We start from the raw sequence: 57,671 nt of genomic DNA, 5'->3' as shown, positions 1-57,671 counted from the left end.
GGCGGTCACCACACCGTTTTATCTTTAAATCTAACGGTTGATCAAATCGAAACATGGGCGAAATTAGTTGGTTTAGAATACGTAACAATTAAATAGCCACAAGAAAATAGTCATGCAAGAATCTGCGTGACTATTTTTTACGAGAAAGAAAAAAAGGAGAGAATCACATGTTAAAAAAAGAAACATTTGGCACGACACAAAAAGGCGAAACGATTACGTTATATACTTTTGAAAATCAACGAGGGATGAAAATGACCGTCAGTGATTTAGGGGCTGTTTTGACACACTTGTATGTACCAAATCACAAAGGGGAATTGGTTGACGTAGTCCTTGGCTTTGACCAAGTGCAACAATACGAAAAAAATGATAACGTCTATTTCGGCTCCACCATCGGACGCAGTGCCAATCGAATTGAAGGCGCGACATTCAAAATCGATGAAACAACTTATAAAATCGATCAAAACGAAGGTGAAAATAACTTACATGGTGGTTTTAACGGCTACCAACTTAGAAAATGGGACGTCAAAGCGATTGATGAAACCAAAAATCAAATCACTTTTGTTTTGACTAGTCCAGATTTAGACCAGGGCTTTCCTGGTGAACTACAGATGGAAGCCACTTATCAATTAAGTGAAGACAATTGCTTAAGTGTTACCTATCAAGGAAAAACCAATCAAAAGACCATTTTTAACCCAACCAATCATAGCTATTTTAATTTAAATGGTCATGACCAAGGGAAAGTTACGCGCCACGTATTGCAACTAAACGCAAGCCAGTACACACCAGTCAAAGATTCGAAATCCATTCCAACCGGTGAATTAGCAGCGGTAGCCAATACACCAATGGATTTCACCCAACCAAAAGAAATTGGCCAAGAAATTGAGGCTGATTTTGAACAATTGATTTACACAAAAGGCTATGATCACAATTACGTCATCGACCAAACCGATGCTCCACTTACACCATTTGCAACAGTGACCGGTAACCAAAGTGGCATTCAGATGACGGTAGCGACCAATTTGCCGGGTGTTCAATTTTATGCAGGGAACTTTATTGAACAAGAATTAGGTAAAAACAATGTTGTCTATACTCCAAGAAGCGGTTTTTGTTTAGAACCACAGTACTTTCCAAATGCAATCAATGAAGCCAATTTTGAACAACCACTACTCGATGTTGGCGAAGTTGGCGTCTGTGCGATACAGTATGGGTTTGGGTTGATGTAGAGAGAGAAGGGCATTCCCTTTAATTAAGAAAGAGAAAAAGCTCTGGTTTTCAATAAAAGAAAACCAGAGCTTTTTTATACAGGGAACGATTCACCATCGTTAAGCTAATTCTTTCCCATCACCGATACAACAAAAAACTAAAAACGAGCACAGCCACAATCGGTGCCAAATTTGAGGAAAGCAAACTTTTTTTAAAAGAAGTCGGTTCTTGTTTTTTCTTTTGGTAACAAATAAAAACAAGTCTCGGACAAAAATCTCTCGCCGGATTAAAAGAGGCACCCGTAATTGGTCCAATCAATGCGATTAAGCCGGCGATGCAAAGGCCAGTCGTGAGTAAAGCGAGTTGCTCGTTTTTTAAGAAAGCGTGAATAGTTTCAATTATGAATAATAAAGTGAAACTCCCAAGAAATTCTATCAAAAAATTGAATGTTCGGCGGTCGCTGGAAGCAATTGCTGCAAAGTGGTTAATATTCAAAGTATTTGTTCGCTTAAAAATGCTTAAAATGAGACTTGCCGCTAAAAGAGCGCCCAATACCTGTCCGGATAATTGGGCGAAAAACTGAGAAAAATCAATCTTTTCACCTAGTAATTGATAAAGAGAAAAAATAGGATTCATATTGGTTGTACCGAAAAAACCACCGATTAAAGAAGCAATAATAATTACACTTCCCCAAATTAATCCAACGGTGATGGAAGAAGTGGTTGGGAGTACAAAGCCGCTCCCAAGTCCAAGTGAAATTAACAAAAAAGTACTAATAAACTCTCCTAAATTAAGCATAAAGGTTCCTTCTATTAACTATAATACAGTTTTATTTTGATATCTTGATCATAGTTTCCAAAATGTTTACCAAAAATTGTACAACCACCAACGTTTTCTGCGTCTTCTTGGACTGCCACACGTAATTTCCATAAATCAGAATTTGTTTTCTTCAAGTCTTCGATGGTAAAGTCTGACATTGGTTCACCGTCCATATAGGTTCCGTGGGCCATAATGCGAATAGTTTTTAGTAAACCGTATTGATTTAAATTGTCAGGATACCAATCAGGCGTATATTTACCACGAATATCGGCGAAATCACCAGGGCTGGTCCAAGTGCCTAATTCATGTTCGTTAAGATAAAAGGTAATATCCGAGGGCCAATTATCATTAGAAAATGGAAATTCAGAAGAAAGCTCTAGAGAAATCTCCATCATTTCTAAATTCTCTTGTTCATTTAGCAGGTTAGGTGTTTGATATTCGACAAAGCCTTTTGTAAACCACAAAATTTGAGCGTCCATCCGATCGGCGTCCATGAAATATTTTGGTTCATCCACTTTTCCGATAAAATAATTCGCTGTTGCTAGCCCGCAAGTTGGCTCTACTAGATAATTAGTGTAATGACCTACTGGAATGGCGCTTTCTTTTGTATCAAAAGCATTAAATATTTTTTCTGGGAAATTGATTTCGATTTTATCTACTCTTAAGCTAGAGATTTTTTGTTGCCCGACGCGCTCGGTTTTAATAATATTTGCTTTTTCAAGTTTTGAAATGTGCATGGTTGTAATGGGACTGCTTAGATTTAATGCATGGGCTAATTCTTTGACATTCATTTTATTTTTTGACAATAAACGAATAATACTTAAGCGCACAGGACTAGCGAGTGCTTCGTAAACGGGTAGAGACTCATCGTTTATTTGTAGTTGCATGTAATCACCTTCTTATATAATTCTATCGACAAACATATATTAACATAATTGTTAATATATTTCCATATATTAGTTAATATAAAATATAATTAACATTTTAGTTAATTATAGATAAATATAAAAATAATAAATCGTATAAATATTATTGACAACGCTTTCTATAAAGTGTATTATTTGTTTGTAAGTTAAGTTGAGTTTTTAAAAATCTTTATTCTTTAATGTTTTTCTAATTTTGTTAGTATTAAAAAAAGTAAATCAAAGGGAGAGATTAGAATGAAATCAAAAGGAAAAATGATGGTGGCAACCTTACTGTTAAGTACAGTGATCTTAGCATCTTGTGGGAACGAAAAATCAGAAGGGGCTTCTAAGAAAGACGGCGACCAAATTACCTTTATGTTTAGAGGTGGCGAAGATGAGAAGAAAGCTTATAGTGCAGCGATTGCACAATTTGAAAAAGAAGAAGATGTAAAAGTAAAAATAATCTCTACAGATGCGGATCAATATGCAACAAAATTACAGGCAGCGATTTCTGGCGGCAATGTACCAGATGTATTTTATATTGAACAAAGTAATCTAATGCCTTACGTTGATAATGGTGTTCTTTTAGATATTACAGAGGAAATTGAAAAATCAGATTTTGATTTAAGCAATATTTGGGAGTATGGGGTGGACAGTTATCGTTACGATGGCGAGAAAGTTGGCTCAGGGGCTCTTTATGGGTTACCTAAAGATGTAGGGCCATTTGCACTTGGTTATAATAAAGACATGTTCAAAGATGCAGGCATTGATCTTCCAGATACGGATACTCCTTATACATGGGAAGAATTTGTAAAGGTTGCAAAAGAATTAACAAGAGATACTGATGGCGATGGCAAAGATGATCAATGGGCAACAGGTTTTAACGTGAACTGGAGCTTACAAGCTTTTGTTTGGAGCAACGGTGGTGATTGGATTAATAATGAAAAAACACAAGTAACCGTTGATACACCAGAGTTTTCAGAAGCATTACAATATTTTGCTGATTTACAAAACGTTCATCATGTGACGCCTTCGGTTTCAGATGCACAAACATTAGATACTTACCAAAGATGGATGAATGGCGAAATTGCCTTTTTCCCAGTTGGACCTTGGGATATGAGTACATATGCAGGCCTAGATTTTGAATATGATTTAATTCCTTGGCCAGCAGGAAAAACAGGTCAAACCGCTACATACGTTGGGTCTTTAGGAATTGGTGTTTCTAGTAAAACGAAATTACCAGATAAAGCAGTAAAATTAGTAGAATACTTAAGCGCTTCTAAAGAAGGACAACAACAATTAGTTGATGCACAAATTCAAATTCCTAACTTGATTGATATGGCGGAAGAGTGGGCGTCAAGTACTGATGAAGTACCAAATAATAAAAAAGAATTTTTAGACATTGTTGAAACTTATGGACGACCAATGCCAGCTGCCGCTACTTACAACGCAGAGTGGTATGACGAATTCTTTATTAATGTTCAACCAGTATTAGATGGTGATCAAACGGCTGCAGAATATGTAAAAGAAATTCAACCTCGAATGCAAGAAAAACTTGATAGCGCAAGACAACAACAAGAATCTAGCAAGTAAGACAATGAGCATTTCAACTAATTCTTGAGTTAGTTGAAATGCTTAATAAATTTAAGGAGGTTGTAAACGAATGATTTCGCAAAATAAATCTAGTAAATTATATAAAAGTGAACATAGAGTAGCCTTTTTGTTTATATTGCTTCCATTAATTGGCTTTATATTATTTTCTTTAATTCCTCTAATTTTTTCTATCTACGCTTCATTCACTGATTGGAATGGGCTAGGACAGATGAACTTTATTGGTATTGCAAACTATAAGAAAATGTTCAGAGACGACTACTTCTATAAAACGTTGTACAATACAGCTTATTTAATGTTAGGAATTCCGATTGGTTTGATGCTTTCATTTTTACTGGCATCTGCTTTAAGTAGAAAAATTAAAGGAACTACTATTTTTAGAACAATTTATTACATTCCTGTTATTTCATCTTTAGCAGCGATTTCGATTTTATGGCAATGGGCTTATAACGGTGACTTTGGTTTAGTCAACCAAGTGTTAGCTATTTTTGGAATTGACGGTCCAAACTGGTTGCAAAATGCGGCGACGGTGAAACCAGCCATTATCATTATGACTGTTTGGAAGGGGCTAGGTTATTCGATGTTATTGTATCTAGCAGCGATTCAAAGCGTCCCTAAAGATTATTATGAGGCAGCTGAGTTGGATGGGGCTTCTTCCATTCAAAAATTTAAAAATATTACTTGGCCAATGGTTCGTCCAATTACTTTTTTCTTAATTGTAACCAATATTATTGGCGGATCTCAAATCTTTACTGAAATTAATATTATGACGCCAAACGGTGGGCCAAAATATAGTTCAGCAACGGTTGTTTGGTATATTTGGCAAAAAGCCTTTAAGAATTGGCAAATGGGCTATGCGAGTAGTATGGCAGTTATTTTAGCCGTGATTGTTTTTGTCGTTACCGCGTTACAATTTTATATGGACAGACGTTCCAGTTATAAGATTGATTAAAAGGGAGGGGAAATAAATGAAGAAAAAAACAAGCATAACCAATATTTTAATTGTAATCATTCTTTCTCTAGGAGCCATTATAATGGTTGGCCCCCTTTTATGGATGGTATCAACGTCTTTCAAAGAAAAATCAGGTGTCTTTCAATTACCCCCACAATGGATTCCTTCACCAGTAACTTTTGAAGCGTATAAAAGATTATGGGAGTTAGATACTTTATTATCAGGGATTAAAAATACGATTATTGTTTCTCTAGTCGTAACGATTATAGGAACGATTACTTCTAGTATGGCAGCTTTTTCATTTGCAAAGCTAAGAATGCCATATAAAAATACGATTTTCTTACTCTTGTTAACGGCTTTGATGGTACCCTATCCTGCTGTTATGATTCCTCAATTTATGATGTTTTCTAAAATTGGGTGGGTAGATACTTTAAAACCGTTAATCGTGCCAGGGCTATTTGGAAATATTACAATGATCTTTTTCTTAAGACAATATTTATCAAATATTCCAGACTCAGTTGTTGAAGCAGCAAAAATTGATGGCGCTACTTATGTGCAAACCTTTTTCCAATTAATCTTCCCATTAATTCGTCCTGCTGTAGCTGCACAATTTATTTTGTGGTTCATGGGTGTGTGGAATGATTACTTAGCCCCATTACTATATTTAAACAGTCCTGAAAAGCAAACTTTGCAAGTCGTGATTGCAAACTTAAATGCGGCGTATGCCATTCAAACCGATTATCCTTTAATTATGGCGGCTTCTGTTATCTCATTGTTGCCAGTTTTAATTGTATTTATTATCTTCCAAAAACAAATTATAGAATCGGTCGCACTATCTGCAGTGAAAGGATAATTTTAAGATAAGGAGAAAAGAGCTAATGTTAGACAAAGTGATGAAAGGAATTCATGTTTTTGTAATCTTCTTCTTTTCGAGTATCTTATGGCTAATCGGTACACTATTAGGGTTTATTATTGTTGGATTTGTCCCAAGTACGAATGGCGTATTAATGATATTTGAACAAGAGAGTCTCTTTGAAGATTATTCTTATAAAAGTATTTTTAAGTCTTATCTTAAAGGAGTAAAACAAACCTTTACGCTGTATCGCTGGAAACTCTTGATTCCATCATTTGTCTTTTTAATCTTATCTATTGATTTTTTGATTATTCGGCAAAACAATTTAGCACAATCGCTTTTTCAGTGGCCACTTATTTTTCTAATGGCATATCTAGCTTTAGTCACGATTTCTTTTTTAGTTCAAGAAAAAATAACGGATTCAAAAGTTCAAAAGAATGTTAAATTAGCTTTGTTTGTCCCCTTAATTGCGCCAGCATCTTTTTTCATGAGCGTATTATTGTTCCTTAGCTTTTTTATTTTATCACTTAGATATAGCTTGTTTGCGATGATTGCAATTGGCGCGTTTTTCTATGTCGTTCGTCTCATTCTTTTGCGTTCATTTAAAAAGAAGGGATTGATAAAAAATTAAGAAAAATCTAGTTCTTTTAGGTAGTTTATTCATGCTTAGTTTGACCGTAAGCGCTTGTAAGGCAAAAGGCGTAGACAACGTCATTCAAGCACCTGAGTTTGAAAATGTCACAGTTCATGACCCATCAGTTATTTATACAGAAGATGAATATTATGTTTTTGGGTCACATTTACAAGCTGCAAAAAGTGAAAACTTGACGCAATGGCAACAAATTTCAAAAAGTGTTCCACTGAATACACTCTTTGAAGATGTGTATAAAGAATTTGCAGAAGAATTTGAGTACGCTAAGACAGATACTTTTTGGGCACCAGATGTTATCCAATTAAAAGATGGACGGTATTATCTTTATTATTGTTTATGTAAAGGCGATCAACCATTGTCGGTGTTAGGTGTGGCAGTCGCAGATAATATAGAAGGCCCTTATGAAAAAATTGAATCATTCCTATATTCAGGTACCTCTCCTCAATTTGGCGAGACTTATGATGCGACAAAAGACCCTAATGCGGTCGATCCTAATGTTTTTTTTGATAAAGAAGGCAAACTGTGGATGGTCTATGGCTCTTATTCTGGTGGCATCTTTATTTTAGAGATGGATGAAAATACAGGTTTACCTAAAGATCGGAATACTTATGGAAAAAAATTAACCGGTGGGAACCATAGCCGGATTGAAGCGCCTTATATTCTTTATAATGAAGAAACGGATTACTATTATTTATTCACTTCATTTGGCGGTCTAGATTCATTTGGCGGATACAACATGCGAGTCGCTCGCTCGAAGTCTCCAGATGGTCCGTATCTTGACATTCTTAATCAATCAATGGAAGAAGCGAAAGGAAAAGAAAAGAGCTTCTTTGATGATCTGAGTATTGAGGGTTTTGGAAATAAATTAATGGGGAATTTTACTTATGTCGAAGATGACGGGTTAACCAATGATGGTTATGTATCAGCAGGTCATAATTCCGTTTTGTTTGATGAAAAAACAAAGGATTATTATGTATTCTTTCATACTCGTTTCCCTAATGGTGGTGAGAACCATGAATTAAGAGTCCATAAACTTTATTTTACAACAGATGGTTGGCCAATCATGAGTCCGTTGCGTTATTCAGGAGAAGAAATTACGAAATTAAATAAGAATCAAATTGCAGGCAACTATAAGTGGATTTCGACAACAAAAGAAATTATCGATTGGATAGAAGAACCAATCATGGTGTCTTTAGAGAAAAAAGGGTCGATTACCGGAGTCGATAAAGGCAATTGGCATTTAGCAGAAAGTCCAGAAGAAGATTCCACGGTTGAAATCGATGGCGAACAATATCATGGTCAATTTTTATACACTTGGGATCAAACGCAAGAGACGGCCGTGATTAGTTTTACAGGTGTTTCCCAAAAAGGTATTCCTTTGTTTTTAATAGAGGATAAAAAATAACATTTTCTACTTTTAAATATTTCAAATTGAAATTTACAGGAGGGCGCTATGAAATCTAAATTAGTAGTTAGTCATATTAACAAAATATCAGAGGTGGACCCGAGACTTTATGGTTCTTTTATTGAACACATGGGAAGAGCGGTGTATGGCGGGATTTATCAACCCAATCATCCGACAGCAAATAAAGATGGTTTTAGAAAAGACGTCATTGAATTAGTCAAAGAGTTAAACATTCCTTTGGTTCGCTATCCAGGTGGCAACTTCTTATCCGGTTATAACTGGGAAGATGGGGTGGGTCCAGTTGAAGAGCGACCAAAGCGTTTAGATTTAGCTTGGAAAACGTTAGAAACGAATGAAGTTGGTCTACATGAATTTTACGAGTGGACCAAAGAAACGCAAACAGAAATTAATATGGCCGTTAACTTAGGAACCCGTGGGATTGATGCGGCTCGAAATTTAGTAGAGTATTGTAACTTTGAAGGCGGGACTTATTGGAGTGATTTACGTAAGAAAAACGGGCACGATGAACCATTTGGGATTAAAACGTGGTGTCTAGGAAATGAAATGGATGGCCCTTGGCAAATTGGCCATAAAACAGCCGACGAATATGGGCGGTTAGCTGAAGAAACAGCAAAAGCGATGAAACTAGTGGATGACTCAATTGAACTGGTTCTATGTGGCAGCTCTAACAGCCAGATGCCTACTTTTGGTGAGTGGGAATTAACGGTACTAGATCATGCCTATGAATACATCGATTACCTTTCTTTACATCAATATTATGGAAACCATAAGAACGACTTGCAACACTATTTAGCGCGCTCGCTTGATATGGATGAATTCATTCAAGGAGTCGTTGCGATTTGTGACGCCATTAAAGCTAAAAAACATAGTAAAAAAACGATTCACTTATCTTTTGATGAATGGAATATTTGGTATCACTCAAATGAACGAGATAAAGCAGTAAAACCTTGGCAAGTAGCGCCACCATTGTTAGAAGACGTTTATAACTTTGAAGATACTTTACTACTTGGTTGTTTATTAATTACCTTATTGAAACATGCTGACCGAGTAAAAATCGGCTGTCTAGCACAATTAGTGAACGTGATTGCCCCGATTATGACGAATGATGACGGCGGTGCTTGGCGTCAAACGATTTTTTATCCATTTGCACAAGTATCGAATTATGGTCGTGGACAAGTATTGCGTCCAATGATTGAATCCGATACATATGCAACAGAAGACTTTGCTGAAGTTCCTTATTTAGAAAGTATTGCGGTTGTTAATGAAGAAGCCAATGAATTAGTGATTTTTGCTGTAAACCGTAGTGAAGAAAAAATGGATTTCACGGCTGAATTAAACGGGTATCAAATAAAAGCGGTGAAAGAATTTACAGAATTAGCTGGATTTGATCTAAAAGCAGTGAACGAAGAAGGCAATGGAGCGATTAAACCGACCCCTTCAACGAACTATCAAATAAATGAAACACAATTAACAGCAGCATTTGCGCCATTATCATGGAATATGATTCGTTGTGAATTGTAAGAAAAAAAGGAGTAAAAATCATGAGTTATCAAAATCCAATTGTTATTGAAAGAGCCGATCCGTGGGTCTATAAACATACAGACGGTTATTATTATTTTACTGGATCGGTTCCAGGGTATCAAAGTATCGAGCTTCGTCGCTCAAAAACCATTGATGGTCTGAAAGAAGCAGAAGTTGTGACCGTGTGGCATGCACACGAAACCGGCTTAATGAGTGAACTGATTTGGGCGCCAGAAATTCATTTTATAAAAGGAAAATGGTACATCTACTTTGCCGCAAGTAACAATGCAGGCGAGCGCAATCAAAAGAATCATCATCGAATGTTTGTGATTGAAAACAGTAATGAAAACCCAATGAATGAAGATTGGGTTGAAAAAGGCCAAGTTGTGACGCAATTTGAAAGCTTTAGTATAGATGCAACTATTTTACAGCACAAAGAGGAACTTTATTATATTTGGGCACAACAAGACCCACGAATTCCAGGTAATTCGAATTTGTATATTTCTAAAATGGCCAATCCATGGACATTAACCGGAAAACAAACGATTTTAACCATTCCAGAATATGACTGGGAAAAAATTGGCTATTGGGTGAACGAAGGTCCGGCTGCCATTGTTCGAAATGGCAAAGTTTTTGTAACGTACTCAGGAAGTGCGACTGATGAAAACTATGCAATGGGCTTAATTTGGGCAGAAGAAGACGCGGATTTATTAGATGGTTTTTCTTGGCATAAATTAGCGCAACCAGTCTTTAAGAGTTCTGAAACAAACCAACAGTTTGGTCCAGGGCATAATTCATTTACGGTAAGTGAAGATGGGACAACAGACGTGCTTATTTATCATGCCCGTCCAGAAAAAAATGATATCGATAACCCATTAGATAATCCGAATCGCCACGCTCGCGCACAAACTTTTGAGTGGGATGAAGCAGGCTTCCCTGTTTTTGGGGAACCAGTCGCAGATTAAAACATGTCATTATAAAAAAGAAATGAGGCATATCGTGAAAATTACTGTTTTAAATCAGAAAAAAGGACCAAAGATTAGTAAACACATTTATGGCCATTTTGCCGAGCATTTAGGCCGTTGTATTTATGAAGGACTTTACGTAGGTGAAGATTCAACGATTCCCAACGTAAATGGGATGCGTAGCGATGTCGTCGCAGCTTTGAAAAACTTAGAAATTCCTGTCTTGCGTTGGCCAGGTGGCTGTTTTGCCGATGAATACCACTGGAAAGACGGGATTGGACCAAAAGAAACACGCAAGAAAATTGTCAATACGCACTGGGGTGGAGTCACGGAAAACAACCACTTTGGGACACACGAGTTTTTTGAATTAATTGAGCAACTCGGCTGTGAAGCTTATGTCAACGGAAACGTCGGCAGTGGCACAGTGCAAGAAATGCAAGAATGGGTAGAATACATGACCATGGGCGGAGAATCCCCGATGGCAGCGTTACGCAAAGAAAATGGTCGAGAAGAGCCATGGAAAGTTGAATTTTTCGGCGTCGGCAATGAATCTTGGGGTTGTGGTGGGAATATGCGCCCGGAATATTATGCCGATTTATATCGTCGTTACCAAACTTACGTCCGTCAATATGGCGAAGAGCCGATTTATAAAATTGCTTGTGGCCCGAACATTGATGACTATCGCTGGATGGAAGAATTAATGAGAATTGCTGGACCTTGGATGGATGGCATTAGTTTACACCACTATGCGTTAACGGGTGCTTGGGAAGACAAAGGACCAGCGTTGAACTTTAAGGAAGAACATTGGTGGAGTTTAATTGCAAGTGCGCAAAAAATGGACGAATTGATTACGAAACATTCAACAATTATGGATAAATACGATCCAGAAAAACGAGTAGGATTAATTGTCGATGAATGGGGTTCTTGGTTAGCGGTTGAACCAGGGACGAATCCAGGTTTCTTGTATCAACAAAATACGATTCGTGATGCGATGGTGGCTGCCGTTACCTTAAATATTTTCCATAAACATGCCGATCGTGTGAAAATGGCCAATATTGCACAAACCGTGAACGTGTTACAATCAATGATCTTAACTGAAGGTGAAAAAATGGTCAAAACACCAAGTTATTACGTTTTTGAATTATACAAAAATCACCAAGAAGGCGAATTAATTGAAACTTATGGTGACAAAAATGAAACAATTTCTTATACCGTATCTAAAAAAGGGAAAGAATTAACCATTTCCATTTGTAATTATTCTTTAACTGAAACAGAAGAACTAGCCTTCGTCTTTGATGGCGCACCACAAGTAAAAGAAGCACAGTATATTTATGGCGAGAAAATGGATGCACACAATGACTTTGATCAAGCAGAAGCAGTGACTTTATTACCATTTACAAATTATGCGTTAAAAGGGTCACAATTTGTTTTAACTGTACCGGCAATGTCAGTGACAACCATTACCTTGGAGGTCTAAAAATGAGTTGTAAAGGGTGCGAAATCAAAGAAGAAGCTGCGAATTTTGATGTCGAACAATTAATTGCCGAACAATTAAGCCTTGAAACGAACTTGGTTTCGGCAGCACTTTTAGCAAAAAGACTTCAAAAATGTGAAACTTGCCCCTTTAAATCCAACCACACTTGCACAAAGTGTGGTTGTTTTTATCAATTTCGGGCAAATTTAGCAGTGAAAAATTGTCCGATTGGGCAGTGGTGAAGGAAGAGGAGGCGTTTGAAATGGAAAACGGAAAAAAAGGAGTACATGATCCAACGATTATTCAAGTTGGTGATAAATATTATTTGTTTTCAACAGATACGACGCAACCAGCAACAAGTGGCGTCCCCATTCGTCAATCAGATAATCTTCTTGATTGGGAGTTTGTAGCGAGTGCTTTGCCAAATGTCCCAGTAGAAGCACAAAAATGGACAAACGCAAAAGGGTTATGGGCACCAGAAATTATCCAAGTCAATGACACTTATCGAATGTATTATTCTGCTTCAACATTTGGTAGTACCACCTCTATGATTGGCCTAGCAATAGCAGAAAATATTCTAGGTCCTTGGGAAGATGCCGGTGAAGTAGTTAAAACGAACTCTGAATTAGCAAATCACAATGCTATTGATGCCAATGTTTGTTATGATCGGCAAGGAAATCCTTGGATGGTGTATGGTTCTTTTTTTGGCGGAATCTATCTTACCCGCTTGAATCAAAGAACAGGTAAGTGTCTATTTAAAGGCGATTATGGCAAGCAATTGGCCATTCGCTCACAGGCAGTTGAAGGTGCGATTGAAGGGCCGTTTATTTACTATCATCCTGAAACAGATTATTTTTATTTATTTCTTTCTTTTGATTCTTTGAATGACACGTATAATATCCGTGTCGCTCGTTCAAAAGAAATTGACGGCTCTTATTTAGATATGAATGGCCAAAGTTTAACCGACTTAACGTTAGCACCTGATACGGTTGGGACCAAATTAGTTGGCAGTTACCAATGGGAAAATGAAGAACCCGTGTATGGTCCAGGGCATAATTCAATCTTTTTTGACCAAAAAACAAAACAATTATTTGTCGTGCACCATAAAAGAAGGAAACCTTTTACAGACGAATTTTCTTTACAAATCCGCCCTTTATTATGGGCAGAGGACGGTTGGCCAGTTGTTGGGGTAGAGGAATATGATGGTGAAATAACTATTTTAGCGTTATGCGACGAATTATTAGGAGATTGGGAATGGCTTGTTTTTCAAGACCACTCTGATTTGATTGTTTCTGAAAAGAAAAATTTTAAAGAACAGGTTGCGTTTGAGGCAGGTATCTTTTATCAAAATAAACAAAAGCAAATCTTTTTTACAGGACGAACACCTTCGAATCATCCTGTATTTGGTAGAAAAAAAGTAAATTGAAATAAAAGGAGCGCTTCTTTGTAAAAAGAAGCCGCTCTTTTTATTTCAAATATCTCTGTCGATACTCCCTAGGTGTCATTTTTTCAAATTTCATAAAGCTGCGATTGAAGCTGCGTGGTTGTTCAAAACCTGCTTCATAAGCGATTTCTAAAACCGAGAGACTGCTTGTTTCAAGCAGTCTCTTTGCGGTTTCAAGGCGTAGTTGGGCCAGATAATCGGGAAAGGGGATGCCAAGTTTTTTGGTGAAAATTTTAGAAATCGTATAAGGGCTACAATTTAAATCATTAGCAATTTGGGTTAACGTGATTTTTTCAAGATAGTGTTTTGATAAATAAACGACGACTTGTTGCGTTAAGGTAAAATCTAGTTGCTCTGGGCGTCTGATTAAAGAAAGTTGTGAAAGACAAAGGGCGAAAATCTGATACCATGTCGCACGAATGAGAAAGTCATCACGAAAATCGGGTTGTTTATTTGGTGCAAGTGCGTGTTCCAGTAGTTTTTTTAAAGTTGGGTCTGTGATGGCTAAGATTGGATTTTCAGGTAAATAATGGGTGAAAATCCAAGCAAAGTCATTAAATAATTGGTAATCAATAATCGAAATTTTGACTTCATTTCTTTGATTGCTATTATAGCCGTGAATGCAATGCGGAAAGACCATAGCGGCATGCCCGGCTTCAATTGTGTAGTCGCGTTGTTCAATTGTAATGATTAAACTTCCCGTTTGAACGTAAAGAATTTCGACTTCAGGGTGTAAATGAAGGGGGAATTGTAAATTATCCATAGTGAACACACGGTTTGTTTCTGTCTGTTTTTCGTAAAATGGAAGCATTTTATCTCCTTTTGTGGCCAATATTTGTCTATATTAAACGTTGCTTTTGTCACGAATTGTAAACGATAACATGCTAGAATGCAAACATAGAAAAACATAAAAATTTGGAGGGATATTATTGATGAAACAAGCAGCAATTATTGGTTTTGGCGGGATGGGAAAGTGGCACCAAGATGCAATTAGCCAACAAATAAAAGAATTGACCGTAACGGGTATTTTAGATGTACGCCCAGAAGCCAAAGCCGAAGCACGTGAAAAAAATTTACATGTTTATCAAGATTTAGAAGCGCTTTTAGCCGATCAAGCAATCGAAGTCGTGATTGTTGCCACGCCGAATGATTCTCATAAAGAATATATCATCAAAGCTTTATGTGCCGGCAAACACGTCGTTAGTGAAAAACCGGTTGTCTTAAAAAGTACGGATTTAACAGAAATTATCGCTGAAGCAAAAGAAGCGACGGGGCTGTTTACGATTCATCAAAACCGCCGATGGGATCATGATTTCCAAATCGTTAAAGAAGTATTGAACCAGTCCGATATTGGCAAACCTTACTTTATTGAAAGTCGTGTGAATGGTTCAAGTATTTTTTTACATGGTTGGCGTGATTATGAAATCAACGGTGGCGGGATGTTGTATGACTGGGGAGTGCATTTAATTGATCAAGCCCTACAATTGATTCCAGAAAAAGTCGTTTCTGTACATGCGCATTTATTTAATATTCATTCCAAAGAAGTCGATGACAATATCAAAGTTTCTTTAATGTTTGAAAACGAGGTCTCAGTGATTTTGGAAGTGGCGACCAATTGCTTCATTCCGGCTCCGCGTTGGCACGTTTCATGCAAAAACGGGACTTTTTGGATTGAAAATTGGGCTTGTGAAGGTAAAATTGTTCAATTAGCAGATAATCAAGCGATGAAATGGGAAAACGATATTGTCTATACCGCGGCTGGACCGACACGGACGATGGCCCCAAGACCAGATAGTACCGTCCAAGAAAAAGCTTTGCCAACGATTAAAGATGCGCGAGGCAATGAATATCATCGTTTTTCATCGGCCGATATTTTTTATCATAATCTACTAGAAGCAATTGAAGGCAAACAAGATTTATTGGTCAAAGCAGAAGAAGCGTTACGTGTGATTCAAATTATTGAACTAGCTTTTCAATCAGCAAAAGAACAACAAGGAATTGCGTGTGCGATTTAAGGAGGAAAAAATGAAAAAAGCATTGATTATCCAAGGTGGTTGGGACGGGCACGAACCACAATTAACGAGTAAACGTTTTGCTAAAATGTTAGAAGAAGAAGGGAATTGGGTCGTTTCTCTTCAAGATAATTTGACTTGCTTAGAAGATTTTGAAACATTAAAAACATACGATTTATTAGTTGCTTGCTGGACAATGGGGACTATTTCTTCGCAACAACAAGAAAATGTATCCAAAGCTGTCGGAGCTGGAATGGGTCTAGCCGGTTGTCATGGCGGAATGTGTGATGCATTCCGAGAGGATACGCAGTGGCAATTTATGACTGGTGGACAATGGGTTTCGCATCCTGGTGGAGATGGTGTTGAGTATATGGTCAATATCAATCACGGTTCTAGTCCGATCGTAGCGGGTTTAGAAGATTTCAAAGTTTGCAGTGAACATTATTATTTGCATGTTGATCCAGCCGTAGAAGTACTAGCAACGACGCGTTTCCCACATTCAGACGTTCCGTATTATCATATCTCCAACAAGGTTGTCGATATGCCAGTTGCCTGGACTAAGTTTTGGGGCAACGGCCGCGTCTTTTATCAATCGCTGGGGCATCATGACGAGGTGTTTGACCATAGCCCGAGTGCGCATCAATTGATGAAACAAGGCTTGCTATGGGCAGGTGAAAGTAAAGCCTATGCGACTGAAATGAAACTGACAACGGATCGTTTTGAAAATAACGCCAAAATGTATTGAGGTGAGGAAATGAAAACAACTAAAATTGCAATCATTGGAATCGGAGCCATTAGCGGTATTTATTTAGAAAATTTAACCAGTTTATTCCAGCAAGTGGAAATTATCGGGGTGTGTGACTTAATCGTCGAGCGTGCCCAAAAAGCGGTTGCAGACTATCAAATCCCTAAATTGTATTTAACGATGGAAGAAGCTTTTGCCGATGAAGAAGTCGAGATTATTCTAAATTTAACCCGTCCTTATGAACATTATGCTGTTACCAAGGCTGCTTTATTAGCCGGTAAACATGTTTATTCAGAAAAACCATTAGCAGCGACGCTTTCCGAAGGCGAAGAACTAGTCGCCCTTGCCAAAGCTAAACAATTAGCACTCGGTGGCGCTCCGGATACTTTTTTAGGTGCTGCCCTTCAAACGTGTCGCAAGTTAATTGACGATGGCTTTATCGGCGAGGTCGTAGGATTTCATGCGGCGATGCTTTGTCGTGGCCATGAAAGTTGGCATCCCGATCCAGCCTTTTATTATCAATTTGGCGGTGGACCGATGATGGATATGGGTCCCTATTATTTGACGGCACTAACGAATTTGCTTGGTCGTGTTGAAAGTGTCATGGCTGTTGCTAAAAAAACATTTGCAACGCGAACAATTACAAGTCAACCGCAGCAAGGTCAAACCATCGAAGTAGACGTTCCCACGTATTTAAGTGGTATTTTAACTTTTGAAAATGGCGTCATTGGCAATTTAACCACGACATTTGACGTGGTTTCTAACCAACAGGCACATTTGGAAATTTATGGCTCAAAAGGGAGTTTACGAGTACCCGATCCCAATTTTTTTGGAGAGAAAATCTATTTATTACGCTCAGAAACACCCGAATATAAAGAAATTCCGTTACTTTTTGATTATCAAGAAAATTCACGAGGCTTAGGCTTGGCTGATATGGCCCAAGCATTAAAGGAAAACCGTCCAATTCGCGCCAATGTTTCGCAAACTTTTCACGTGTTAGAAGTGATGACCGCCTTTGTCCGTAGTAGTGAAAATGAAGCCAAAGAAGTAATTACCTCTAGTTTTGAACGCGCAGCCCCGATGAAGGCGGCGGATGTTTTGGGCGTGCTTTAGAAAATACCTATAATGATTGAACTGACAAGCCATTTTTTTGAAGAAATTTGAAAACAGGCGTATGATGAATAGGAAAAGAAATTTCTTTTCAAAATAAAGGAGAGTGGATAAAAATGACTGCACGACTCAATTACGCACAAATTGCCCCAGATGCTTTTAAAACGATGCTAGCATTTGAACAATATATTCATACAACGACGCTAGAACCAGCGTTGCTTGAACTGGTGAAGACACGTTCTTCTCAAATAAACGGCTGCGCATATTGTTTAGATATGCATACAAAAGATGCCCGTGCTAAAGGTGAAACCGAGCAACGATTGTACTTATTAAATGCTTGGCGCGAAACAGACTTTTATACTGAAAGAGAACGCGCGGCATTGGCTTTAACGGAAAAAATGACGGAAGTAGCTCAAACACACGGAATTAGTGACGAAGAATATGCGGAAATTCTTACGCATTTTAGTGAAAAAGAATTTGTTGATTTGATGTATGCGATTAATACGATTAATAGTTGGAATCGTCTAGCAATTTTTACCAAGGCAGAACCGGGTCATTATCGCCCAACTGGAAAATAAAAAAAAGAGGAAAAAGTTTTCAAATCGCTTTTTCCTCTTTTTTTCTATGGATTTATCGCTCATTATTTTTTCGATATTCACTAGGAGTAGTCCCCGTTATTTGTTTAAACTGGCGATAAAAATGAACAGCAGTTTGATAACCACAGACAATCATAATCTCTTCAATTGTTAAATCTGTTGTTATCAGCATTTTTTTAACATATTCGATGCGAAAACGAATGAAATCATTTTTGAAAGTCGTTTGAAAAAAAGCTTTGTATAAGTGATGAAAATGAGAGACACTTATTTTTAATGTGTTTGCGAGTTCATTTGCAGATAAAGCAATCGTTGGATTGACTTGTATTTTTAAGCGCAATTCTTGAAATGAATAATAATAAGGATGGTTATGGATTAAATGGTCTTTTTGTTCATAAGCATCAACGAGGTTATTAACTAATAATTGAAACAATAACTCAATATTTTTTTCCTTAAAAGTAGTAGAAGCATATTCTTTTTCCCAAAGAATTTTTTCTAAATAAGTTTCTAACTGAGGAATTTTCCGACAAGTAAAAAATTGATTGCCTAAAATATCTAATGAGGGGAAATCAGTTTTGTTGTTCAGGTTAAAATGCAACCAACTATCAATGTATGCACCGTTTGGATTGGCATATTCATAGGCCGTCTTTTGATTGATCAATACAATGGATGGTGGAGCAACGATTGTTTTGATCCCATTTAAAATAAAAACAGCTTCTGATTTAATGAAAAGTAATAAGAATTCTGGCAAGCCATGTTTACGTTTCATGATAAAACCTCTGTTATGTTTGGTGTGAATGCCGCCATCAAAAATCTGAATCAATTGTTTTCCCTCCTAGATCTAACTGAAAAATATGAAACTAATAATTACAGAAAAGGTTAGTCATTTACAGTATAGGCCATTATCTTCGTTTTTTATAGGTGTTAAAATAAATAAAAACTAAAGAAACGAGAGGAAGTTTAAATGGAAAATTTGCAATTTGGTGTGGACTATTATCCCGAACACTGGGATGAGGAGCGTTGGTCAATTGATTTGTCCATGATGAAGGAAATGGGGATAACCGTTGTTCGTTTAGCAGAGTTTTCGTGGAGTGCTTTGGAACCAGCAGAAGGAGCGTTTTCTTTTGAGTGGTTGGCTAAAGTTCTTGATTTGTGTGCAGCGTTTGATTTAAAAGTTGTTCTAGGGACCCCCACGGCCGCGCCACCTGCTTGGGTAATCGAAAAAATGCCAGACATTCAACCAATGGCTTCTGATGGGGCACGCCGATACTTTGGCGGTCGTCACCATGATTGTCAGTCACATCCAGGGTATCGTGAACAAATTAAACAGTATGTGACGGCTTTTGCGAGTCATTTTGGGGCGCACCCGCAAGTAATTGGTTGGCAAGTCGATAACGAGTTGGGGAATAGTCATGGCGATTTGTGTTATTGTTCGTATTGCGAAGCCGCTTTTCGTCAGTGGTTAGAGGGTAAATACGGTACTATCGAAGCGGTAAATCAAAATTGGGGTACGACTTTTTGGAGTCAAGACTATCAAAGTTTTACTCAAATTCATGCACCTAAAAATACGGCGTCTGGACAAAATCCCTCTCGAGCATTGGATTGGCAGCTATTCCATTCCGATTTAATCAATGAATTTCATTCTTTTCAAGCACAAATAATTCGAGAACATTCACCAAATCGTTTTATCACGCATAATTTAATGGGTTTTTCCAATGTTGTGAACTACCATGATTTGGCGAAACAATTGGAATTTGTTAGTCATGACCAGTATTTAGAAGGTTATTGGCGTAATTATGAAAAAGATAAAGTAGAGGAAAATTATGGCACAAAAAGAGCGTTTGCTGCAGCAGAATTAGATTTTATTCGCAGTATAAAAAAAGCAGGATTTTGGATAATGGAGCAACAATCGAGTATTTCTGGTTGGGATATTTTAGGGAGAACCCCAAAACCTGGCGAAATTAGTCTGTGGAGTGTTCAATCCGTTGCACATGGAGCCGATACCATTGTTTATTTTCGTTGGCGCTCTTGTAAGATGGGGACTGAACAATATTGGCATGGTATTTTACCTCATTCGGGAATACCTGGACGCTCTTATTTTGAAATCAAAACTTTGATTCAGAAAATAAAACCACTGATGAAAGAAGTCAAAGGAATCCTTCCAAAACCGAAAGTAGCCATTGTCCATTCCTATGCACAACATTACGCTATGCAAATTCAACCACACCACCCCGATTTGAATTATTTGGACCATTTGTACACCTATTATCGCGAACTATATCAAAGAAATATTGCCGTTGACTTTGTTCAAGAATTAGAGGATTGGTCGCCGTATCAGTTAGTCATCGCGCCACTACAATATTTAATGAGCCCAGAGCAAGCCCAACATTACACAAATTTTGTGGAAAAAGGTGGCCATCTAGTCGTTACGATGCGCACAGGAGTGAAAGAACGGAATAATTTATGTCTCATTGATCAAGCATTACCAGGCGATTTAAGTGCGGTTTTCGGTGTTGAAGTGCATGAATACGATTGTTTACGCGATGTGGATGTGCAAGTGCAATTAGAAGGGGAAATATTTACTGGAAGCAAATGGGCGGATATTTTAACCCCAACATCAGCGGAAGTCATCGCGACTTATGCTTCTGAGTTTTATGCCAAAGAAGCAGCGATTACCGTTCATTCCTATGGTAAGGGCAAAGCATATTATGTTGGAACCGAACTAGACCGTGAGTTGATGCATCGTTTTATGAATCAGTTGGCCGATGTTTTGCCAGAAACTTTGGTCACCCCACCCGGAGTTGAAATTATTTCTCGCGAAAATGAGCAAGTAAGTTATTATTTTGTGATGAATCACCAAAATAAGGATCAAGCAATCACAATACCAGAAGATTGGGAAGCGTATTACCCAGAACAAGACCGAAATATGATTTCAGCGAATCAATATCAAGTGTATAAAAAAATGAAATAAAGTAAAAACCAAAACAGAAGGTCGCTAATTCCTCTGTTTTGGTTTTTTTAGTATTTAGAAAATAACTCAATGAAGCAAATAAACTAAAAATGATGTGGACTAGCGATTGGACCAACTAAAGCTTGCCCACCAGCACCTGGAATGGTTTCAATTAAGATGCGATCAAATAAAATAGCAGCATCGACTCGATAAATAACTAAAGTATGCCACCCAGGCTGCTGAACGGTAATTGAAAATACAAGCGGTTCGCTCATCTGCATCACATTATTTGCCCAAGCCTCACTTCCCCAATGATCATTTCCGAGTAAATTTGCACACGTTGGGATGTCATCATCTAAGCCAATTGCTAAGTGGCAAGTCCGCAAACGCCCATCGGCTTCGACGCCTTCATTTAAGGTTGGGATGCGGTAAAGTTTGCCGTAAAAGGTTCCTGTTCGTTCGAAATAAACGTGGTAATGAATCTGTGCAGAATCTTGTAAATTTTCTCTGATACTAATAGCATCATTGGGTAACGCTTTCATCACGCCTTTTCGTTGCCCAATGTTGGGGATAAATTGCCAGTAACTAGCATCTCGCCCGTTAACGAGTTTTGAATAATTGCCCGCTTCAATTAAGAGATAACCATTCGCCTCCATTGCTGTTTTGGGTGGCAATACTAGATTCGAAAGAGTAGCCTGCACTTGAAAAGTCGCAATGATTTGTGTTGAATTTTTCTGAGAAATGGTAATTGTTCCACTCTGGCTGTTCGTTAGTTGAGACCAATCAATCGTTACCCAGAGGCGTTCTTCACTAGCTGTTGCCCCATGAGAGTGGGAAAGACGAATCCATGAATCAGCCTGTGCTTCCCAGTGTTGGACTTGTCCATCTTTGCTAAAGATGTCGATAAATTTTTCTTGTTCAAGTTTTGAGTGGAAATATAAAGTACCCGTATTTGGAACAAGTTGATCTTCACAAGCCGCACCGATTGTAGGAAAACTGGATTCAAGTGGTTGATAATGCGCTTCATTTAACATGACAATGCCTTCGTTGACACCACCGTAATAAGCAATTGGGTGGCTATAACCAATGCTATACTGCCATTTGCTTTGATTGATGGTCCAAAATTTCTGTTGGGCTTGTTGAATATTTTCTTGTGCTTTTAGTGATAGTTTTTTTAAAAGAGGTGCACTCCCAAAACGCCCTTGTGACACGGCTAATTGATATTTCCAAAAATAAACAAACTGTTCGGCCATGTAAGCATAAGACGAAATGGGGTGATAAATTTGTTGATAAAAGGCAATGTTTTGTTCGTCAGATAATTCATCTTGAATGGCATTTAAAGTCGTAACTAAAGATTGGCAATGATCAATGAGGCGCTGACCCTCGTCACCAGCATGCATCACACTAAAAGGAAAAGCGTGTTCTTCTTTAAATAAAGGTGTTTCGATGGACGATAAATTTTCTGTCCCGAAATGTTCCGGGCGTTTCGTGCCATTTAGTTTTGAATAAGCTAGCAAAACATCGGCTAAAGCATTTGTCAAATCTTCGTTTAATGAGTAATCGCGGCGTAATTGCGGGATGAAAAAATCTTCTTTGAGCGTTGCTTCGTGAAGAGAATCAATATCCCAAGCAAGTTTGTAGGACTGATGGTAATAAATTCCTGTACCACCTGGGCGTTTTCGTTCGAGTTCATTTGGAACTTGGCGAATATAGCCAAAATTATCCTCCGCCCACATTAAAATAACCTTTTCATCAATAAAATCTTTTAGACCGTTGTTGTACAAATAACCGATTTCTTTGTAAGGGATAAATACTTGTGGGACCGCATCCGGATCACCATGAACTTCTGCGATTAATCGTCTTTGTTCACGAATAACATCTTTTAACATCGCCACTTCATCTTTAAAAGTAGCTTCAAGATTAGATTTGGCATATGAACCGTCGTGTCCCCCGCGAATTCCGAGTGCATAAATACTTTCAAATTCTTTATTGGCAACCAATCGTTCTTTCCAATAAGCTAAAATAGCTTCTTTATGGCGGGTGTAATCAAACGCGTCATCCCAATTTTTTGTTTGCCAAGAATAATTTGCTTGATTTTTAATAAACCAATTTTGCCATTCGCCGACATTATTACGTAACATCATTTCACAATGCGAGGCGGATAAAATCACCCCATAGCGAGCGGCTTCTGCGGCATTGACTGACACGCCTTGCTTATTTTCAAAGGCGTTAAAGGCGTCGGTTCCTTCATGCATCGCCGGCCAAAGCGTATTTAAACCTAATCGGAGTAACAGTTCAAAGACATGGCGGTAAAAGTAAACACTAGGTACCCCTTGTTCATTTGAAAATTTTTCTTTTACCCAATCAATCGTACGTTCTTCGTCATTTATAAAAATGCCGCGATATTTAATGGAAGGGGCCTTTTGGACAATTGTCTGCGTATCAACATTAATTTTTTCTTTGATAGGTACGGGCACATCGCTATACCAATACCAAGGAGAAACACCAATCAATTTCGAAAGATGGTAAATACCATAAATTGTTCCACGTGGATCACTTCCTACAATCACAAGTGCACAAGGAATTTCTGGCGTCGGAAAGGCAACGGTTTTTATGAGAAAACCTTCGCCTTCATTTTTGATCGCATCGAATTCAGGCAATTTTTGCTCTTGATAGAGCGTTTGGATAAAACGACTTTCAGTAAATGATCCGATAATCATTACGTTTTTATTTTGTTTTTCAAGGGAGAAACTCAGGTTAGGAATTTGATTCTTGCTCCCTTGATTTAAACGGTGTTCTTGTTGTTCAGGACTATCGTTAAAGCATAACTGTACTTCTTTATAATCAATAGCCCCGGTCACCATCGCAATGTCTTGTCGCAGGTCTTACATCGCGCGAGTCACTTGCTGGTAATTTATTTTGCCAATATTGGTTGAAGCGTAACCGTCGTCCATAATAATCGGGACAACTTCTTGACCATCATAAATTTGAAATGTCTTTTGTTTCATTTTCTGCCTCCAGATAGCGTTTCCATTATCTTATAAGATTTTAAAAAGAAAGACTTCGTTAATTCAGACAAAAAAGCGTCAAAAAAAGCCAAGCTTATCTTAAACTCATTTTTAATTGATGTTGCTTTGGCGTGAGACCATATTCTTTTTTGTAAGCTTTTATAAAATGTGAATGATTAATAAAACCACACTGATTAGAAATTTCGGTAATGCTCCATTCCGATTTTAATAATTCATGCGCTTTTAAAAGTCTCCGTTTTAAAATATATTGATGCAGAGTAAAACCAGTTTCTTGTTTAAACGCGCGAGTGAGGTGGCGCGTGCTAACAAAACAATGTTGAGCCAGTTCTTCATTTAATAACGGTTGGTCAAGATTTTGTTGGATGTATTGCAAGACATCTTGAATCAATGTTGAATAGCGCGGAGGGGTGACGGCTTGCTTTTCGAAAGCGTGCTGTTTTAAATTTAAATCAACCATTAAGTTAATAAAATCAGCGAGTTGTTTTAAATCTTCCCCGAATTTCTCCGTCTTTTTTTTAAGCATAAAAGGAGAAAGAAAAGGCAGTAGCTCTTCCTTGTTTGTTTTTAGTAAGCAACTTTGCGGTGTATGATCAAAGGTGAAAAAAGCGGTTAAGGGCGACTGTTTCGTTGCAAGGTTTTCTAAAAAAAGCGGATGGATATAGAAAATTAGTCGTTCATAATTTTGTTGGTCTTTTACTTGGACATGATGGATATCTTTTGCATGAATAAACAAAGTATTACCTGAAGTCAGCGAGTAGCGTCTATTTTCAATGAAAAAATCAACTGTACCCCGTAATAAAATAAAAAGTTCATGAAATTCATGGTAATGCAAATGTTCGGAATAGCCTTGGTTTCCTATTTTATAAAGAACATCAAATTGTGCCGATTGCATGTGTTCTTCATCATGGTAATATTTCCGATTCAAAAAAATGCCCTCCTTTTATTCGTCTTCTTTATGATAAGAGATGGATGGAGTGAAGTAAATGGGAAAATCCGATACCCTCTTTTTTTAGATACCCTAAGTTTAAGCAGCATCTGTTACGAAAAAAGTAGCAACAAAGCGATCAAAAAAATAATCAAGGTTGTATGTAGCAACATAACGACAAAGAGCACATCGCAATTTGCTTGTGCTCTTTGTCGTTATGCTTTTTATGCAGCGCGTTTAGCTAAAAATTCGCAAATTATCCGCAACATTTCTTATATTTCTTCCCACTACCGCATGGACAGGGGCTGTTTCGACCGATTTTCTCGTGACGAATCGGTTGTTTGTTTGCCGGCGCACCGCTAAGTGCATAGGGATTTGCTTGTAAAAAATCGATTAAAAAAGCATCCACTTGTGCTTCGTCGGTTAAGTCCATACCGATAGAAGCGGCGTATTGAAGGGCGGCATCCATTTCGTCTATTTCTTCTGGTGAAGTTGTTTTCAAAAATAATTGTTCGTCGCCGTCTAAGACACCAGCGACTAGTTCTTCGGTATTTTGTAAGATTTGTTTTTCACCAAGGAAGTCAAGAAATTGACAGAGGACTCGTGCAAAAGCATAGGTAAAATCATCATCCATTTTTAATTTCATTGGAAAAAGTTCACCGATAATATTGATGGTGTCTGCTTTATTCCAGTCTTGTGGCATTTTTTTATGGTACGACAACATAAAATCAGCATAAGCTTGTATGGTAAAATCTGTTTGGGATTGTTCAATTACGTCAAGTTCTGAAAAGTAATTTGTTTGTTTAAATTGTTCTAACCAATTTTGTAATAAAGGATCGAGTATTTCTTTTTGCTCAATATAATCCATTATTTTACTCCTTTGTTCTATTGATTTAATCGATTGGGAAAGGCAATGACGTTATCAAAGCGTCCGCAACATTCTTTAAAGTTTTTCCCACTACCACAAGGGCATAAAAGATTTGGGTCACTCTTGGTCTTTTTCTTTTTAGTCTGCTTCGATTTAGAAGGGCGCATGCTTTCAATGTCTGCACGAATTTCATCAAGATGATCCATATTAGCGATAAAAAAAGCAATATAATCATGTACTTCTTCGACATTCGCAAAAGTGAGTCCCATCTCTTTGGCAAAAGCGAGGGCTTCTTCTTCTAATGCTATCAGGTGTTCGTCATCGTAATTAATTCCTAAAACTTTTTCTTCAACGTCCATCAAGCCGTTAATCAAGGCGTCGCTATTTTTCAAATTCCCTTGGCTCTCTAAAAATAAGAAAAAAGTACCTAAACAAGGAATCGCTGCGTACAAGTGATCGTCGTTGTCTGCATAGTTTTTAAGCATTTTTTTTAAAGTAGTAACCGTTTCTTTTTTTGTCCAACGATTTGGTAAGCGATCAAAGTCAACGAGCATAAAGTCTGCATAACTTTTAACGACCGTGAGCGAAAATTTCTTTTCAAGTGGATCCAACTCTTGATAATAGGAGCTTTTCTGAAAAGAATGGAGCCAAGGATTTAATATTTGATTTAATTGTTTTTTCTTTTCGAACACGTTAAATTGCTCCTTTCTACAAAATACTTTCTTTCTATTGTATCATGTTATGCTAAAATACTAGTTACTTTGCCTAAAATGACTTTGAATTTATTGATATTTTTGGCGAAATTGATGTGGCGTAATTTGTTCAAATTTACGAAAGGTCGTAATGAAATAATTAGCATTATGAAAGCCAACTTTTTGCGCAACTTCCGTAATGGATAAGTGGCGTTCTTGCAGTAATAAAACTTTTGCTTGGCGAAGTCGATAAGTGTTTATGTACTGGTTCGGTGTCATTTGTAGTGCTTGTTTAAAAATACGCGTGATGTACTGAGTGGAAAACCCCAGTTGTTGAGCAAAGTCATGATCGCCTAACGGTTGGGTGAAGTTGGCTTCAATATAGCGTTGCAGGGGAGCCACAATGCTTTGGTACGTGTAGTCACCCTTTGTTTGACTGAGTGAATTTTTCTTTAACAACATTAAAAATTGATAAATCGTACCAGAAATGTCGTATTGATAACCAGGGGCGGCGTGAGTGACTTGTTCGGCTAATGCTAAAATAAATTGATCGATTTCAGCGACATTTTCAGTGACATAGAGTAGCGCGTCGAGTTGCAAGAGTGCAAGGATTTCCTGAGCAAGGGCACCGCCAAATGTAAAATACGTGGTGGTCCATTCTTTAGTCGTTCGTTCGTATTGATGAGGCAGTTGTTGATTCATAAAAAGACCTGTATTCTCAGGTAAATCAAATCTTTGTTTTGCCACTTGAATTTTTCCTTGGCCAGACTTTGTGTGGATCCAATGAATGTAAGGATAACCATTGGGGCGAATCACGGCTTCTTGTTCACAATCATAACCAATGCTATCAACAAATAAAGGCAGCCGTTTATCCGGTTGGTCAAACAAATAGCGCATTTTTCTCCTCGTTTCAAATTGTATAATTTTTTGCTCAAATAATGAGATTGTTCTTTTAGTATAGGGCGTCTTATAATAAGTGTAAAGTAAAAATAACAAAGAAAAAGGATGAAAAGCATGGAACTTAGACAAAGAATTAATGATCAGTGGTTTTTTAGCGCAACGTACCAATCCGGGCTTGAAAAAGAAAAAGCGTTTACGGCATTTGAAGCGGTTCAGTTGCCGCATAATACCGTTGAACTGACTTATAATTATTTTGATGAAAAAAGCTATCAAAAGAAAACTTGTTATTTCCGCAAATTAAATTTAAAAAATGATAGCCGTCATTTTGTTCGTTTTGAAGGGGTCATGGCCGTCGCAGATGTTTATTTGAATGGCGAATATTTAACGACGCATAAAGGCGGTTATACCCCTTTTGAAGTTGAATTAATCACGTCACAAGCAGAAAATATTTTAGCCGTTGTGGTCGATAGTTCCGAACGTGAAGACGTGCCGCCTTTTGGTGGAGCAATTGACTATTTGACTTATGGTGGTATTTACCGCGATGTTTTCTTAATTGAGCGACAAGGAGCCTATGTGACGGAACCTTTTTTCAAAATTGAAAACCTTGAAGCAAAAAATTATCGGGCCGATTTAAGCTTTAATTTGTCAGAAAAGGCACAACTACAAGTACAGTTAAAAGGAGAAGGGCTGGCGGTCACTTTCGAGCACGAAGGTCAAGTCGGCAGCAACGAACTCGCTTTTCCAGCAATGACGGTCAAGGAATGGTCACCTGAAACCCCACAATTGTATGAATTAACGGTGTTAGAAGGAAACGATTGCTTGTATCAAACGAAAGTTGGTTTTCGTCGCGCCGTATTTACGAAAGAAGGTTTTTACTTAAATGGTGAAAATTATCCAATCATTGGTTTAAACCGCCATCAAGATTATCCGTATGTAGGGTATGCCATGCCAGAAGAATGGCAAGTAGAAGACGTCCGTGTTTTAAAAGAAGAATTAGGCTTAAATATGGTGCGCACGTCACATTATCCACAAAGTCCAGCTTTTATTGCCGCGTGTGACGAACTCGGCTTATTAGTTTTTGAAGAAATTCCAGGATGGCAACACATTGGAACGGGCGAGTGGCAAGCGGTCTTATTACAAAACGTGGAAGAGATGGTCGTACGTGATCGCAACCATCCAAGTATTGTTTTGTGGGGAGTTAGGGTCAATGAATCCGGCGACGATCATGGGCTCTATACGAAAACCAATGCGTTATGTCGTCAATTAGACCCAACTCGTCAAACAGGCGGCGTGCGTTACTTAGAAAAAAGTGAATTTTTAGAAGATGTCTATACGATGAATGATTTCTCATATGACGGCGGCGATATTAAACGCTTAAAACAAGAACTTGGTGAAATCGCAACCTACGATAATGTTCAAACCAAACGAATTGGTCTGCGGACGGTTGAACAAGTCGCCGGCGAAAAAGTACCTTATTTAGTTACGGAATATGCTGGCCATATGTACCCAACGAAACGTTTTGATCAAGAAGAACGTTTGATTGAACATGCGATGCGTCATGCGGTCGTTTTAAATGCAGCCTACGCCAATCCTAACATCAGTGGGGCCGTTGGTTGGTGTGCTTTTGACTATCACACACATGAAAACTTCGGCAGTGGCGACCGTTTTTGCTACCATGGAGTGATGGATAATTTCCGCGTGAGCAAGTTTGCCGCAGGTGTCTATGCAAGCCAACAAGATCCAGCCATTCGACCAGTGTTAGCGCCTTTAACCAATTGGACGCGTGGGGATCGGAATATGGGACAAAGCATGCCGATTTACGTCTTTACGAACTGCGATAAAGTAGAAGTGCGTTACAATGGCAAGTCGCGTGGTTTTTACGAGCGCGAAGCAAATGGCGCGTTGAATCACTTGCCTTATCCACCAATTGTTTTAAAAGAATTCAATTTTTTATGGGGCGAACCCTTTGGCCCACTTGATATCATTGGATACTTAAACGATGAAGTGGTGGCAGTCAAAGAATACGCAAATGACCCGGTATTAAGCGATTTTCTTTTGACAAGTAGTCATGATACGCTCGTTCAATCGGATGCTTGGGCAGCGACGAAACTTACGATGAAATTCGTTGACCAAAAAGGCAACTTATTACCATTTTTAATGGGCAGTGTCCGCTTAGAAACAACCGGTGGTGAAATCTTAGGCGGCCAGGATGTGCCAATTATTGGTGGATCAGCGGTGTGTTGGTTAAGAACCTTGCCAGAGACTCACGGAGAAATCAAAGTAACCGCGCGTTATGGGAAACTTAGTCAAGAAGTAACGATTCGAGTGGAGAAACAATAAAACAAACAAAGAAAGAATGGTGTTTTAAAAGCACTGTTCTTTTTTTGTTTACAAAGAACAAAAATTCAAGTAAACTAGTCAAAATTACTGAGAAGGAAAGCAGGTAAGGCCAGATGAATATCCGTTTAGTAGAGCCTACGATTGAATGGCAAACAGAAATCCAAGCTTTTTTAACAGAAATGCAAGAAAACAAGAGTGCCATTGCAGGCATGGGCTCTTTAGAAACAATGCCAAGTGTCGCACATTGGTTAGCAAAAAGTGAGAGAAATAAAAACCCTGCAACGGTTCCTAGTCACTTGGTTCGTGCCATTCAATACCTCTATGTCGATCTTGAAACACGCGAAATTATTGGGATGATTCAATTGCGTTGTGCACTCAATGATTATTTAAAAGACTTTGGTGGACACATTGGCTATTCGATTGCGCCAAGTAAACGTCGTCAAGGCTACGGCGTGCAGATGTTACAAGCATGTTTAATTGAAGCGAAAAAACAAGGCTTAACAAAAGTCTTATTAACGTGCGATCCAGAGAATACTGGGAGTCGAAAAATTATTCAAGCCAATGGTGGGACTTATGCAGAAAAAGTTTTTCATCCAGAGGAAAAACGCTGGTATGAGAAATATTGGATTACGATAGATGTGTAAAAAGCCGCTAAAAGAAAAACAGTTCATTGTTTTTCTTTTAGCGTTTTTTTTATTTCTTCCCTTAAGCTAACTTTAAGTTTCACTTTTTATACTAGGTTTCAAGAAAGGGTGAGCGCGATGAAGAAATATGCTTTTGAGCGAAGAGAAACAAAATATATCATTCCAAATGAGCGGTTTGCCGATTTTTTAACGGATTTAGCCGAACACATGGAGCAAGATGAATACGGGCGCCATTTGATTCAGTCGCTGTATTACGATACAGACAATTATCAAATGATTCGCCATTCAATGGAGAAACCTGTTTACAAAGAAAAATTTCGGGTGCGATGTTACGGGTTGGCATGTGCCGATTCGCTGGTTTTTTTGGAACTAAAAAAGAAAATTGATCGCGTCGTTTATAAACGTCGAATTGCAATTTCATACGAAACCTATCAAACTTGGCTTGCAGGCGGTGCTTTTCCAATGGACGAAAAACAACCACAAATTAGTCGAGAATTGGCTTGGGTATTTTATCAGTACCCAGATTTAAAACCCAAAGTTTTAATTAGTTATGAACGGCTTTCTTATTTTAGCAAAGCGGATGCACAATTTCGCGTGACGTTTGATCAACAAATTTCTTATCAAAGTGAACCATTTGATTTAAGTACACTAAATAATCGTGCATTAGTCGCGCCAGAGCTAGGGGTGTTAATGGAAGTCAAAGCCCTCGGTGCCTATCCGTTGTGGTTCGTGGAATTATTAAATCAATACCAATTACAAAAATCAAGTTTTTCAAAATACGCGCAAACGTATCAAAGACATTTAAGAAAAGAAGGAGCGTTTTATGATGTTTCAAAGTGTGTATCCTAGTGATTTAACTGCATTTACAATCATGCAATTATTTATTTGTGTGGGGACGTCCATTTTATTGGGTCTCGTCGTGGCTTATGTTCATACGGTTCGTAATACCTATACGAAAAGTTTTATTGTAACAGTTGCCGTTTTACCATTAATTGTTCAAGCGGTGATTATGTTAGTTAATGGTAATTTAGGAACTGGAATGGCGGTTTTAGGGGCTTTTAGTTTAGTCCGTTTTCGTTCGGTGGCCGGTGGTTCACGTGAAATTACGAGTATTTTTTGGGCGATGGCGATTGGTTTAGCAACCGGGATGGGTTATGTAACGTATATCGTCTTTATTTCAGCAATCGTTGCTCTTTTTTTACTGATTTTATATCGTTTTGATATTAAATTTGCGCCACCAATGGAAGAGCGGCTTTTAAAAATAACGATTCCTGAAGATTTAGATTATCCTGGCTTGTTTGACGACTTATTTAATTTGTATACAAAAGAAGCGGAACTCATTTCAGTCAAAACAACGACGATGGGGAGTTTATACGAATTACGTTACCAATTAATTTTAAAAGAAAATCAAAATGAGAAGCAATTGATTGATGAAGTGCGCGTTCGGAATGGCAATTTACCGGTGATGTTAGGTAAAGTTGTTACAAATAAAGAATCACTATAGTTAGGAGGGAAATCAAATGAAAAAAGGATCACTCAGTTTATTTGTCTGTGCGTTATTACTAGGTGCTTGTCAAAGTAGTACAACGGCTTCATCGAGTATTCAAATTACGCAATCAGAAAGTATTACACAAGTTAGCACAGATTTAAGTGACGTATTTGGTAATTATCAAGAAGTCGATTTTCAAACCGAATACGACGAAGAAACGGCGACCAAAATTATTTTTGGTGACACGACGAAAATTGAAGGAGAGGGTGCCGAAAGTACAGATAATATTGTTTCAATTACTCAAGGCGGCACTTATATTCTTTCAGGCAGTGCAACCAATGGGCAGTTAAAAGTAAACGTCAGTAAAGAAGACTCGGTTCATTTAATCTTTGATGGTGTCACATTAAGCAATGATTTTGGTCCGGCGATTTGGATTGAAGAAGCCGATCAGGTCATTGCTACATTGGTTACAGGTACGGTTAATACATTCACGGATGCAAGTGAATACCAAAATCAAACAGAAGAATCAAAAGAAGACGCGGTTTTTTACAGTCAAGCGGATTTGACAATCAATGGAAGCGGGACTTTAGCCATTACAGGAAACTATAAAAATGGTTTAGTTAGTAAAGATGATCTCGTTTTAATTTCAGGTGTTTATCAAATCGAAGCGGTAAAAGATGCAGTTGTAGGCAAAGATATGGTGTCGATTTATGATGGCGATTATACGTTAACGACGCAAGAAGGCGATGGGATTAAAGCCAATAACGATAGCGAATCCGAAAAAGGTTATGTAGCGATTGAAGGCGGCCTAATGACCATTCAAGCAGGGCGTGACGGGATTCAAGCCGAAACATCATTGAAAATTCAAGAAGCGACGTTACAGATTACGACCGCTAGTGGCGCAAATAGTACCGATTTAATCGATGAAGAAAGTTACAAAGGCTTAAAAGCGGGCACCGAAGTCTTAATCACAAGTGGCGATTTTACCGTTGATAGTGCCGATGATAGTTTACATACAAATGGTGACATTGAAATTACTGGCGGCACCTTCTCTTTAGCCAGTGGCGATGATGGGATACATGCCGACCAAACACTAACATTAGCTGGGGGCACCATTGCGATTACCCAATCGGTGGAAGGCTTGGAAGCCGCGAGCATTCAATTAGTCGGTAGTGATGTTGAGATTGTGGCTTCTGACGATGGGATTAATGCCTCTGATGGTAGTAGCACGAGTACAGAAGGCGCACCGGGTGGCTTTGGCGCCGTGAATGAGGATTTAATTATTAATATAACTGCCGGTCAAATTGTGGTGGATGCGCAGGGCGATGGCGTTGATAGTAACGGCAACATAACGATGAGCGGCGGTACTTTAATTGTTAATGGCACAACATCTGGTGGGGACGGTGCCCTTGATTATGATGGGACGTTTGATTTAACTGGTGGGACGCTTGTGGCAGTCGGCAGTTCAGCAATGGCTCAAACCGTTAGCGACAGCTCAAGCCAAGGAACCGTTAGTTTTTATCTCGATCAAAAACAAAGTGCCAATCAAATGGTGAGTCTATTTGATGCCTCAAACGAGTTACTCCTAGCTTTTACCCCGATTCGTGACTATCAATTTGTAGTGATTAGTACACCAGATTTAGTCATTGACCAAAGTTATACGCTCCATTTAGGCGGGACGGCTACGGGCGATGCTCAAAACGGTTTAGTGACAGACGGTAGTGTGGCGGATAGTCAGTTGACCACGTCGTTTACATTAGAGGCAACGGTGAGTGCTTTTAATCAGTCGGGTGAAGCAGCGTCAACCCAAGGCATGATGGGTGGGGCACCAGGCATGATGGGTGGTGGCGGACCTGGCCAAATGCCAAACGCTGAAGGACAATTTGAGCCAGGTACCCCACCAAATAGTAACCAGTAAAAAAGACGTCAAGAAAATTGTTCAAAAGAAGCCCCCGTGTTAAACTAAAAATGAGGTGAAACGATGATTAAAATTTTAATTATTGAAGACGAAGAAGTTTTATCTGATAACATTCGTGAAATTTTAGAAGATTTAGGCGAAATCACCCAAGTTTATGACGGGGAGAGCGGCTTATATGAAGCAAGTTTAGGCGTCTATGATATAATCTTGCTCGATTTAATGTTGCCTGAAAAACATGGTTATCAAGTTTTAGCAGAATTGCGTCAAGAAAATGTCCAAACACCGGTCTTAATTTTAACGGCAAAAGATAGTTTAGAAGATAAAGTCGTTGGTTTTCAAAAAGGCGCCGATGATTATTTAACAAAGCCTTTTTACCGCGAAGAATTACTGTTAAGAGTGAAAGCGTTGTTGCGCCGTTCTTTAGGTCTTTTTTCAGAACAACAAATTTCTTCTAGCGGTTTGATTTGCCAATTGACGACGCGCCAAGTGCAATATGCAGGGCAAGTCTTACCGATTCAAGGAAAAGAGTTTGAGTTACTCGTTTACTTCATGCAAAATAAAGGAATTATTTTGACAAAAGAACAAATTTTTGACCGAATTTGGGGTTTTGATTCAAATACAACGCTTCAAGTAGTCGAAGTGTATATGAGTCATTTACGTAAACATTTAAAAGAAGTCAAAAAAGAACATCTAATTCAAACGTTACGCAATGTCGGTTATATTTTTCAAGAGGAGGGCTAAAGTGACTTTAGAAATTTCTAAAAAGCAAAGATGGCGCTTTTTCTTGATTAGCGCGAGTTCTTTTGCCCTCTTATTTGTACTATTAGGTGCGATTGTTTTTCAATTATTGCAAATGTCAGCCTATCGCCAAACGGATATGAATTTAGCTGAAATGACCACCAATCGTCCAATTATTGAACGTGAAATTCGTCGATTGACTCAAGAGGATCCCTTTATTGATGCACCACAAGCGCGTCCAGGTTCCACAGAAAAAGAACCAATGGATCAAATGTTTAATACGCAAATTATTTTATGGACAAAAGACGGCGATATTTTAAATAAAGAAACGTTAGGCGGGCGTTATACGCAACTACAATCCCTAACATTAAATAAAAAGAAATTAGCCGAAGTCGTGGCCTTGACGCTTGCTTCAAATGGCTTATCTTTTCGTTCAGTTACGATAGAAAATACGATTTTTGAAACGAATGAAGTAGCTTATATTCAATTTTTGACGAATACCAATCAAATTGATGACTCCCTTCAGACGTTTCAGTGGATTTTGTTTGTTTGTATGTTTATTTTTTGGATTATCTCACTCGGAGTGAGTGTTTTGATTTCTAAAATGAATATGAAGCCTTTAATGCTTGCTTGGAATAAACAACAAGAATTTGTCGAAAATGCTTCCCACGAATTACGCACACCACTAACGATTATTCAAAATAATTTACAATATTTATTTACCAAACCTAATCAAACCATTATGGATCAATCGCCGCGGATCGCTCAAGCTTTAAGTGAAACGAGACGTTTAACCAATTTAACCAATGACTTATTGTTAATTGCGCGTAGTGATGGCAATCAAGCAACAATTCATGCAGAACTTACCGATGTCGATGAATTTTTAAGTGCACTCATTCAACCGTTTGCTGAAATTGCCGCAATGGAAGAAAAGCAGTTTGAATACGGTAATGAAATCAGTGACCCGATGCTTTTTGATGCGAGTAAAATACATCAAGTGTTGGTAATTTTACTTGATAATGCTTTGAAATATACGCAGGCACACGATGAAATCCAAGTCATTGCTCGTCAAACAAGTCATAAATGGTGGCAAATCGAAGTCAAAAATAGTGGTGGGAAAATTCCCGATGAAGAAAAAATATTCATTTTTGAACGCTTTTATCGTCAAGAACAATCACGTAATCAAGCAACTGGGGGCTATGGTTTAGGTTTAGCGATTGCCCAACAAATCGTTAAAAACCATCAAGGAAAACTCACTGTAACAGACTGGGATACCAATGGGGTTCAGTTTACTGTTCAATTGCCGATGATCATTAAAAAACCAAACGAAGCGCAAAACTAGCCGCTTCGTTTGGTTTTTTTCTATTTATTCAACGGTAACCGATTTTGCTAAGTTTCTTGGTTTATCCACGTCATAGCCACGCTCAAGTGTCGCGTAGTAGGCAAGAAGTTGCGTTGGTACAACCGAAGTCAAGGTTGTTAAATAAGGATGCACGACTGGTAAGCGAACTTGATCGCCGTCTTGGGCGAAGTTGGCTTGAACAATCACTAAAACATGAGCCCCACGACTTTTTACTTCTTGTAAGTTGCCGCGAGTATGCGCTTTGGTTTTTTCATCAGTAATTAAACCAATCACTGGCGTAGCCTCTTCAATTAAGGCAATCGTTCCGTGTTTTAATTCACCCGCCGCAAACCCTTCTGCTTGGATATAAGAGATTTCTTTTAATTTTAAAGCAGCTTCAAGGGCTACGTAGTAATCATTGCCACGACCAATGTAAAAAGTGTTGCGCTGATTAGCTAAAAAGTCATGCGCGGCTATTTTGAGGGCTTCTTTTTCATAAAGGATTTCTTCCATGCTTGTTGCAGCAAGCTCTAATTCGTGAAAGATATCAAACGCACTACAAAGTGGGTTGTTTTTAGCTTGGCCAAGCGTATAAGCTAAAATGGTCATTAAAGCAACTTGAGAAGTATAGGCTTTGGTTGAGGCAACGGCAATTTCTGGTCCGGCGACTAAAGATAAAGCATAAGTGGCTTCTCGAGCTAAAGTGGAACCGGGCACGTTTGTAATCGTTAATGATGGTGCGCCTAGTTCGTTCGTTTGCACAAGTACTTGACGACTATCTGCCGTTTCCCCGCTTTGGCTTAAATAAATGAAAAAAGGTTCTTTAGCCAATAATGGTTGGTGATAAGCAAACTCACTGGCCACATGGACTTCAACTGGAATTTGCGTCAATTTTTCAAAAGTCGCTTTGGTAGCTAGACCAGCATGATAACTAGTCCCGCAAGCCACGATGTAAATCCGCTCGCTCGCTAAGAGTTGCTTGATTAAGGTATCATCGATAATGGGTTGGTGCTGTTCATCAAAGTAAGTTTGTAATAACCGTCGAATAACAGAAGGTTGCTCTTCGATTTCTTTTAGCATGTAGTAAGGATACAAACCTTTTTCAATATCGGCTGCTTCGACTTCAGCCGTATAAGCAGCACGATCAATGGTTTGACCATCGGCATCTTCTAACCAAAGTTGTTGCGGTGTTAAAATCCCAATTTCACCATCTTTTAATTCAATAAATCGGTTCGTTTCATGGATCATCGCAAAAGCATCACTGCCAACTAAATAGCAGTCTTCGCCACAACCAATTAATAAAGGGCTCTTGTTTTTAGCGATATAAAGCTTGGTTGGATCTTGCGTATCAATTAGAGCAAACGCGTAAGAACCGTTTATTTCTTCCAGCGCTTTTTTGAACGCTTCAAACGCAGACAAGTGCTCCTTTTCACTAAGCGTCTCAATCACATTGACGACAATCTCGGTATCTGTTTGACCGTTTAAGGCAAGTCCGTTTAAGTAAGTTTCTTGCAATTCCAAATGGTTCTCAATCACGCCATTATGCACTAAAACAAACCGTCCTCCTTGAGAAAGGTGGGGATGCGCATTTTCTTCGCTTGGGACACCATGCGTTGCCCAACGCGTATGTCCAATCCCGATGTTTCCAGTGATTTCAGGGGTTAATTTTTGAGCCAAATTGGTTAATTGTCCTGGTGCTTTGACTAAGTGGTCTGTTTCTTGATTGGCCACGTAAATACCAGCAGAATCGTAACCACGGTACTCAAGACGCTCCAATCCTTTCAAAATGATTTCACAAGCATTTTCTTTCCCAATAATTCCGACAATTCCACACATAATTTGCCTTCCTACTTTCTATTCAATTTTTTAGTTGGAAGGTTTCTATCTGCGTGATGAAAATTTTGTGCCCACCTTTGCAAGGGGCTTTGTATTTCATCTGTAGAGTGCAGTCCCTGAAGCTACCCGCCGAATGTTTCGATAAGCTTCTTCCTCGTCATCTGTTAATAACAGACCTGGCGCTATTCCTAAATAAGTTGTGTCGATCCTCCTTTAATTTTTTCGTAGAAACCTGAGAGTAGCATACCGTTTTGTTTTTTTTCTGTCAACAAATAATTTTTTTGGAGATTTTAAAATAACGATATGTATTTTATTGGTTGAGAGTTTCTTTTTACAATTAAGTAATGTCTACCGATTAAATAAAAACATTGAAACAGCGGCGTTTGGCCTCGATATTTTATACAATAAGTGTAAGACTTTAACGGTAGAACACGGAAAACCGTACACTTTTATCAATATTGTAAGCTTCTAATGTATAATCCACAAATTTACCAGCAACTTATTTTTGCAGATTTTGATCAATTTGTGGGCTTAAAAAAATAACCTCTGAAAATCGTTGGATTAAAAAAGCGGTTGGTATGCCTTGGGTAGAGCTAGAAAAGAAATATGCTAAAAAATCATTAATAAAAAGGCAATGTTGGTATCCTTTACGAATGGCTTTGGGTGCCTTATTAATTCAAGAAAATTCTTGGGTTAAAAATAGCCACTTTAAAAAACTGATATTATTTAAAATAAAGAAAACTGAACCGCTTGACAATAATTAGTCAAACGGTTCAGTTTTTATTTTTAGAATTTAGCCTCTCGTCTTACCAACCCATCATTCGTTGGTGACGTTGTCCTGGATTCATCCGTCCACCACGCATGGTGTTGTCGTGGCAAGTCCCGCGATGATTGTCCATCCAGTCGCGTCTGTCGTCTGTTTCTTCTTGTGTTAAATCTCCTTGATTCACGCGTTCTTCCATGCGGTTACGGTGTTCTTCGTTGTGCCACATTTGTTGTGACTGGCTAGGGGTGTTTGGATTGTATTGTCCACTGTCTGCTGCTGCAAAGGCGGAAGTAGAAGCTACCCCAGCTCCGATTAAAATCCCTGCTGCGATCATCCATTTTGTTATTTTTTTCATTGTCCATTCCTCCAAAATTCTTTTTCTTTTTGCTTGTGCCCATTATTCGATTGTTAGTAAGTGGTTGTTATGGCGCGCAATCATGTTTGTGTAATTTAAGCGCCAATTTTGATTAGGGGCTATTTCATGACAAAATTCTTCAAATTGTGTCATCCAATCATTCATCGCATCGGCTTGTCTTTGTGTTAAATGGCCACGTTCGACTTGGTCTTGTAGCTGGCTTTTACGAATAAATTCAACGGAACGAGTCGTTGCTACGCGGCTTTTTTCACTAGGTATTTGGCGAATGATTTGTTCGGAAGCTTGTACGGTTGTTGCCAAAAAGAAACTACTCATTCCAATCAAACTAATTCCTATTCCCCACTTAATTATTTTCTTCAATCAAAAATCCTCCTCGTATGCTTGAGAAATGCTTGTTTCTCTCTTTGTTGTCTTTATCATAACAAGAAGAGATGGCAAAAGTATGTCAAAAATAGCCCAATTTAGTGGCATCAATTTTTTCGGACTGACGAAAGTCAAAAGTAAAGCAGGCGCCGTTTGGTTGCTTGTTTGTAGCGCTTAAAGTCATTTGATGGCGCTCAGCAATTTCTTTGGCAATCGCTAAACCTAATCCGGTACCGACTTTGTTGTGTTCGTCATATGTTTTGTGGAAACGATCAAAAATCACTGGTAAAGCAGCTTCAGGAATGCCTGGTCCTTGATCACAAATGGTCAGTTGGTCATCAAGGAGCGCTACTTGGATTTGGCTTTTTGGCGGTGAAAATTTAACTGCATTATCAAGGATAATTAAAAACATTTGCCGCAAACGGCCATAATCTCCTGAAATGAAAAGAGGAGACGGTGTGTTAGGTAATAAAATTTCGATTTCTTTTTGGTGAGCGAGTTGGCGCGCACTACGCAAAGCGTCACTTAAGACATCATTTAAGTGAACGGGGGCTTTCTCAATTTGAAAATCGAGGTTTTGCAAACGAGAAAGTTCAAGCAAGTCGTCAACAAGCCGTTCTAAAAAACGCGCTTCACTCAACATTTGTTGGTGGTACTCAGCCACTTTGTTAGGATCAGTGACAACTGCATCATTTAATGCTTCTAAAGAGCCGCGAATCACGGTAACGGGTGTGCGTAGTTCATGCGAAATGTTCGCGACAAAATCACGGCGCATTTGTTCGGTTTTGGCACTTTCTTGGCTGGCTTCTTCTAGGCGTGAAGCCAGTGTGTCGATAGCTTGTGAGAGTTCGCCGATTTCATCTTTTTGTTTGAGCTTTGTTTGGGCTTGGTAATCGCCGTCAGTCAGACGCAGTGCGGTTTTTTTCATTTTACCGAGCGGTTTAGTGAAACTATACGCTAAAAAAATGGCAAATAACAAAGCAATCACTAAAGCAATCGTTAAGCTTAACGTTAATAAATTTAACCCTTGCTCAACTGCTTTTTTTGTCCCGCTAATTCCCGAGTGAATCAAAATGACGCCCCAAATTTCGCCGTTTGTATTGGTAATCGGCGCGCCGACTGTTAGCGTGGGTTGATTTAAGGTGTCACTAAACCCTTCGCTAAAGGTGGTATTGCCTTGGAAAACTTGCGTGATTAACTCTTTCGCATTTTCTGGTAAATCAGTTAAACTTTCTTGCCCCATCATGGACGAACGACTGTTTGAACGACTCATATGCCCATTTTGGGTCATCATCCCGTGGTTATTGCCAGTTGATAAAAGGTTCAACTCTTTATCAACGAGCCAAACATCATCACCGGCAATCTCTTCGATAAAACGCAAATAACCATTACTATTACTCATCATCATTTGATGGCTACTCGCATTTTCTTCATCAGCCAATGTTTGTGCTAAAGATTGGGCGTAGTGAACAAGTTCATTGCGATGCACGTCGATTGTATAATTTTTAAATAAGAAAAAGAAAATCGAGCCAATGGTGATGGCAAACAATATTAAGGCACTCGTAAAATAAAGCGCGAGTTTGGTGGCAATTTTATTGTTTTTCATGATTCAAAACCTCAAATTTATAACCGACGCCCCAAATGGTTTTGATTTCCCAAGTCGGATGAGGCACTTGCCCTAATTTTGCTCGTAAACGTTTAATATGGCTATCGACGGTTCGGGTGTCGCCAAAGTAGTCAAATCCCCAAAGCTGATCGAGCAGTTCGTCGCGCGAATAGGCTTTTTGTTGGTTAGTTGCTAGCGTCCAAAGTAAATCCACTTCTCTTTTCGTTAATAAAATGGTCTCTTGCTGAATCGTAACCGTATAATCATCTAAATTAATTTTTAAATTATCATAAGTAAACGTTTGTTTTGAAATGTCAATCGGACGAACGCGACGCATTACGGCTTTCACGCGGGCCATCACTTCGCCAGGTGAAAAAGGTTTGACAATATAATCGTCGGCTCCAATTTCAAGTCCCATAATTCGTTCAAAGTCTTCTCCTCGTGCCGTAATCATTAAAATCGGCACATTGGATGTTTCACGAATCTCACGACAAACAGCAAAGCCATCTTTTTTTGGCATCATTACGTCTAATAAAATCACATCGGGCTGTTTGGTGTGGAAAAGTTCTAACGCGACTTCTCCGTCATGTGCGACAAGGACGTCATAGTTATTCTTTTTTGCATATTCAGTTAAAATTTCAGTAATTTGTTGGTTATCATCAACAATTAAGAGTGTCTCCATCAAATCCCTCCTCAAAGCTATTATACAAGAAGAAGATGGCAGTTTTGTGTCAAAATAGTTGAAATTTGCTATAATCAAGGCAAAATGAAGCGAAAAGGAAAGTAGGCGAAACAAAAATGCATCCACAACCTGCATGGTTACAAAAATTAATTCGTTTGCCAGACGTTGATGCGAATTTGAAGTCATTTGGCGGTCACAAACAAGCAGTTGCTTATGGTTGGCAAGCAGAAAAAGAAGCGCATTTTGCTTTTGAAATTATGTTGATTTTAAAAGGAGAACAACTAACTATTTTTCAAGGTAGCCAGCAACTTTTTCGAGCCGGCGATATTGTCTTGATTCCACCAGGAAAAGAACATGAAAATATGTGTGTTTCAAAAGAAGGCATGGCTTACTTTTGTATTCACTTTGATATTGATGACCCATTTATTCAACAAGAATTGCTCATGTATTGCCCGTTACTACTTGAAAAAACAGTCCCCGCTTATCCACAAATCCAAAGTATCTTAACGAGTTACGTTGAATTGTTAGACTCAACTGAAATAACATTTAAACAAAAGCTATTTGTCGAAAAACTGCTCATTGAATTGGTCATTTGTTTGTTAGACTATGCCGAAAGCCAAAAAGCAGAGTTAGCTTCGTCGGATAATGATACGCTGCTTTTAGCGGTGACCATTGCGGATACGATTCAAAATAATTTTCGTCGGTTTACCGCGCAACCGACCGAAGAACATTTGCCATTGTTGTCATTAAATGGAATTGCCCGACAATTAAGTATTAGTGATAGTACGATGTTAAAAGCTTTTAAGAAAATTTATCATATGACACCAAAAGAGTATTTGAATCAATTAAAATACAATGAAGCAAAATATTTACTTCATCAACCAGCCATTTCAGTAGCAGAAGTCGCTGAAATTATTGGCTACCAAAACGTCTCGCATTTCTCGCGACAATTCAAAAAATGGAGCCACTACTCGCCGAATCAGTACCGTCAAATGGATACACATGAGGTTATAAAAACACACGAATAAGGTCGAAAGGACTCGTTCGTGTGTTTTTTGTTGAGTCAAATATGAAAAATGGTAAAAAACAAGCGGAAATTGATATGTAAATCGCTACCAAAAATTCGTATGATAGGGTTAACAAAAAGGAAAACGATTACAACTCCTTTTAAATAAAAGAGAAGTGAGGAAATCAAAAAATGAATCAAATTCAAAACCCAATTATACCTGGAATGGCACCAGACCCTTCAATTATTCGCGTTGGGGAAGACTACTACATCGCTGCTTCGACTTTTCATTGGACGCCAGGCATTCAATTGTTCCATTCACGTGATTTAGTCAATTGGGAGCGCTTAGACAATATTTTGAAAAATGACGAAGTGGAATTGCGCGGAAGCAATACACCAGCGGGAGTTTGGGCGCCACATTTATCTTATGACCAAAAAACTAAGAAATATTGGTTAGCCTATTCGCATATGCAAAATATGGCGGGTCGTGAATTCAATGCGGATTCTTATGCGATGTGGGCAGATGAGATTACCGGTCCGTGGTCAAAACCGATTTACTTAACTTCGATTGGTTTTGATCCAGCGTTGTATCATGACGAAGACGGCAAAAGCTATTTAGCCATTTTAGAATGGGAGACGCGCCAAGGTTATCAGGCACCAGGGCACTTAGTGATTGCCGAAGTTGATTTAACAAACGGTGGTATTATCGGCTCATGGCATCGCGTGACAAAAGGTTTTACCACACGTGGTTGTGCAGAAGCGCCGCAAATTTATAAACGCCAAGATTATTATTATTTATTAATTGCGGCCGGTGGAACAGGTTATGGACATGGAGTCGAAATTGGACGTTCGAAAAATATTTTTGGGCCTTATGAAGCGCATCCTTCTGGTGAACCAATTATTACTTCAGCCCCACAACATTTATTTTCGTTAGGTGATCCCGATGCCGGCCATTTTGAAATGTACAATCCGAATTCACCAATGCAAAAAGCCGGGCACGGTTCTTTAGTTGAAACAACAACTGGGGAATGGTACATCGCGCATTTAATGTCGCGTCCTTTGCCAGGAACATTATTAAATCCACTTGGACGAGAAACTTCTTTACAAAAAATGCGTTGGACAAAAGATGGTTGGTTAGAAATGCATGACGGTTCAAACTTAGCCAAAATGACGACGGAAGCAATGGAAGGCCAAGTGGTTCCAGCTAAAAAATCAGAAGATCATTTGTTTGATTTTGCGACAAACCCGAATTTAGTCGAATTTTTAACCCCTTACCGTAAACAAACAAGCACTTGGTTTAATTTAACCAAACGTCCAGGGTACTTACGAATTCATGGGGAAAATTCTTTCTTTTCTCAAATGAACCCGGCTATTTTAGCCACGCGTGCCACTTCTTTTCATTATCAAGTAACGACCAAACTCGAATTTCAGCCAGATCATTACTCTGAAACAGCGGGACTAGGTCTTTATTATGATTCAAATAATTGGCTGTACTTACATTTAACTTATTCAGAAGAAGCGGCTTGCCCGATGTTGACGGTTTTACAAGCGAAACTTGGTAAACGAGTGGAATACCCACATCACCGTCGCTTGATGCCAACCGGTAAAATTGAACTCAAAGTAATTTATCAAAATGGGGTAGCGAAATTAGCTTATCGCGAAGACCAAAAATGGGAAATACTAATCGAAGACATTGACGTAAGTTACTTATCAGATGAAGGCGTCAATGGCGAACCAGGCGAAATTGGTGGTTTTACCGGTTTATTTAATTTTATCGGATCGGTCGATGCTCACCAACACGATTCTTTTGCAGATTTTAGTTATTACGCAGTTAAAAATGTAACCAACGCTTAGATTAAAAGGGGGAAAATAAAATGGAGTTAAAAAATGAAATGGCTGTAAAACCAACAGAACAAGTCAAGTTATTTGAACGTGTTGCCTATGGATTAGGGGACTTTGGCTGTAATATTATTTATACGGCAATGACGACTTATTTATTGTTTTATTATACGGATTATGCGGGCGTAAATGCGGCAGCCGTAGGGATGATTATGCTGATTTCACGCTTTTTAGATGGCTTAACCGATATTGCCATGGGTGTGATTGTTGACCGAACAAAAACAAAATATGGGAAGGCGCGTCCATGGATTTTGCGCATGGCTATCCCGTTTGCGATTTCAGGTGTGTTACTATTTTCGGTTCCGACTACTTGGGGGACAGCCGCAAAATTAATTTATGTTTTTCTAACGTATAACTTAGTATCAAGTGTGATTTATACGGCTATCAATGTGCCTTACTCTGCTTTGAATGCTTTGATGACGCAAGACCCTTATGAAAGAAGTGTTTTGAGTATTTTCAGAAGTTTATTAGCAACTGCAGGGACATTATTGATTAACTCTTATACGTTAACCTTGGTTGCTTATTTTGGAGACAATGCCAGTGCTTGGATGAAAACTTTTTCGGTTTTCGGCGTGTTTGCTGTAATCGCTTTTTTGATTAACTTTTTTGGAACAAAAGAACGCGTCAAACCAGTGAGTGAAAAATCAGAACATATTCCATTTAAAGAAGGGATGGTTGCTTTATTTAAAAATAAATACTGGCTGATGGTAACGGGAATTTTACTAGTGCTCTTTATTAATATGGCTTTAACGACTGGCTCAACGGTTTATTATGCAAAAACTGTTCTTGGAGATAACCAATTAGCCCAAACCATTAACTCAGTGATGAACTTAGCCCAAATTGCTTTTATGTTTTTGATTGCCCCATTTATTAAACGTTTAGGTAAGAAAAATTCAATGGTTGTAGGCTTAATCATCCAATCAGTCGGAACGGTCTTGTTAGTTGTTTTAGGTGGGAGCCTGTTATCTATTTATGTAACGAGTATCATCCGTGGAATTGGTGGCGCGTTCTTTGGTGCTGTGATGTGGGCAATGGTTTCCGATACGGTTGATTATGGTGAATGGAAATCAGGGTTACGCATGGAAGGGTTGACGAATAGTGCAAGTAGCTTTGGTTACAAAGTCGGTAATGGTTTAGGCTCAGCGTTACTAGGGATCGTTTTATCCATTGGCGGTTATGTTGGTAGTCAAAGTGTACAAAGTGCAGCAGCGATTACAAGTATTCATTTGGCATTTTGGGTATTCCCTTTATTGTTGAATGTTTTGATTTTAGTCATTTTACATTTTTACAAATTAGATAAAGAATTTGACCAAGTGATTCGTGATTTACGTCAACGTGAAGCAGAAAATGTAGGTTAAGGAGATATAAACTAAAATGAATGAAAAACTAAAAGGAGTCAATCTCGGTGGTTGGCTCGTACTAGAAAATTGGATGACGCCAAACTTATTTGACGGCGTGGTTGCAGAAGACGAGTATTATTTAGCACAAGATTTAGAAAAAAAGGTTTATGAAGCGCGAATGGAAACACACCGGAATGAATTTATTACGGAAGCTGATTTTATTCGTTTAGCGCAAGCAAAAGTAAACATTGTCCGTATTCCTGTTCCGTATTTTATCTTTGGCGATCGCCCACCATTTATTGGTTGTGTCGCTCATTTAGATCGGGCTTTTAATTGGGCAAAAGCATACGGAATCAAAGTGCTCATTGATTTACATACGGTTCCAAATAGTCAAAATGGCTTTGATAATGGTGGGATTTCTGGCGTTTGTAAATGGGGGCAAGACGAAGCCGAGGTTGAATTTGTCTTAAGTGTCCTAACGCGCTTAGCTCAAAGGTACCGCGACCACGCTGCTCTTTGGGGAATTGAGTTAGTCAATGAACCAATTACCGAAAAAATGTGGGGTGTGATGAAACCACTTGAACGTTATCAAGCACGGGATCCAAAACTTGCCCAAGGTAGCCGCCCCTTAACGATGGCCTTCTTGCAAGATTTCTATTGTAAAGCGTATCAACAGTTACGTGAAATTTTACTGCCAGACACTTGGATTGTCTTTCACGATGCGTTTGAGTTGCATGCTTGGAAAGAATTCTTTGCCAAAAACAATTTCTCCCAAGTCATGTTGGATACACACCAATATTTAATGATCGCCGAAATGGATGGTACAGAACAAAACATTGGTGCTTATCTTGCGTATTTAGACCAATTGGGTAAAGAAATCGCGGAAGTTGCGTGCTATATTCCGGTGTTTGTCGGCGAATGGTCTTTATTTAATTCTTACGCAGCTGGAACGGATACAAAAGGTGGGATTAATCCAACACAAGAAGAATTTACGGCCACCAATCGCTTAAGTTCAGCCGCGTTAATTGAAGTTTATCAAACCCTTTGGCAAAAATCAGTGGCCACTTGGAATATTGGTGAGGGCCATATGTACTGGACCTATAAATTAAATATTGATACGATTAATGATCCAGCTTGGTACGGTTGGGATTCGTGGGATTTCAGTCGCTGTTTAGCAAAAGGATGGATTGATTAGCATAAAAAAAATGAGACAAAGACGCGTATCTTTGTCTCATTTTTTTATTTAAACTAATAAAAGTAACGTGCCTCCTACTAAAAGGATAAGTCCAAGCCACGCTTTTTTTCGTAATTTTTCCCCTAAAATAAAATAACTAAAGAAGATGGTCAAAACGATACTTAATTTATCAATCGGGACAACCACACTCGCTGGGCCATCTTGGAGCGCCCGATAGTAACAAAGCCAAGAAAGACCCGTCGCAAGTCCAGAAAGAAAGAGATAATACCAGTTTCTTTTGGCAATCAAAGGGAGGTCGCGGTGTTTTTTTTGAGCAAAAACAATCACCCAAGCAATGCCTAGAATCACAAGTGTGCGAATCGCGGTGCCAAGATTTGAAGGGACATTTTCAATGCCGATTTTGCCTAAAATAGCCGTTAAACTGGCAAAAAATGCTGAAAAACTCGCGTAAATAAACCAACTGGCCTGTTGATTTTTTTTCGTGTCTGCTTCGTCTGATTTAAAATCAATCATTAAGTAAGTCCCGATTCCAATTGAAAAAAGGGCGAGGACTTTCAATAACGATAATGGTTCACCTAAAAATAAGAAAGATAAAATCATCGTGAGTAAGACACTACTTTTATCAACCGGTGTGACTTGGTTAACACTTCCAAGTTGCAACGCTTTAAAATAACAAAGCCAAGAAGCACCCGTCACCAACCCTGATAAAACTAAAAAGAGTAAACTTTTTGAGTCGATGGTTGCCAGTGTTTGCTCTGCTGGAAAAAGAAAGACGATTCCCCAAGATAAAACGACAACCACAAGCGTACGAATGGCCGTGGCTAAGTTTGAATCCATGTCGCGAATGCCAATCTTGGCTAAAATCGCCATTATCCCCGCAAAAAAAGCCGATAAAAAGGCATAAAGAACCCACATGTCGCTCACTTCCAATCTGATTATAAATAAAACTATTTCTCTAAAAGCTTATTATAACTGAAATCCATCCCAAAAGCGCCTAGTGGGGCCGTAATTAAAATCGCCAAAACTGAAAGTGTCAGCATTAATTCGCCAGAAGCAAGGCCAAGCGCAAAAGGGACGCCACCAATCGCTGCTTGCACCGTGGCTTTTGGTGAGTAGGCAATCAAACAAAAAAGTTTGTCTTTAAAAGATAAGTTTGTTCCAATTAGGCTAACCCACACGCCAATCATCCGGATTAGTAAAGCACCTAAGATGACCAATAGTGGCAAGAAGCCTGCCGCAAAAGCAAATGCAATATTAACGGAAGCCCCCACTAAAATAAACAAAAACATTTCACCAGGAACCCACAATTGATGGTAAAAGTGTGCGATTTTGTCGCTATCCGTTGGCATTTGTCGATAGAGCATGATTGCCATGGCCATAACGGCTAAAATACCGGAAAAAGGAAGCCACGTGAGAACCGCTTCAAGATGAACCAAACTTAAAGAAAGACTAAAAAGAATGAGGAATTGCACCATACTTGAAAAGCGGATTTTTTCAAAGAGTTTTGCCAACAAGTAACCACCTGTGAGTCCAACCAAAAGCCCGCTAAAAATAGAAACGGGGATTTTTAGTAAGGAAAGCATTTGAAATTCACCACTTTGGACTAAAGTTAAAAACGAAGAAAATAAAACTAACGCGTAAATATCATCCACCGAAGCGCCAGCTAAGATCAATTGTGGAATCCCTTTTTTTGTTCCACGTTTTTCCTGAATCAATGTGACCATTCGTGGAACAACGATAGCAGGTGAAACCGCCCCTAAAATGGCTCCTAGTAACGCAGATTCTAGTAAAGACAAACCAAGGAAGATTGGGGCAAAAAACATCGTGCCAATAATCTCAAAAGTGGCCGGGACAAAGCTTAATAAAACAGCCGGTCGGCCCACTTTTTTTAGATCTTTTAAATCTAACGCTAAACCAGCCCGAGTTAAAATAATGACTAAAATGATTTTACGCAAATCTGCCGAAAGGGTTAAAAAATTTGCATCAAGTAAATTGAAAACAGCCGGACCAAGTAAAATACCAGTCAGAATGAACCCAATCAAGCTAGGAATCTTCAGTTTTTTACTGATAAAATCGGTCAAAATGCCCACCAATAAAATTAACGCGATACTCATTAACATAAGCCAACACCCTCACTATTGTTTTTTTAACACAAAAAAGCCTGTTACATACAAGACATTATTTCGCGTCAATTGGCACGACAAATAAACCCTTGTATCTAACAGGCGCCATCAGCCATCACTGGCAGTTATAGGGAGCACCATCCCTGTGTGTTTAGTTTAGCACTTGGTTGAAAGAAAAACAAATATTAAAAAAGATTTATTTTTGGAGCGAAAATTGAAATCACAAGATAGTCTATAAAAAATCGTAAGAACGTTCAAGATTTTTATTTAAAAGCTTGCTAAGATAAGGATGTAAAAATGAAAACGGTTTATCAAAATGAAGCTATTTGTCAAAAAAGTCTCCTGATAATAATTGCGTGGTGACGGCAAGACTGTTGGCTTTTTGATGAATAAATTCTTGTTCTTGAATTTTTTTTCCAAGTTTCTTTTCGGGTTGTTTAAGATCCATTTGCAATTGTTTACGGTAGGCTTTGGGCGAAAAGTGATAAATTTGTTGGAAGGCACGATTTAAATAACGCAAATCAGAAAAACCACAAGTCTCACTAATGTTTAACAAACTCATTTCCGTATTTTTAATTAAAAAATGGGCTTTCTCACACCGAATGTGGTTTAAATAATTTTGAAACGACATCCCGAGATGATTTTGGAAAAAATGCGAAAGGTAGTTGATGGATAAATTTTCTTGCTTGGCCAAATCGGCTAAAAGTAATTTTTCATGAAAATGTTGTTGAATATAATCAATCATACGACGCAAACGTTCTTTTCGTAACAAAAGAGCATTTTGTTCTTTTTCAGAAATGACGTCATAAGGAGCCTGCTCGAGTAAAGCAAATAGCGTGAGTGCCGCATACCCATGACATTCTAATTGGAAGAAGGAATTTTCTTGGAAGTAAACCAAACAAGTTTGTAAAAAAAGTTGCTTAAAGGATCCAAAATTCGTCAAATTCGCGTTCGTTAACACTTGATTTTGAAAAAGAATTTCATTAATTTGTGGGAAAAAAGTTTCGTATTCTTTTGGATTGATTTGCAAAATAAGTAACTTAACTTGTTGAGGTGTCGCAAGTTCATGTAACTGAAACGCGTTAATCACAATAAACTCATTTTTACGCACGTAATAAGTTTTTGAATCCATCGTTAAAGCAAGTGTTCCGCGCAACACGTAAATAATTTCTAAGTCAGAATGTAAATGCGGGCGACGATAATTCATATCAATTAAAAAAGCTTTAATTCCTTGTAGCTTATGGTGTTCAACTAATTCAAATTCCGTAGTAGACATAAGTAAGCTCCTTTCCTACGTTAACTATAAAGGATGGGGAAAAAGGAAGCAAATATAAAAAACAAATATAACTGGAGGAAAGAAACATGGCATATTTTGAAAACATTGGTAAAATTCACTACGAAGGAAAAACAGCGGATAACCCGTTTGCTTTTCGTCATTATAACCCGGAAGAAATCGTCTTAGGCAAAACAATGAAAGAGCACTTGCGTTTTGCAGTGGCTTATTGGCATACAATGACGCAAGATGGTTCGGATCCTTTTGGTAACCCAACGAATATTCGAAATTGGTGGGGAGAAACACCAATGGAGACGGCTAAAAATCGCGTGGAAGCCTTCTTTGAAATTTTAGAAAAATTAGGCGTTGAGTATTTCTGTTTCCATGATATCGATATTGCTCCTGAAGGGGATTCATTAGAAGAATTCTTCGCCAATATCGACACGATTACCGATTTAATTAAAGAAAAAATGGACCAAACCGGTATCAAATTACTATGGAATACCGCTAATATGTTTTCCAATCCACGCTATGTTCATGGTGCAGCTTCTTCAAGCAATGCCGATGTGTTTGCGCATGCCGCCGCACAAGTGAAAAAAGGTTTAGACATTAGTAAAAAATTAGGTGGCGAAAACTACGTCTTTTGGGGTGGCCGTGAAGGGTACGAATCATTATTAAATACAGATATGAAATTTGAGCAAGACAACATTGCCCGTTTATTCAAGATGGCGATTGCTTATGGTGAAAAAATTGGCCACAAACCACAATTTTTAATTGAACCAAAACCAAAAGAACCATCAACGCACCAATATGATTTTGATGCGGCAACTGCGATGGCCTTTATTCAAAAATATGGTTTAGAAGGCGACTTCAAACTAAACTTAGAAGCAAACCACGCAACTTTGGCTGGGCATACCTTTGAACACGAATTAAATGTCGCTCGTTGTTATGATGCTTTAGGTTCGATTGATGCGAATCAAGGCGATCCCTTACTTGGCTGGGATACCGATGAATTCCCAACGAATGTCTTTGATACGACTTTAGCGATGTATGAAATTTTAGAAAATGGTGGGATTGCGCCAGGTGGTATTAACTTTGACTCGAAAGTGCGCCGTTCATCTTTTGAAATGGAAGATTTGTTCTTAGCACATATCGCTGGGATGGATACTTATGCTCGTGGCTTAAAAGCAGCGGCAGCCTTAAAAGAAGATCGCTTCTTTGATGAAATTAAAGAAAAACGTTATGCAAGCTACCAAACAGGGATTGGCGCAAGCATTGTCGCGGGCGATGAAGATTTAGAAAGTTTAACCGATTATGCTTTGAAAAATGAAGAAATCAAAGTCGAATCAAATCACTTAGAATTTGTGAAATCTCGTTTAAATGACTACTTATTTTAAGCCTTAAAGGAGAAAAAAGATGGCATATGTTTTAGGATTAGATTTAGGAACAAGCGCACTGAAAGGTCTTTTATTAAATGAAGCCGGTCACGTGATTTATCGAGCGAGTGCAGAATATCCTTTAATTCATTTACAATCTGGTTATAGCGAACAAGAGCCTAGCGAGTGGTTAAAAGCTTGTGAAAAAGTTTTAGACACCTTGAATGAAGAAGTTGCTGATTTTAGTGAAAAATTAGTCGGTATTAGTTTTTCTGGTCAAATGCATAGTTTAGTCGTTCTTGATGAAAAACAAACCGTTTTACGACCAGCGATTTTATGGAATGACGTCCGAACGACGAAACAATGTCAAAAAATTACCGCTACACTTGGTGAAAAACTCATTCAAGTAACCAAAAACAAAGCACTAGAAGGCTTTACTTTACCTAAAATTTTGTGGCTGCAAGAAAATGAACCGGAAACTTGGCAAAAAGTTCGTCATCTTTTATTGCCAAAAGATTATTTAGGTTTTTGGTTAACCGGCACGCAACACATGGATTATTCGGATGCCGCTGGGACGTTACTTCTTGATGTAGAAAAAAAAGAATGGTCACAAACCATATTAGAAGCATTTGCGATTCCAAGTACTTATTTACCAACCCTCATCGATTCTCAAGGGCAAACCGGGAATTTAAAAGCTAATTTTATTGAAAAATATGGCTTTAAGCAAACGGTTAAAGTTTTTGCTGGTGGTGCGGATAATGCTTGTGGGGCGTTAGGTGCGGGTATTTTAAATACAGAAACCGGGATGGCGAGTATTGGAACTTCGGGAGTATTTTTATCTTTTGAAGACCAAGCGTTACCAGATTATCAAGGCGATTTACACCTCTTTAACCATAGCTTGCCCAATACCCACTATTCAATGGGAGTGACTTTAGCAGCCGGCCATAGTTTGAGTTGGTTTAAAGAAACATTTGCTAAAAACACCAGTTATGATGAATTGTTAAGTGGAATCGATCAAATTGCACCAGGGGCCGATGGGTTGTTATTTACGCCTTATATTGTGGGTGAACGAACACCATATCCGGATAGTCAAATTCGCGGTAGTTTTATTGGTATTGATACAAAACACACACTCCAACACTTTGCTAAAGCGGTGCTTGAAGGAATTACGTTTTCTTTAAAAGATAGCCAAAAATTAATGGAAGAAGTGGCTGGTAAAAAATTCAAACAAATTGTTTCAGTTGGTGGTGGCGCTAAAAATCAAGACTGGCTACAAATTGAAGCCGACGTTTTTAATGCAGAAATTGTTTGTTTAACGGTAGAAGAAGGACCCGGTTTAGGAGCGGCGATGCTTGCAGCAGTGGGCGTTGGTTGGTTTGAAGATTTACCAACTTGTGCCCAAACCTTTGTTTCTTACCAAAAAGCAGCGACACCAATAGCGGAAAATGTTGCAAAATACGAAAAACAGTATGCACTTTATCGTGAAGTTTATCCCGCGACAAGGGAGATTTGTTACGAATTGAAAGCAGCAGACTAAAAATTAACCAAACACTTTTAGTTGACGAATTATAAAAAGAAAGGTAGACTTCATTTAATTTCATTTTATAAAAAATGCAGGGGGACGTCGTGACGTTGAGAAGGCTTGGCCTGACCCTTTGAACCTGTTGGTTAAGACCATCGTAGGGAGCATGTCAAAAGTATTCGTTTTTTTTGAGTAGACACTTTTAGGCATTTCCTCGATTTCAGGGGAGATGCCTTTTTTTGTTTTAGATGGACCAAAAAATAAAGAGAAAGGAAAAAAGTAAATAAAAGTTAAATCAAAAAATGATGCATTGGGGTGCCTGTTTGGCTGAGATGATACCCATTGAACCTGATTCAGTTCGGACTGACGTAGGAAATGTATTCATTCAATGAACGCGATAAATTTTACAACAGCTTTATATGTAAAAGGAGTCGGTTATGAGTGGAAAGGCCTTTCGTCAGCATGTTTGACGGAAGGTCTTTTTTACACAAAAAAACAAAAAAAGGATGGGTTTTTAATGTTAACACATGAAGGGAAAATAAAGAAATTAACCGTTTTAGCAATGATGATTGCCTTGGATTTTGTTCTTTCGCCTTTGTTGCGAATCGAAGGAATGGCGCCGATGTCGAGTGTGGTAAATATTATCGGGGCAGTTTTAATGGGTCCTTTTTACGCAACAGCGATGGCTTTTATTTGTGGCTTATTACGAATGACTTTATTAAGCATTCCGCCACTTGCTTTGACAGGGGCAGTCTTTGGGGCGGCTTTTGCGGGAATGTTTTATCGTATGGGTCAAAAGGTATCGTTTGCGCTATTTGGGGAAATGGTTGGGACGGGGATTGTCGGATCGTTGCTTTCTTATCCGGTCATGGTTTGGTTTACTGGTTCGCACAATCAATTGTTTTGGTTTGTTTATACGCCGCGCTTTATGGGGGCGACCCTCATTGGCGGACTGATGGCGTACGGTTTATTAAATCGTCTGCAAAAAATATCTGTCTTTCAAAAAACGCAACAATTGTTTACTAAAAGAGGGGACTTAATCAATGAACAATTTTAAAAAGGATTGTCAAACGTGTTTTCCTTTGAAAAAAAGGCCACTTGTCCATTGTTTAACGAATGAAGTGACCGCTGAATTACTAGCCAATGCCTTGCTAGCAGTTCATGCTTCCCCCATCATGGCTGACTCGGTAGAAGAAATGACGGATTTATTTCCACAAACAAAGAGTGTTCTGATCAATTTAGGGCATCTTTCATCAGAAAAAAAACAAGCGATGCTTTTGGTGGCTAAAGCTTGTGCCCAAAAACAAAAACCATTTGTTTTAGATTTAGTCGGCATTGGTGCGATTGCCGATCGCAAAGCCTTTGCTCAAAAATTAATGGCTTACCATCCGACTGTGGTGAAGGGGAACTACTCTGAATTAAGAAGTTTTTGTGACTTACCAAATCATGCTTGTGGTGTTGATAGTCATCAAAAAGATAATACGTTAGCCCAGCAACAAGTTTTGGCTCAAGCCCTGCAGAAATTACATAAAAAATACCCGGAAACACTTTTTTTAGCTACTGGGGCAACCGATTTAGTGCGTACGAAGAATGCCGATTGGCAGTTTTATAATGGCGTGCCACAATTAAACGCTTTTACTGGGACGGGTGACATTGTTGGTGCTTTGATTGCTGCTTTACTTGGGGAAGGTTATGCTCCCGAAGTGGCGACGGTCGCAGGTCTGGCTTATTTTAATTGTTGTGGTGAAAAAGCCCAACAATTATTAAAGTCAGAAAACGGAATGGCTTGGTTTCGGCTGACTGTAATGGATCAACTATCTTTACTTTGGCAACAAATAAATTGGACAAAATCCATTAGAGGAGAGAGAACATGAAGAAAAACCTTTATCAACTATATCTTGTTACTGGGCAATTTGATTTGTCAGACGAGCGTTTTTTAGAAGTGATTGAAAGTGCTTGCCAAAACGGCGTCACCTGTGTGCAATTGCGTGAAAAAAATCGCTCCACGCGTAGTTTTTTTGAAGTGGCACAAGCGGTAAAAGAAATAACTGATCGCTATCAAATCCCTTTAATCATCAATGATCGGGTCGATATTTGTTTAGCTGTTGATGCAGCTGGGGTTCATATTGGCGACGAAGAGTTACCCGTTGCTGTCACGCGTCAATTGCTTGGTGCGAATCGTTTACTTGGTGTGACGGCAAAAACGCTTAAACGGGCCCAACAAGCGCAAGAAGAGGGCGCTGATTATGTCGGCACAGGAGCGATTTTTCCAACCAAAACAAAAGCAGGGCCACGAACAAGTCAAGCAACTTTACGTGAAATTGCGGAAAAATTGCAAATCCCTGTCGTAGCAATTGGCGGAATTAACCATCAAAATATGCTTTCTTTAGCCAAGTTGCCCATTGCTGGTGTCGCGATGGTCAGTGAAATCATGTTGGCACAAAACCCAGCACAGAAAGTACAAGCCTTATGTCAGACACTAGAACAATTTGAAATAAAGAAGGTGGAGTAAGTGGAAAAAGAAATGAAAAAAATTAACCAAACGCCTCAAGTAGTTACGATTGCTGGTTCTGATTCAGGTGGTGGTGCGGGTATGCAGGCGGATTTGAAAACCTTTCAAGCAAGAGGTGTTTTTGGAATGAACGTTGTTTTAGCATTAACGGCTCAAAATACGCTTGGTGTGCAACAAAGCATGACCGTCGCACCTGAATTTATTACCGCACAATTTGCTAGTTTAGCCGCAGATTTTCACATTCGTGCTTGTAAGACCGGAATGTTAGCCGATGAAGTCCGGGTTCACAGTGTCGTAGAAAATTTGCAAAAGGTTGATTTTGGACCGTTAGTTGTTGACCCTGTGATGATAGCAAAAGGCGGGCATTCTTTGTTGAACGACACGGCAGTTGCCAGTATCAAAAGGGATTTGCTTCCCCTTGCGACCTTAGTGACGCCTAACATCCCGGAAGCAGAAGTACTGAGCGGACTTTCAATTACGAATGACCTGCAGATGCAAAAAGTAGCCGCGTATTTACAAAGTTTAGGCGTTAAAAATGTTTTGATTAAAGGGGGACACCGAGACTCCGAGCGAGCGAGTGATTTTTTATTATTGGAAAACGAAGAAAGTTACTGGATCCATGCACCAAAAATCAAAACGAAACGCACGCACGGCACCGGCGATACGCTATCGGCCGCGATTGTTGCCGAGCTAGCGAAAGGCGCATCTCTTGTTCAAGCCACTTACTTAGCTAAATGTTTTTTACAAGGCGCCATTTTAAATGAGATTCAAGTCGGACATGGCCATGGTCCGCTCAATCATTGGGCAGATTTAGTTACAGAAGTTCAATTGGAGCAACAATAATTTTTGAAATAGAGGAGAGAAACATGATTGTCGTTGAAAATTTATCGTTTCAATTTCCCCAAAATGCACAGCCGACTTTTTCTGCTCTTGATTTAACGATTCAAGACAATGAATTTTTAACAATCATTGGCAAAAGTGGGTGTGGGAAAAGCACCTTATTACGTGTTTTAGCAGGATTACTTCCAGCGAGTTCAGGTGAGATTAAGCAAAATCAAACAACCTTGACGCGCTTACAAGTAGGCTACATGCCACAAAAAGATACGCTCTTACCTTGGAAAACTGTGCAACAAAATATTCAACTGGGGCAAGCTTTTGATTCAACGCTTCAAATTTCACAAGACGTGTTGAATCAAGGTTTGAAACAAGCCGGTTTGTGGGAATATCGGCATCGTTTGCCGAATGAATTATCTGGTGGGATGAAACAACGAGCGGCCTTTTTACGCACATTAATGACGCAACGGTCGGTTTTAATGTTGGACGAACCTTTTGGCGCACTCGATCGATTTACGAGAAGCCAAATGCAAGCATGGCTGGTTGGCTTATGGGAAGAGCGGAAAAAAACCGTTATTTTAATTTCACATGATCTAGAAGAAGCGCTGTTATTAAGCGACAAAATTGCCTTAATGACAAGTACTGGCTTGGAAATTTTCTCGGTAAATTTGCCGCGTCCTCGCCAGATGAATCAACGCTTTTCCCCCGCCTTTGTTAAGCAAAGAGAAAAGCTAGAAAGGATTTTAATCACTAATGGTGCGTAAATAAAATAAGAATATTCAGATAATTTACTTTTCAAAAAAATGTTAAAAACGAAGAGTGCTCGCGCAGAGGATGACCTT

At 38.7% G+C, this 57,671-nt stretch carries 52 protein-coding genes, 2 pseudogenes and 3 riboswitches (1 of these 57 running past the window's edge); of the genes and pseudogenes, 35 read left to right on the top strand and 19 right to left on the bottom strand.

Annotated elements, in window-relative coordinates:
* Together araA and JOD14_RS05290 are read left to right on the top strand one after the other, a co-directional pair.
* Positions 1–96 carry the end of an L-arabinose isomerase gene (araA, locus tag JOD14_RS05295; protein ID WP_204653798.1) on the top strand. Its footprint begins 1,332 nt before the window's first position, so 96 of the gene's 1,428 nt are visible here — the last part of the coding sequence; its start codon lies off the left edge, out of view; its stop codon occupies positions 94–96.
* Between the two features lie 71 nt (positions 97–167).
* The gene (locus tag JOD14_RS05290; RefSeq protein WP_204653797.1) at positions 168–1,223 is read left to right on the top strand and encodes an aldose epimerase family protein; all 1,056 of its coding nucleotides are present in this window, start codon (positions 168–170) and stop codon (positions 1,221–1,223) included.
* 118 nt (positions 1,224–1,341) lie between these two features.
* Here JOD14_RS05290 and JOD14_RS05285 read toward each other — a convergent pair whose 3' ends face one another.
* Both JOD14_RS05285 and JOD14_RS05280 read right to left on the bottom strand, forming a co-directional pair.
* Positions 1,342–2,001 (bottom strand): aquaporin, encoded by a 660-nt coding sequence (locus JOD14_RS05285; RefSeq protein ID WP_204653795.1) that lies wholly within the window; start codon positions 1,999–2,001, stop codon positions 1,342–1,344.
* A gap of 14 nt (positions 2,002–2,015) precedes the next feature.
* The gene (locus tag JOD14_RS05280; RefSeq protein ID WP_204653793.1) at positions 2,016–2,909 is read right to left on the bottom strand and encodes an ArsR/SmtB family transcription factor; all 894 of its coding nucleotides are present in this window, start codon (positions 2,907–2,909) and stop codon (positions 2,016–2,018) included.
* 273 nt (positions 2,910–3,182) lie between these two features.
* Between JOD14_RS05280 and JOD14_RS05275 the strand changes: the two genes are divergently transcribed.
* The 10 genes from JOD14_RS05275 to JOD14_RS05230 all read left to right on the top strand — a co-directional run bounded on the left by JOD14_RS05275 (position 3,183) and on the right by JOD14_RS05230 (position 13,807).
* Positions 3,183–4,520: an ABC transporter substrate-binding protein gene (locus JOD14_RS05275; protein ID WP_204653792.1), complete on the top strand. Its 1,338-nt coding sequence runs from the start codon at positions 3,183–3,185 to the stop codon at positions 4,518–4,520.
* 229 nt (positions 4,521–4,749) lie between these two features.
* Positions 4,750–5,490 carry a carbohydrate ABC transporter permease gene (locus JOD14_RS05270; protein ID WP_239576092.1) on the top strand — a complete coding sequence of 247 codons (741 nt, stop codon included), beginning with the start codon at positions 4,750–4,752 and terminating at the stop codon, positions 5,488–5,490.
* A gap of 16 nt (positions 5,491–5,506) precedes the next feature.
* Complete coding sequence (locus JOD14_RS05265) at positions 5,507–6,343, top strand: carbohydrate ABC transporter permease (protein WP_204653790.1); 837 nt, start codon at positions 5,507–5,509, stop codon at positions 6,341–6,343.
* A gap of 25 nt (positions 6,344–6,368) precedes the next feature.
* A complete protein-coding gene (locus JOD14_RS05260; protein WP_204653789.1) occupies positions 6,369–6,974 on the top strand; it encodes a DUF624 domain-containing protein in 606 nt (201 codons plus the stop codon).
* A gap of 31 nt (positions 6,975–7,005) precedes the next feature.
* A complete protein-coding gene (locus tag JOD14_RS05255; RefSeq protein ID WP_204653788.1) occupies positions 7,006–8,400 on the top strand; it encodes a glycoside hydrolase family 43 protein in 1,395 nt (464 codons plus the stop codon).
* Between the two features lie 48 nt (positions 8,401–8,448).
* Entirely contained in the window at positions 8,449–9,942 is a 1,494-nt protein-coding gene (gene arfA / locus JOD14_RS05250; RefSeq protein WP_204653787.1) for an arabinosylfuranosidase ArfA, read from the top strand.
* 20 nt (positions 9,943–9,962) lie between these two features.
* Positions 9,963–10,907, top strand: a complete 945-nt coding sequence (locus JOD14_RS05245) for a glycoside hydrolase family 43 protein (protein ID WP_204653786.1) — start codon at positions 9,963–9,965, stop codon at positions 10,905–10,907.
* A gap of 34 nt (positions 10,908–10,941) precedes the next feature.
* Positions 10,942–12,384 carry an alpha-N-arabinofuranosidase gene (locus tag JOD14_RS05240; RefSeq protein ID WP_379962451.1) on the top strand — a complete coding sequence of 481 codons (1,443 nt, stop codon included), beginning with the start codon at positions 10,942–10,944 and terminating at the stop codon, positions 12,382–12,384.
* Between the two features lie 2 nt (positions 12,385–12,386).
* The gene (locus JOD14_RS05235) at positions 12,387–12,623 is read left to right on the top strand and encodes a DUF6171 family protein (protein ID WP_204653785.1); all 237 of its coding nucleotides are present in this window, start codon (positions 12,387–12,389) and stop codon (positions 12,621–12,623) included.
* A gap of 20 nt (positions 12,624–12,643) precedes the next feature.
* Entirely contained in the window at positions 12,644–13,807 is a 1,164-nt protein-coding gene (locus JOD14_RS05230) for an arabinan endo-1,5-alpha-L-arabinosidase (RefSeq protein ID WP_204653783.1), read from the top strand.
* A 40-nt stretch (positions 13,808–13,847) separates the two neighbouring features.
* On the opposite strand, the gene JOD14_RS05225 is transcribed toward JOD14_RS05230, so the two are convergent.
* Entirely contained in the window at positions 13,848–14,636 is a 789-nt protein-coding gene (locus tag JOD14_RS05225; protein WP_204653782.1) for an AraC family transcriptional regulator, read from the bottom strand.
* A 121-nt stretch (positions 14,637–14,757) separates the two neighbouring features.
* On the opposite strand from JOD14_RS05225, the gene JOD14_RS05220 reads away from it, so the two are divergent.
* The 4 genes from JOD14_RS05220 (at position 14,758) to JOD14_RS05205 (ending at position 18,270) form a co-directional block, all read left to right on the top strand.
* Positions 14,758–15,840 (top strand): Gfo/Idh/MocA family protein, encoded by a 1,083-nt coding sequence (locus tag JOD14_RS05220; protein WP_204653781.1) that lies wholly within the window; start codon positions 14,758–14,760, stop codon positions 15,838–15,840.
* Positions 15,841–15,850: 10 nt separating this feature from the next.
* Positions 15,851–16,582: a ThuA domain-containing protein gene (locus JOD14_RS05215; protein WP_204653780.1), complete on the top strand. Its 732-nt coding sequence runs from the start codon at positions 15,851–15,853 to the stop codon at positions 16,580–16,582.
* A 9-nt stretch (positions 16,583–16,591) separates the two neighbouring features.
* A complete protein-coding gene (locus JOD14_RS05210; RefSeq protein WP_204653779.1) occupies positions 16,592–17,695 on the top strand; it encodes a Gfo/Idh/MocA family protein in 1,104 nt (367 codons plus the stop codon).
* 113 nt (positions 17,696–17,808) lie between these two features.
* The gene (locus tag JOD14_RS05205; protein ID WP_204653778.1) at positions 17,809–18,270 is read left to right on the top strand and encodes a carboxymuconolactone decarboxylase family protein; all 462 of its coding nucleotides are present in this window, start codon (positions 17,809–17,811) and stop codon (positions 18,268–18,270) included.
* A 52-nt stretch (positions 18,271–18,322) separates the two neighbouring features.
* On the opposite strand, the gene JOD14_RS05200 is transcribed toward JOD14_RS05205, so the two are convergent.
* Complete coding sequence (locus tag JOD14_RS05200) at positions 18,323–19,108, bottom strand: helix-turn-helix domain-containing protein (RefSeq protein ID WP_204653777.1); 786 nt, start codon at positions 19,106–19,108, stop codon at positions 18,323–18,325.
* Between the two features lie 141 nt (positions 19,109–19,249).
* Between JOD14_RS05200 and JOD14_RS05195 the strand changes: the two genes are divergently transcribed.
* The gene (locus tag JOD14_RS05195) at positions 19,250–21,256 is read left to right on the top strand and encodes a beta-galactosidase (RefSeq protein WP_204653776.1); all 2,007 of its coding nucleotides are present in this window, start codon (positions 19,250–19,252) and stop codon (positions 21,254–21,256) included.
* Between the two features lie 83 nt (positions 21,257–21,339).
* On the opposite strand, the gene JOD14_RS05190 is transcribed toward JOD14_RS05195, so the two are convergent.
* The 6 genes and pseudogenes from JOD14_RS05190 to JOD14_RS05170 all read right to left on the bottom strand — a co-directional run bounded on the left by JOD14_RS05190 (position 21,340) and on the right by JOD14_RS05170 (position 27,646).
* A complete protein-coding gene (locus tag JOD14_RS05190; protein WP_204653775.1) occupies positions 21,340–24,099 on the bottom strand; it encodes a glycosyl hydrolase 115 family protein in 2,760 nt (919 codons plus the stop codon).
* A 21-nt stretch (positions 24,100–24,120) separates the two neighbouring features.
* The gene (locus tag JOD14_RS13345; RefSeq protein WP_275581278.1) at positions 24,121–24,243 is read right to left on the bottom strand and encodes a hypothetical protein; all 123 of its coding nucleotides are present in this window, start codon (positions 24,241–24,243) and stop codon (positions 24,121–24,123) included.
* 94 nt (positions 24,244–24,337) lie between these two features.
* Positions 24,338–25,189: an AraC family transcriptional regulator gene (locus JOD14_RS05185; protein WP_204653774.1), complete on the bottom strand. Its 852-nt coding sequence runs from the start codon at positions 25,187–25,189 to the stop codon at positions 24,338–24,340.
* A gap of 256 nt (positions 25,190–25,445) precedes the next feature.
* A pseudogene (locus tag JOD14_RS13600) lies at positions 25,446–25,550 on the bottom strand (SEC-C metal-binding domain-containing protein); the annotation flags it as partial.
* 524 nt (positions 25,551–26,074) lie between these two features.
* On the bottom strand, positions 26,075–26,749 hold the full coding sequence (locus tag JOD14_RS13505; RefSeq protein ID WP_204653773.1) for an SEC-C metal-binding domain-containing protein: 675 nt from the start codon (positions 26,747–26,749) through the stop codon (positions 26,075–26,077).
* 90 nt (positions 26,750–26,839) lie between these two features.
* The gene (locus JOD14_RS05170) at positions 26,840–27,646 is read right to left on the bottom strand and encodes an AraC family transcriptional regulator (RefSeq protein ID WP_204653772.1); all 807 of its coding nucleotides are present in this window, start codon (positions 27,644–27,646) and stop codon (positions 26,840–26,842) included.
* Between the two features lie 117 nt (positions 27,647–27,763).
* Here JOD14_RS05170 and JOD14_RS05165 point away from each other — a divergent pair, with 117 nt between their 5' ends.
* The 7 genes from JOD14_RS05165 to JOD14_RS05135 all read left to right on the top strand — a co-directional run bounded on the left by JOD14_RS05165 (position 27,764) and on the right by JOD14_RS05135 (position 36,120).
* Positions 27,764–29,989, top strand: a complete 2,226-nt coding sequence (locus JOD14_RS05165; RefSeq protein ID WP_204653771.1) for a glycoside hydrolase family 2 protein — start codon at positions 27,764–27,766, stop codon at positions 29,987–29,989.
* Between the two features lie 113 nt (positions 29,990–30,102).
* Positions 30,103–30,633, top strand: coding sequence for a GNAT family N-acetyltransferase (locus JOD14_RS05160; RefSeq protein WP_204653770.1), 531 nt, complete (start codon positions 30,103–30,105; stop codon positions 30,631–30,633).
* Positions 30,634–30,750: 117 nt separating this feature from the next.
* Positions 30,751–31,482, top strand: a complete 732-nt coding sequence (locus tag JOD14_RS05155) for a polyphosphate polymerase domain-containing protein (RefSeq protein WP_204653768.1) — start codon at positions 30,751–30,753, stop codon at positions 31,480–31,482.
* Positions 31,460–32,137, top strand: a complete 678-nt coding sequence (locus tag JOD14_RS05150; RefSeq protein ID WP_204653766.1) for a DUF4956 domain-containing protein — start codon at positions 31,460–31,462, stop codon at positions 32,135–32,137. Before JOD14_RS05155 ends, JOD14_RS05150 begins: the two co-directional genes overlap by 23 nt.
* 16 nt (positions 32,138–32,153) lie before the next feature.
* On the top strand, positions 32,154–34,040 hold the full coding sequence (locus JOD14_RS05145) for a carbohydrate-binding domain-containing protein (RefSeq protein ID WP_204653765.1): 1,887 nt from the start codon (positions 32,154–32,156) through the stop codon (positions 34,038–34,040).
* A 63-nt stretch (positions 34,041–34,103) separates the two neighbouring features.
* Positions 34,104–34,781, top strand: coding sequence for a response regulator transcription factor (locus JOD14_RS05140; protein WP_204653764.1), 678 nt, complete (start codon positions 34,104–34,106; stop codon positions 34,779–34,781).
* Position 34,782: 1 nt separating this feature from the next.
* Positions 34,783–36,120, top strand: a complete 1,338-nt coding sequence (locus tag JOD14_RS05135; protein ID WP_204653763.1) for an ATP-binding protein — start codon at positions 34,783–34,785, stop codon at positions 36,118–36,120.
* A 24-nt stretch (positions 36,121–36,144) separates the two neighbouring features.
* Here the strand turns inward: JOD14_RS05135 and glmS are convergent, their stop codons facing one another.
* The 5 genes from glmS to JOD14_RS05110 form a co-directional block, all read right to left on the bottom strand.
* Complete coding sequence (gene glmS, locus JOD14_RS05130) at positions 36,145–37,956, bottom strand: glutamine--fructose-6-phosphate transaminase (isomerizing) (protein ID WP_204653762.1); 1,812 nt, start codon at positions 37,954–37,956, stop codon at positions 36,145–36,147.
* Positions 37,957–38,762: 806 nt separating this feature from the next.
* A complete protein-coding gene (locus JOD14_RS05125) occupies positions 38,763–39,077 on the bottom strand; it encodes a hypothetical protein (protein ID WP_204653761.1) in 315 nt (104 codons plus the stop codon).
* Positions 39,078–39,119: 42 nt separating this feature from the next.
* A complete protein-coding gene (locus JOD14_RS05120) occupies positions 39,120–39,458 on the bottom strand; it encodes a hypothetical protein (protein ID WP_204653760.1) in 339 nt (112 codons plus the stop codon).
* Between the two features lie 85 nt (positions 39,459–39,543).
* Entirely contained in the window at positions 39,544–41,067 is a 1,524-nt protein-coding gene (locus JOD14_RS05115) for a HAMP domain-containing sensor histidine kinase (protein ID WP_204653759.1), read from the bottom strand.
* Entirely contained in the window at positions 41,054–41,749 is a 696-nt protein-coding gene (locus JOD14_RS05110) for a response regulator transcription factor (RefSeq protein WP_204653757.1), read from the bottom strand. The genes JOD14_RS05115 and JOD14_RS05110 overlap by 14 nt, the downstream gene beginning before the upstream one ends.
* A 116-nt stretch (positions 41,750–41,865) precedes the next feature.
* Between JOD14_RS05110 and JOD14_RS05105 the strand changes: the two genes are divergently transcribed.
* The 4 genes from JOD14_RS05105 to JOD14_RS05090 all read left to right on the top strand — a co-directional run bounded on the left by JOD14_RS05105 (position 41,866) and on the right by JOD14_RS05090 (position 47,189).
* On the top strand, positions 41,866–42,777 hold the full coding sequence (locus JOD14_RS05105) for a helix-turn-helix domain-containing protein (RefSeq protein ID WP_204653756.1): 912 nt from the start codon (positions 41,866–41,868) through the stop codon (positions 42,775–42,777).
* A 170-nt stretch (positions 42,778–42,947) separates the two neighbouring features.
* Positions 42,948–44,609, top strand: coding sequence for a glycoside hydrolase family 43 protein (locus JOD14_RS05100; RefSeq protein ID WP_204653755.1), 1,662 nt, complete (start codon positions 42,948–42,950; stop codon positions 44,607–44,609).
* A gap of 20 nt (positions 44,610–44,629) precedes the next feature.
* Positions 44,630–46,012, top strand: a complete 1,383-nt coding sequence (locus JOD14_RS05095; RefSeq protein ID WP_204653754.1) for an MFS transporter — start codon at positions 44,630–44,632, stop codon at positions 46,010–46,012.
* A 16-nt stretch (positions 46,013–46,028) separates the two neighbouring features.
* Positions 46,029–47,189 carry a glycoside hydrolase family 5 protein gene (locus JOD14_RS05090; protein ID WP_204653753.1) on the top strand — a complete coding sequence of 387 codons (1,161 nt, stop codon included), beginning with the start codon at positions 46,029–46,031 and terminating at the stop codon, positions 47,187–47,189.
* A gap of 48 nt (positions 47,190–47,237) precedes the next feature.
* On the opposite strand, the gene JOD14_RS13120 is transcribed toward JOD14_RS05090, so the two are convergent.
* From JOD14_RS13120 to JOD14_RS05075, 4 genes and pseudogenes are all read right to left on the bottom strand, one after another.
* Complete coding sequence (locus JOD14_RS13120) at positions 47,238–47,702, bottom strand: EamA family transporter (protein ID WP_239576094.1); 465 nt, start codon at positions 47,700–47,702, stop codon at positions 47,238–47,240.
* Positions 47,697–48,104: pseudogene (locus tag JOD14_RS13115) on the bottom strand (EamA family transporter); the annotation flags it as partial. The pseudogene JOD14_RS13115 and the gene JOD14_RS13120, both read right to left, overlap by 6 nt.
* 32 nt (positions 48,105–48,136) lie before the next feature.
* Entirely contained in the window at positions 48,137–49,309 is a 1,173-nt protein-coding gene (locus JOD14_RS05080; RefSeq protein ID WP_204653751.1) for a cation:proton antiporter, read from the bottom strand.
* A gap of 95 nt (positions 49,310–49,404) precedes the next feature.
* Positions 49,405–49,466: riboswitch (Fluoride riboswitch) on the bottom strand.
* Positions 49,467–49,634: 168 nt separating this feature from the next.
* Entirely contained in the window at positions 49,635–50,588 is a 954-nt protein-coding gene (locus tag JOD14_RS05075) for an AraC family transcriptional regulator (RefSeq protein ID WP_204653750.1), read from the bottom strand.
* 86 nt (positions 50,589–50,674) lie between these two features.
* On the opposite strand from JOD14_RS05075, the gene xylA reads away from it, so the two are divergent.
* The 7 genes from xylA (at position 50,675) to JOD14_RS05040 (ending at position 57,593) form a co-directional block, all read left to right on the top strand.
* The gene (gene xylA, locus JOD14_RS05070; RefSeq protein WP_204653748.1) at positions 50,675–51,982 is read left to right on the top strand and encodes a xylose isomerase; all 1,308 of its coding nucleotides are present in this window, start codon (positions 50,675–50,677) and stop codon (positions 51,980–51,982) included.
* Between the two features lie 19 nt (positions 51,983–52,001).
* Entirely contained in the window at positions 52,002–53,498 is a 1,497-nt protein-coding gene (xylB, locus tag JOD14_RS05065) for a xylulokinase (RefSeq protein WP_204653746.1), read from the top strand.
* Positions 53,499–53,566: 68 nt separating this feature from the next.
* Positions 53,567–53,664, top strand: a riboswitch (TPP riboswitch).
* Positions 53,665–53,784: 120 nt separating this feature from the next.
* Positions 53,785–53,875, top strand: a riboswitch (TPP riboswitch).
* 125 nt (positions 53,876–54,000) lie between these two features.
* Positions 54,001–54,540, top strand: a complete 540-nt coding sequence (gene thiW / locus JOD14_RS05060) for an energy coupling factor transporter S component ThiW (RefSeq protein WP_204653744.1) — start codon at positions 54,001–54,003, stop codon at positions 54,538–54,540.
* Positions 54,527–55,357 (top strand): hydroxyethylthiazole kinase, encoded by an 831-nt coding sequence (gene thiM / locus JOD14_RS05055; RefSeq protein WP_204653742.1) that lies wholly within the window; start codon positions 54,527–54,529, stop codon positions 55,355–55,357. The genes thiW and thiM overlap by 14 nt, the downstream gene beginning before the upstream one ends.
* Positions 55,354–55,995 carry a thiamine phosphate synthase gene (gene thiE, locus JOD14_RS05050; RefSeq protein ID WP_204653740.1) on the top strand — a complete coding sequence of 214 codons (642 nt, stop codon included), beginning with the start codon at positions 55,354–55,356 and terminating at the stop codon, positions 55,993–55,995. The genes thiM and thiE overlap by 4 nt, the downstream gene beginning before the upstream one ends.
* A gap of 12 nt (positions 55,996–56,007) precedes the next feature.
* Positions 56,008–56,838 (top strand): bifunctional hydroxymethylpyrimidine kinase/phosphomethylpyrimidine kinase, encoded by an 831-nt coding sequence (gene thiD, locus JOD14_RS05045; RefSeq protein WP_204653802.1) that lies wholly within the window; start codon positions 56,008–56,010, stop codon positions 56,836–56,838.
* Between the two features lie 23 nt (positions 56,839–56,861).
* On the top strand, positions 56,862–57,593 hold the full coding sequence (locus tag JOD14_RS05040) for an ABC transporter ATP-binding protein (RefSeq protein WP_204653739.1): 732 nt from the start codon (positions 56,862–56,864) through the stop codon (positions 57,591–57,593).
* The last annotated feature ends 78 nt before the right edge of the window (positions 57,594–57,671 follow it).

The organism is Enterococcus lemanii, from assembly GCF_016909125.1.
Classification (GTDB): domain Bacteria; phylum Bacillota; class Bacilli; order Lactobacillales; family Enterococcaceae; genus Enterococcus_I; species Enterococcus_I lemanii.
This window is presented reverse-complemented; position numbering and strand designations above follow the sequence as displayed.

Bases quoted from the DNA above. Each gene is read 5' to 3' on its own strand.
- JOD14_RS05110 (WP_204653757.1), bottom strand. From the start codon at position 41,749: ATGGAGACACTCTTAATTGTTGATGATAACCAACAAATTACTGAAATT.
- JOD14_RS05220 (WP_204653781.1), top strand. From the start codon at position 14,758: ATGAAACAAGCAGCAATTATTGGTTTTGGCGGGATGGGAAAGTGGCAC.
- JOD14_RS05080 (WP_204653751.1), bottom strand. From the start codon at position 49,309: ATGTTAATGAGTATCGCGTTAATTTTATTGGTGGGCATTTTGACCGAT.
- JOD14_RS05280 (WP_204653793.1), bottom strand. From the start codon at position 2,909: ATGCAACTACAAATAAACGATGAGTCTCTACCCGTTTACGAAGCACTC.
- JOD14_RS05075 (WP_204653750.1), bottom strand. From the start codon at position 50,588: ATGTCTACTACGGAATTTGAATTAGTTGAACACCATAAGCTACAAGGA.
- thiD (WP_204653802.1), top strand. From the start codon at position 56,008: ATGAAAAAAATTAACCAAACGCCTCAAGTAGTTACGATTGCTGGTTCT.
- JOD14_RS05100 (WP_204653755.1), top strand. From the start codon at position 42,948: ATGAATCAAATTCAAAACCCAATTATACCTGGAATGGCACCAGACCCT.
- thiE (WP_204653740.1), top strand. From the start codon at position 55,354: ATGAAGAAAAACCTTTATCAACTATATCTTGTTACTGGGCAATTTGAT.
- JOD14_RS05275 (WP_204653792.1), top strand. From the start codon at position 3,183: ATGAAATCAAAAGGAAAAATGATGGTGGCAACCTTACTGTTAAGTACA.
- JOD14_RS05285 (WP_204653795.1), bottom strand. From the start codon at position 2,001: ATGCTTAATTTAGGAGAGTTTATTAGTACTTTTTTGTTAATTTCACTT.
- JOD14_RS05165 (WP_204653771.1), top strand. From the start codon at position 27,764: ATGGAACTTAGACAAAGAATTAATGATCAGTGGTTTTTTAGCGCAACG.
- JOD14_RS05140 (WP_204653764.1), top strand. From the start codon at position 34,104: ATGATTAAAATTTTAATTATTGAAGACGAAGAAGTTTTATCTGATAAC.
- JOD14_RS05255 (WP_204653788.1), top strand. From the start codon at position 7,006: ATGCTTAGTTTGACCGTAAGCGCTTGTAAGGCAAAAGGCGTAGACAAC.
- JOD14_RS05290 (WP_204653797.1), top strand. From the start codon at position 168: ATGTTAAAAAAAGAAACATTTGGCACGACACAAAAAGGCGAAACGATT.
- JOD14_RS05225 (WP_204653782.1), bottom strand. From the start codon at position 14,636: ATGCTTCCATTTTACGAAAAACAGACAGAAACAAACCGTGTGTTCACT.
- JOD14_RS05115 (WP_204653759.1), bottom strand. From the start codon at position 41,067: ATGAAAAACAATAAAATTGCCACCAAACTCGCGCTTTATTTTACGAGT.
- JOD14_RS05105 (WP_204653756.1), top strand. From the start codon at position 41,866: ATGCATCCACAACCTGCATGGTTACAAAAATTAATTCGTTTGCCAGAC.
- JOD14_RS13345 (WP_275581278.1), bottom strand. From the start codon at position 24,243: ATGAAACAAAAGACATTTCAAATTTATGATGGTCAAGAAGTTGTCCCG.
- arfA (WP_204653787.1), top strand. From the start codon at position 8,449: ATGAAATCTAAATTAGTAGTTAGTCATATTAACAAAATATCAGAGGTG.
- JOD14_RS05145 (WP_204653765.1), top strand. From the start codon at position 32,154: ATGAAAAAAGGATCACTCAGTTTATTTGTCTGTGCGTTATTACTAGGT.
- JOD14_RS05155 (WP_204653768.1), top strand. From the start codon at position 30,751: ATGAAGAAATATGCTTTTGAGCGAAGAGAAACAAAATATATCATTCCA.
- JOD14_RS05235 (WP_204653785.1), top strand. From the start codon at position 12,387: ATGAGTTGTAAAGGGTGCGAAATCAAAGAAGAAGCTGCGAATTTTGAT.
- JOD14_RS05195 (WP_204653776.1), top strand. From the start codon at position 19,250: ATGGAAAATTTGCAATTTGGTGTGGACTATTATCCCGAACACTGGGAT.
- JOD14_RS05265 (WP_204653790.1), top strand. From the start codon at position 5,507: ATGAAGAAAAAAACAAGCATAACCAATATTTTAATTGTAATCATTCTT.
- JOD14_RS05270 (WP_239576092.1), top strand. From the start codon at position 4,750: ATGAACTTTATTGGTATTGCAAACTATAAGAAAATGTTCAGAGACGAC.
- JOD14_RS05095 (WP_204653754.1), top strand. From the start codon at position 44,630: ATGGAGTTAAAAAATGAAATGGCTGTAAAACCAACAGAACAAGTCAAG.
- JOD14_RS05190 (WP_204653775.1), bottom strand. From the start codon at position 24,099: ATGGTGACCGGGGCTATTGATTATAAAGAAGTACAGTTATGCTTTAAC.
- JOD14_RS05230 (WP_204653783.1), top strand. From the start codon at position 12,644: ATGGAAAACGGAAAAAAAGGAGTACATGATCCAACGATTATTCAAGTT.
- JOD14_RS05245 (WP_204653786.1), top strand. From the start codon at position 9,963: ATGAGTTATCAAAATCCAATTGTTATTGAAAGAGCCGATCCGTGGGTC.
- JOD14_RS05210 (WP_204653779.1), top strand. From the start codon at position 16,592: ATGAAAACAACTAAAATTGCAATCATTGGAATCGGAGCCATTAGCGGT.
- JOD14_RS05040 (WP_204653739.1), top strand. From the start codon at position 56,862: ATGATTGTCGTTGAAAATTTATCGTTTCAATTTCCCCAAAATGCACAG.
- glmS (WP_204653762.1), bottom strand. From the start codon at position 37,956: ATGTGTGGAATTGTCGGAATTATTGGGAAAGAAAATGCTTGTGAAATC.
- JOD14_RS05150 (WP_204653766.1), top strand. From the start codon at position 31,460: ATGTTTCAAAGTGTGTATCCTAGTGATTTAACTGCATTTACAATCATG.
- xylA (WP_204653748.1), top strand. From the start codon at position 50,675: ATGGCATATTTTGAAAACATTGGTAAAATTCACTACGAAGGAAAAACA.
- JOD14_RS05160 (WP_204653770.1), top strand. From the start codon at position 30,103: ATGAATATCCGTTTAGTAGAGCCTACGATTGAATGGCAAACAGAAATC.
- JOD14_RS05215 (WP_204653780.1), top strand. From the start codon at position 15,851: ATGAAAAAAGCATTGATTATCCAAGGTGGTTGGGACGGGCACGAACCA.
- xylB (WP_204653746.1), top strand. From the start codon at position 52,002: ATGGCATATGTTTTAGGATTAGATTTAGGAACAAGCGCACTGAAAGGT.
- thiW (WP_204653744.1), top strand. From the start codon at position 54,001: ATGTTAACACATGAAGGGAAAATAAAGAAATTAACCGTTTTAGCAATG.
- thiM (WP_204653742.1), top strand. From the start codon at position 54,527: ATGAACAATTTTAAAAAGGATTGTCAAACGTGTTTTCCTTTGAAAAAA.
- JOD14_RS05125 (WP_204653761.1), bottom strand. From the start codon at position 39,077: ATGAAAAAAATAACAAAATGGATGATCGCAGCAGGGATTTTAATCGGA.
- JOD14_RS05205 (WP_204653778.1), top strand. From the start codon at position 17,809: ATGACTGCACGACTCAATTACGCACAAATTGCCCCAGATGCTTTTAAA.
- JOD14_RS05170 (WP_204653772.1), bottom strand. From the start codon at position 27,646: ATGCGCTATTTGTTTGACCAACCGGATAAACGGCTGCCTTTATTTGTT.
- JOD14_RS05260 (WP_204653789.1), top strand. From the start codon at position 6,369: ATGTTAGACAAAGTGATGAAAGGAATTCATGTTTTTGTAATCTTCTTC.
- JOD14_RS13120 (WP_239576094.1), bottom strand. From the start codon at position 47,702: ATGATTGATTTTAAATCAGACGAAGCAGACACGAAAAAAAATCAACAG.
- JOD14_RS05090 (WP_204653753.1), top strand. From the start codon at position 46,029: ATGAATGAAAAACTAAAAGGAGTCAATCTCGGTGGTTGGCTCGTACTA.